At 61.2% G+C, this 57,671-nt stretch carries 47 protein-coding genes and 3 pseudogenes (2 of these 50 only partly in view); 17 read left to right on the top strand and 33 right to left on the bottom strand.

What is annotated here, in order from left to right:
- The 3 genes in view from GH657_RS17140 to GH657_RS17130 are tightly spaced (at most 55 nt apart) and all read right to left on the bottom strand, a layout consistent with a single transcriptional unit that may run on beyond the window.
- Positions 1–693: the 5' portion of a vWA domain-containing protein gene (locus GH657_RS17140; RefSeq protein ID WP_153102218.1), read on the bottom strand. The gene continues 483 nt to the left of window position 1, outside the view; only the first 693 of its 1,176 coding nucleotides appear in the window; it begins with the start codon at positions 691–693; its stop codon lies beyond the left edge, outside the window.
- A gap of 55 nt (positions 694–748) precedes the next feature.
- Positions 749–1,342, bottom strand: coding sequence for a GNAT family N-acetyltransferase (locus tag GH657_RS17135; RefSeq protein WP_153102217.1), 594 nt, complete (start codon positions 1,340–1,342; stop codon positions 749–751).
- A 55-nt stretch (positions 1,343–1,397) separates the two neighbouring features.
- Positions 1,398–2,240, bottom strand: coding sequence for an AAA family ATPase (locus GH657_RS17130; RefSeq protein ID WP_153102216.1), 843 nt, complete (start codon positions 2,238–2,240; stop codon positions 1,398–1,400).
- A 388-nt stretch (positions 2,241–2,628) separates the two neighbouring features.
- Between GH657_RS17130 and GH657_RS17125 the strand changes: the two genes are divergently transcribed.
- A complete protein-coding gene (locus GH657_RS17125) occupies positions 2,629–3,000 on the top strand; it encodes a c-type cytochrome (RefSeq protein ID WP_153102215.1) in 372 nt (123 codons plus the stop codon).
- A gap of 45 nt (positions 3,001–3,045) precedes the next feature.
- Complete coding sequence (locus GH657_RS17120; protein ID WP_153102214.1) at positions 3,046–3,432, top strand: c-type cytochrome; 387 nt, start codon at positions 3,046–3,048, stop codon at positions 3,430–3,432.
- Positions 3,433–3,550: 118 nt separating this feature from the next.
- Here GH657_RS17120 and GH657_RS17115 read toward each other — a convergent pair whose 3' ends face one another.
- The 3 genes from GH657_RS17115 to rsxB form a co-directional block, all read right to left on the bottom strand.
- Positions 3,551–3,991, bottom strand: coding sequence for a DUF1841 family protein (locus tag GH657_RS17115; RefSeq protein WP_153102213.1), 441 nt, complete (start codon positions 3,989–3,991; stop codon positions 3,551–3,553).
- Between the two features lie 137 nt (positions 3,992–4,128).
- Complete coding sequence (gene nth / locus GH657_RS17110; protein WP_153102212.1) at positions 4,129–4,773, bottom strand: endonuclease III; 645 nt, start codon at positions 4,771–4,773, stop codon at positions 4,129–4,131.
- Between the two features lie 9 nt (positions 4,774–4,782).
- Positions 4,783–5,643, bottom strand: coding sequence for an electron transport complex subunit RsxB (rsxB, locus tag GH657_RS17105; protein ID WP_246174211.1), 861 nt, complete (start codon positions 5,641–5,643; stop codon positions 4,783–4,785).
- A gap of 314 nt (positions 5,644–5,957) precedes the next feature.
- On the opposite strand from rsxB, the gene GH657_RS17100 reads away from it, so the two are divergent.
- Positions 5,958–6,590 (top strand): TetR/AcrR family transcriptional regulator, encoded by a 633-nt coding sequence (locus GH657_RS17100; RefSeq protein WP_153102210.1) that lies wholly within the window; start codon positions 5,958–5,960, stop codon positions 6,588–6,590.
- An 80-nt stretch (positions 6,591–6,670) separates the two neighbouring features.
- Here the strand turns inward: GH657_RS17100 and GH657_RS17095 are convergent, their stop codons facing one another.
- From GH657_RS17095 to GH657_RS17085, 3 genes are all read right to left on the bottom strand, one after another.
- Entirely contained in the window at positions 6,671–8,014 is a 1,344-nt protein-coding gene (locus tag GH657_RS17095) for a polyhydroxyalkanoate depolymerase (protein ID WP_153102209.1), read from the bottom strand.
- A 213-nt stretch (positions 8,015–8,227) separates the two neighbouring features.
- The gene (locus tag GH657_RS17090) at positions 8,228–10,078 is read right to left on the bottom strand and encodes a glycoside hydrolase family 15 protein (RefSeq protein ID WP_153102208.1); all 1,851 of its coding nucleotides are present in this window, start codon (positions 10,076–10,078) and stop codon (positions 8,228–8,230) included.
- A 108-nt stretch (positions 10,079–10,186) separates the two neighbouring features.
- Positions 10,187–10,339, bottom strand: coding sequence for a DUF3096 domain-containing protein (locus tag GH657_RS17085; protein WP_153102207.1), 153 nt, complete (start codon positions 10,337–10,339; stop codon positions 10,187–10,189).
- Between the two features lie 324 nt (positions 10,340–10,663).
- Here GH657_RS17085 and GH657_RS17080 point away from each other — a divergent pair.
- Positions 10,664–11,177, top strand: a pseudogene (locus GH657_RS17080) (lactonase family protein).
- A gap of 79 nt (positions 11,178–11,256) precedes the next feature.
- Here the strand turns inward: GH657_RS17080 and GH657_RS17075 are convergent.
- The 5 genes from GH657_RS17075 to GH657_RS17055 all read right to left on the bottom strand — a co-directional run bounded on the left by GH657_RS17075 (position 11,257) and on the right by GH657_RS17055 (position 19,241).
- On the bottom strand, positions 11,257–11,658 hold the full coding sequence (locus GH657_RS17075; protein WP_153102206.1) for an ectoine synthase: 402 nt from the start codon (positions 11,656–11,658) through the stop codon (positions 11,257–11,259).
- Between the two features lie 93 nt (positions 11,659–11,751).
- A complete protein-coding gene (locus GH657_RS17070; RefSeq protein ID WP_153102205.1) occupies positions 11,752–13,218 on the bottom strand; it encodes an amidase in 1,467 nt (488 codons plus the stop codon).
- Positions 13,219–13,231: 13 nt separating this feature from the next.
- Positions 13,232–14,389, bottom strand: a complete 1,158-nt coding sequence (locus GH657_RS17065; RefSeq protein ID WP_246174210.1) for a branched-chain amino acid ABC transporter substrate-binding protein — start codon at positions 14,387–14,389, stop codon at positions 13,232–13,234.
- Positions 14,390–14,811: 422 nt separating this feature from the next.
- Positions 14,812–18,402: a DNA translocase FtsK gene (locus tag GH657_RS18440; protein WP_153102203.1), complete on the bottom strand. Its 3,591-nt coding sequence runs from the start codon at positions 18,400–18,402 to the stop codon at positions 14,812–14,814.
- A 269-nt stretch (positions 18,403–18,671) separates the two neighbouring features.
- Positions 18,672–19,241 carry an META domain-containing protein gene (locus GH657_RS17055; RefSeq protein WP_153102202.1) on the bottom strand — a complete coding sequence of 190 codons (570 nt, stop codon included), beginning with the start codon at positions 19,239–19,241 and terminating at the stop codon, positions 18,672–18,674.
- Positions 19,242–19,520: 279 nt separating this feature from the next.
- Here GH657_RS17055 and GH657_RS17050 point away from each other — a divergent pair, with 279 nt between their 5' ends.
- Entirely contained in the window at positions 19,521–21,704 is a 2,184-nt protein-coding gene (locus tag GH657_RS17050; protein ID WP_153102201.1) for a hypothetical protein, read from the top strand.
- A 311-nt stretch (positions 21,705–22,015) separates the two neighbouring features.
- On the opposite strand, the gene GH657_RS17045 is transcribed toward GH657_RS17050, so the two are convergent.
- Positions 22,016–22,498, bottom strand: coding sequence for a hypothetical protein (locus GH657_RS17045; RefSeq protein ID WP_153102200.1), 483 nt, complete (start codon positions 22,496–22,498; stop codon positions 22,016–22,018).
- 219 nt (positions 22,499–22,717) lie between these two features.
- Between GH657_RS17045 and purT the strand changes: the two genes are divergently transcribed.
- The 6 genes from purT (at position 22,718) to GH657_RS17015 (ending at position 30,000) form a co-directional block, all read left to right on the top strand.
- The gene (purT, locus tag GH657_RS17040) at positions 22,718–23,938 is read left to right on the top strand and encodes a formate-dependent phosphoribosylglycinamide formyltransferase (RefSeq protein WP_153102199.1); all 1,221 of its coding nucleotides are present in this window, start codon (positions 22,718–22,720) and stop codon (positions 23,936–23,938) included.
- Positions 23,939–24,114: 176 nt separating this feature from the next.
- Positions 24,115–24,360, top strand: coding sequence for a DUF6726 family protein (locus tag GH657_RS17035; RefSeq protein WP_153102198.1), 246 nt, complete (start codon positions 24,115–24,117; stop codon positions 24,358–24,360).
- Between the two features lie 62 nt (positions 24,361–24,422).
- Positions 24,423–24,803, top strand: coding sequence for an MliC family protein (locus GH657_RS17030; RefSeq protein ID WP_153102197.1), 381 nt, complete (start codon positions 24,423–24,425; stop codon positions 24,801–24,803).
- 158 nt (positions 24,804–24,961) lie between these two features.
- Positions 24,962–26,614 (top strand): acetolactate synthase large subunit, encoded by a 1,653-nt coding sequence (locus GH657_RS17025; RefSeq protein ID WP_153102196.1) that lies wholly within the window; start codon positions 24,962–24,964, stop codon positions 26,612–26,614.
- A gap of 73 nt (positions 26,615–26,687) precedes the next feature.
- On the top strand, positions 26,688–28,124 hold the full coding sequence (locus tag GH657_RS17020) for an aldehyde dehydrogenase family protein (RefSeq protein WP_153102195.1): 1,437 nt from the start codon (positions 26,688–26,690) through the stop codon (positions 28,122–28,124).
- A gap of 406 nt (positions 28,125–28,530) precedes the next feature.
- Positions 28,531–30,000 (top strand): DEAD/DEAH box helicase, encoded by a 1,470-nt coding sequence (locus GH657_RS17015; protein ID WP_153102194.1) that lies wholly within the window; start codon positions 28,531–28,533, stop codon positions 29,998–30,000.
- 153 nt (positions 30,001–30,153) lie between these two features.
- Here GH657_RS17015 and gluQRS read toward each other — a convergent pair whose 3' ends face one another.
- Together gluQRS and GH657_RS17005 are read right to left on the bottom strand one after the other, a co-directional pair.
- Positions 30,154–31,074: a tRNA glutamyl-Q(34) synthetase GluQRS gene (gluQRS, locus tag GH657_RS17010; protein ID WP_153102193.1), complete on the bottom strand. Its 921-nt coding sequence runs from the start codon at positions 31,072–31,074 to the stop codon at positions 30,154–30,156.
- Positions 31,075–31,134: 60 nt separating this feature from the next.
- Positions 31,135–32,040, bottom strand: coding sequence for a sulfurtransferase (locus GH657_RS17005; RefSeq protein ID WP_153102192.1), 906 nt, complete (start codon positions 32,038–32,040; stop codon positions 31,135–31,137).
- Between the two features lie 358 nt (positions 32,041–32,398).
- Here GH657_RS17005 and dnaE point away from each other — a divergent pair, with 358 nt between their 5' ends.
- The gene (dnaE, locus tag GH657_RS17000; protein ID WP_153102191.1) at positions 32,399–35,986 is read left to right on the top strand and encodes a DNA polymerase III subunit alpha; all 3,588 of its coding nucleotides are present in this window, start codon (positions 32,399–32,401) and stop codon (positions 35,984–35,986) included.
- 107 nt (positions 35,987–36,093) lie between these two features.
- Here the strand turns inward: dnaE and GH657_RS16995 are convergent, their stop codons facing one another.
- Positions 36,094–36,873, bottom strand: a complete 780-nt coding sequence (locus GH657_RS16995; RefSeq protein ID WP_153102190.1) for a glycosyltransferase family 2 protein — start codon at positions 36,871–36,873, stop codon at positions 36,094–36,096.
- Between the two features lie 278 nt (positions 36,874–37,151).
- Between GH657_RS16995 and msbA the strand changes: the two genes are divergently transcribed.
- The gene (gene msbA / locus GH657_RS16990) at positions 37,152–38,966 is read left to right on the top strand and encodes a lipid A export permease/ATP-binding protein MsbA (RefSeq protein ID WP_246174209.1); all 1,815 of its coding nucleotides are present in this window, start codon (positions 37,152–37,154) and stop codon (positions 38,964–38,966) included.
- A 245-nt stretch (positions 38,967–39,211) separates the two neighbouring features.
- Here msbA and GH657_RS16985 read toward each other — a convergent pair whose 3' ends face one another.
- Positions 39,212–40,234, bottom strand: a complete 1,023-nt coding sequence (locus tag GH657_RS16985) for a glycosyltransferase family 2 protein (protein WP_153102189.1) — start codon at positions 40,232–40,234, stop codon at positions 39,212–39,214.
- 245 nt (positions 40,235–40,479) lie between these two features.
- Between GH657_RS16985 and GH657_RS16980 the strand changes: the two genes are divergently transcribed.
- Positions 40,480–41,589, top strand: coding sequence for a glycosyltransferase family 4 protein (locus GH657_RS16980; RefSeq protein WP_246174208.1), 1,110 nt, complete (start codon positions 40,480–40,482; stop codon positions 41,587–41,589).
- Positions 41,590–41,601: 12 nt separating this feature from the next.
- On the opposite strand, the gene GH657_RS16975 is transcribed toward GH657_RS16980, so the two are convergent.
- Positions 41,602–42,864 carry an O-antigen ligase family protein gene (locus GH657_RS16975; RefSeq protein WP_153102187.1) on the bottom strand — a complete coding sequence of 421 codons (1,263 nt, stop codon included), beginning with the start codon at positions 42,862–42,864 and terminating at the stop codon, positions 41,602–41,604.
- A gap of 402 nt (positions 42,865–43,266) precedes the next feature.
- Here GH657_RS16975 and GH657_RS16970 point away from each other — a divergent pair, with 402 nt between their 5' ends.
- The gene (locus tag GH657_RS16970) at positions 43,267–44,112 is read left to right on the top strand and encodes a glycosyltransferase family 2 protein (protein ID WP_153102186.1); all 846 of its coding nucleotides are present in this window, start codon (positions 43,267–43,269) and stop codon (positions 44,110–44,112) included.
- Positions 44,113–44,542: 430 nt separating this feature from the next.
- On the top strand, positions 44,543–45,475 hold the full coding sequence (locus GH657_RS16965) for a prolyl hydroxylase family protein (RefSeq protein WP_153102185.1): 933 nt from the start codon (positions 44,543–44,545) through the stop codon (positions 45,473–45,475).
- 249 nt (positions 45,476–45,724) lie between these two features.
- Here GH657_RS16965 and GH657_RS16960 read toward each other — a convergent pair whose 3' ends face one another.
- The 13 genes and pseudogenes from GH657_RS16960 to GH657_RS16900 all read right to left on the bottom strand — a co-directional run bounded on the left by GH657_RS16960 (position 45,725) and on the right by GH657_RS16900 (position 57,273).
- Positions 45,725–45,955 carry a hypothetical protein gene (locus GH657_RS16960; RefSeq protein ID WP_153102184.1) on the bottom strand — a complete coding sequence of 77 codons (231 nt, stop codon included), beginning with the start codon at positions 45,953–45,955 and terminating at the stop codon, positions 45,725–45,727.
- Positions 45,956–46,099: 144 nt separating this feature from the next.
- A pseudogene (locus tag GH657_RS16955) lies at positions 46,100–46,348 on the bottom strand (ribonuclease E/G); the annotation flags it as partial.
- Positions 46,349–46,497: 149 nt separating this feature from the next.
- Positions 46,498–48,045: a hypothetical protein gene (locus GH657_RS16950; RefSeq protein WP_174770015.1), complete on the bottom strand. Its 1,548-nt coding sequence runs from the start codon at positions 48,043–48,045 to the stop codon at positions 46,498–46,500.
- Positions 48,046–48,873: 828 nt separating this feature from the next.
- On the bottom strand, positions 48,874–50,343 hold the full coding sequence (rng, locus tag GH657_RS16945; RefSeq protein WP_153102182.1) for a ribonuclease G: 1,470 nt from the start codon (positions 50,341–50,343) through the stop codon (positions 48,874–48,876).
- Positions 50,344–50,353: 10 nt separating this feature from the next.
- Positions 50,354–51,001 (bottom strand): Maf family protein, encoded by a 648-nt coding sequence (locus GH657_RS16940; RefSeq protein WP_153102181.1) that lies wholly within the window; start codon positions 50,999–51,001, stop codon positions 50,354–50,356.
- A gap of 105 nt (positions 51,002–51,106) precedes the next feature.
- Positions 51,107–51,577, bottom strand: a complete 471-nt coding sequence (rlmH, locus tag GH657_RS16935; RefSeq protein ID WP_153102180.1) for a 23S rRNA (pseudouridine(1915)-N(3))-methyltransferase RlmH — start codon at positions 51,575–51,577, stop codon at positions 51,107–51,109.
- A 90-nt stretch (positions 51,578–51,667) separates the two neighbouring features.
- Positions 51,668–52,153: a ribosome silencing factor gene (gene rsfS, locus GH657_RS16930; RefSeq protein WP_153102179.1), complete on the bottom strand. Its 486-nt coding sequence runs from the start codon at positions 52,151–52,153 to the stop codon at positions 51,668–51,670.
- 2 nt (positions 52,154–52,155) lie between these two features.
- Complete coding sequence (locus tag GH657_RS16925; protein ID WP_425495772.1) at positions 52,156–52,914, bottom strand: nicotinate-nucleotide adenylyltransferase; 759 nt, start codon at positions 52,912–52,914, stop codon at positions 52,156–52,158.
- A 16-nt stretch (positions 52,915–52,930) separates the two neighbouring features.
- Positions 52,931–53,854, bottom strand: coding sequence for an oxygen-dependent coproporphyrinogen oxidase (gene hemF, locus GH657_RS16920; RefSeq protein WP_153102177.1), 924 nt, complete (start codon positions 53,852–53,854; stop codon positions 52,931–52,933).
- Positions 53,855–53,935: 81 nt separating this feature from the next.
- Positions 53,936–55,212: pseudogene (purD, locus tag GH657_RS16915) on the bottom strand (phosphoribosylamine--glycine ligase).
- Between the two features lie 88 nt (positions 55,213–55,300).
- Complete coding sequence (locus GH657_RS16910) at positions 55,301–56,029, bottom strand: YebC/PmpR family DNA-binding transcriptional regulator (RefSeq protein WP_153102176.1); 729 nt, start codon at positions 56,027–56,029, stop codon at positions 55,301–55,303.
- Between the two features lie 205 nt (positions 56,030–56,234).
- Entirely contained in the window at positions 56,235–56,885 is a 651-nt protein-coding gene (gene upp, locus GH657_RS16905) for a uracil phosphoribosyltransferase (protein WP_153102175.1), read from the bottom strand.
- A gap of 232 nt (positions 56,886–57,117) precedes the next feature.
- Positions 57,118–57,273 carry a hypothetical protein gene (locus GH657_RS16900; protein ID WP_153102174.1) on the bottom strand — a complete coding sequence of 52 codons (156 nt, stop codon included), beginning with the start codon at positions 57,271–57,273 and terminating at the stop codon, positions 57,118–57,120.
- Positions 57,274–57,288: 15 nt separating this feature from the next.
- Between GH657_RS16900 and GH657_RS16895 the strand changes: the two genes are divergently transcribed.
- On the top strand, positions 57,289–57,671 hold the 5' portion of the coding sequence (locus tag GH657_RS16895) for a methylglyoxal synthase (RefSeq protein ID WP_153102173.1). 7 nt of this gene lie beyond the right edge of the window; only the first 383 of its 390 coding nucleotides appear in the window; it begins with the start codon at positions 57,289–57,291; the stop codon falls past the right edge of the window.

The following is a 57,671-nucleotide window of genomic DNA, read 5'->3' as shown; positions in this document are numbered from 1 at the left end:
CACCTTGTTGTGCCGCTCGGGCACCATTTTCAGGTCGAGCCAGCCGGCATTGGCGGCGGTGCTGCGGATCGTGCCGGGTAGATCGAGTTCTTCGGCGGCGCCTTCGCGGGCAAAACGGCGTAGTCGCCGCAACGCGACCTTGAGGTTGCGCGTACCGATCTCGATCTGGTCGTCGTAATCACGGTAGGCACGGGCTTGCCAGACTTTGAGCGCGGTGCGGTGGCCGGCGGATTCACCGCCGATGCGAATGCCTTCAGGGTGATAGCCGCCATGACCGAACGGCGAGGTGCCGCCGGTGCCGATCCATTTATTGCCGCCTTCGTGGCGTTCTTTCTGTTCGGCCATGCGTTGCCGGAGCTGTTCCAGCAGTGCATCGAGGCCGCCGAGTGCTTCGATCTGGGCTTTTTCCGCGGCGGTGAAGTCGCGCTGCAGCTTTTTTTTCAGCCAGTCGTCGGGAATGGCAAAGGCCTGTTCAGTCTGGCGTTCAAACTGTTCGAAGTACGCACCGAAGGCTTGATCGAACTTGTCGAAATACTGCTCGTCCTTGACCAGCGTCAGGCGCGCGAGATAGTAGAACGCGTCCAGCGAAGGCGGGATTACGCCCGCCTTTAACGCTTCGAGCAAGGTGAGGTATTCCTTGACCGAAACCGGCAGTTGCGCGGCGCGCAAGGTATAGAAGAAGTCGATCAGCATCGTGGCTTGCGCAAGGGGAGCGGCGAGGGTCGCTGTTTGGGCACGCGTTGCGCGGTTAACGTCGCAACGCGTGCTGCAAATGAGCGCGCACGGCGGGCCATTCGGAAGCGATGATCGAGAACACCACGGTATCGCGCAGCGCACCGTCCTGGTCGCACTGATGATTGCGCAGGATACCGTCCTGTTTTGCGCCGAGCCGGGCGATGGCTGCCCGTGATGGGTGGTTCATGAAGTGCGTGCGGAATTCGACGGCAATGGCGCCAAGCTGTTCGAACGCATGACCCAGCAACAGCAGCTTGGCTTCGGTATTGAGCGCAGTGCGCTGCACGCGTCGGGCGTACCACGTCGTGCCGATTTCGAGGCGCCGGTTGGCGTTGTCGATATTCATGTAGCGCGTGCTGCCGACGATCTCGCCCGAGGCTCGCTCGCGTACCGCGAACGGTTGCGCGCTGCCCGCATCGCGCAACTTCAGCGCCGTGTCGATATAGGCGGATTCGCTGCCTGGCGCGGGAATGGCGGCGGTGTACCAGAGCTTCCATAACTCGCCGTCGGCGGCGGCTGCGGCGAGTGCCGGGGCGTGGCCGGGGGCCAGGGGTTCGAGGCTGACGTACCGGCCTTCAAGCGTGACGGGTTGGGTCCAGTGGTTCATGGTGTGGAAAGCTCGCGGGGGGCGGCAAACAGGGGCCTGGGCGTGCGCGGATGCCCTAGCGATGATTGCGGTTCATGACAATGAGGCGCTCGAACAGGCTGATGTCCTGTTCGTTTTTCAATAGTGCGCCATGCAGCGGCGGGATGATCTGGCGCTGGTCTTTCGAGCGCAGCGCGTGTGCGGGAATGTCTTCGGCCAGTAACAGCTTGAGCCAGTCCAGTAGCTCGGAAGTGGAGGGTTTTTTCTTCAGGCCGGCAACCTCGCGTAATTCGAAGAAACTCTGCAGTGCGGCCTGCAATAGCTCGCGCTTGATGCCGGGGTAATGCACTTCGACGATTTGTTTCATCGTCGCGGGTTCGGGAAATTTGATGTAGTGGAAAAAGCAGCGGCGCAAGAATGCGTCGGGCAGTTCTTTTTCGTTGTTCGAAGTGATGATGACGAGCGGGCGCTGCCTGGCGCGGATCAGTTCGTGGGTTTCGTAGACATAGAACTCCATGCGGTCGAGTTCGCGCAGCAAATCGTTGGGGAACTCGATATCCGCCTTGTCGATTTCGTCGATCAGCAGCACGGTGGGCTGGTCGGCCTCGAAGGCTTGCCACAGCACGCCCTTGACAATGTAATTGCGGATCTCGCGCACGCGCTCGTCGCCGAGCTGTGAGTCGCGCAGCCGCGAGACGGCATCGTACTCATACAGCCCTTGTTGCGCTTTGGTGGTGGATTTGATGTGCCACTGCAAGAGCGGCATGTTGAGCGCGGCGGCGACTTCTTCAGCCAACATGGTCTTGCCGGTGCCAGGCTCGCCCTTGATGAGCAGTGGCCGTTGGAGCGTGATGGCCGCATTGACGGCCAGCTTGAGATCGTCGGTAGCGACGTACTGCGAAGAGCCTTCGAAACGCATGGCGAGCCAGTTGTGCGGAAAAAATTCCAGTATAAGTCAGAAGCTCTGTTGTGTTGATGGCTGCTCGCGTATGGTGTGAGCCGCGTCTGGGGCGCGCGTACTCGCGGACAAGGGAGTCGGCATGATGCTGTGGCATCCCTGGCAATGGCTGCCGCCGCGCCGCTGTTTCCAGACGTTGCCCGCACGCGGGTGTGGGGCGTTGAGCCGGGCGGGACAGGCCATGGCCCTGGCTCGTCGCCAGGGCCATGAGGTGCGGTGGACGCCTGACTTCGCATCGCGGTACAATTGGGCCGATTTTTTTGGCCTGCGTGGCGATCCAATTCTCAATAATGGCGCAGGCCGTTGCCTTTTTTGGGCGCCCGTTTCCCCTCAAGCCAGGTTACAAGTTATGAACAAATTCGTCGGCAAACAACATGTCGTGATCGCAGCGCTTTGCGCGCTCGCGGGTGTTGCGGCCAGTGCACAGGCAGCGGATGTCGTTGGCAATGCGAAAGCAGGTCAGGGCAAGGTCGCAATGTGTATTGGCTGTCACGGCATTGCGGATTACCGCACGGCCTATCCGGAGGTCTACCGGGTGCCGGTGCTCGGTGGCCAGAATCAGGCGTATCTCGTGAACGCCCTGCATGCCTATAAAAAAGGTGACCGTCATTTCGATACCATGCACGCCATCACGGCGTCGCTAACGGATCAGGACATCGCCGACGTTGCCGCGTATTACGCGGTGCAAACACCCACGTCGAAGAACAATCCCGAAAAGTGACCGGCTGGTCGCACGATTCTTTCATTTCGCGGGTCAGGAGAATTCATGAAGAAGTTCCAGCAGACACGCCTCACGGTGTTCAAGTCGGTATGTGCGGCGCTTGCGCTGACAGGCTGCGCCGTGGTGTCGAATGCAGCGCACGCTGCGGATGCCGATAACGGCAAGAGGCTGTCCGACAGCCATAATTGCGCGGCTTGTCATGGCGCAAAGCTCAATACGCCAGTGAGCCCGGAATACCCGAAGCTTGCCGGGCAGCATGCCGATTACACCTATTGGGCGCTGCGCCAGTACCAGATGGGCACGGGCAATCCGCATCTGGGCCGCAATAACGCGATCATGCAGGCGCAGGTGCAAAGCCTGTCGCAAAGCGATATGAAAGACATTGCGGCATATATCGAGTCGCTCAAGGGTGATCTGGTCTTGAAAAAATAACGTCTGGGTGGCACCAGGCGATACATCTTAAGCTGCCTTAAGCATTCCCCCATGGTTCAACACGACACCCCGCTGATGCGGGGTGTTGTGTTTTGGGGTGCGGTTTGGGTGTAAGCGGCTAGTCGCGCGAGGCCTGTTGTTTGATGCGTTGCAAATAAGCTTCGGTATCCGGCGGCATGCCGCTGCGCTGGGCTTCCCAAAGTGTTTCGCCAAGGCATTCCATGATGGCGTGCTGGGCGTCGTGCGGCGAGCCGAGACGTGCGGCGAGCCGGTCATGAGCCGCACGGATGCCAGGGGGCTGGTCAATCGAGAGCTGCTCGCTGATAGCCAGATGCATCGACAAATGCAAAAACGGATTGGTCTGGCCGTTTTCGGGTGAATAGTCCTGATTGGCCGCTGCAGCAGGATGGGTCGGAACCAGGTTGGCATGATATTCGGGATGCTGAATGATCCAGTCGGCGGCGATGGCCTCCAGTGGCGTCAACACGCTGCCCTCGCGCTGCTTGCGCCAGGTATCAATGAAGAAACGTCGGACTTCGTCGCGGCTGGGATTGAACATCGTGGTTTTCGGAGCGATGGAACGATTGGCAAAGAATGCGTGACAGCTGTGATGCCGTGACGTTGAGTGAGCGCTATTTTACGCGGCCCGGATACATCTATCCGGCAGGCAGAAAACCGCTACGCCGCATGCACGGCCTAGTGCGCAGGTGGCGGCGTTTTCGGTTTGAATTCACAGAGTGGTTCGATCGCGCAATGCCAGCACTCAGGTTTGCGCGCCTTGCAGACATAACGGCCATGCAGGATCAGCCAGTGATGCGCATCGTGCTTGAAGGCCTCAGGCGTAAATTTTTCCAGAGCGGCTTCGACGGCACGGACATCCTTGCCGGGTGCGAGCCCAGTCCGGTTTGCCACACGGAAAATATGCGTATCGACTGCAATTACGGGCTGGCCGAACGCTGTATTCAGGATCACGTTGGCGGTTTTACGGCCTACGCCAGGCAGGCTTTCGAGCGCTTCGCGCTGGTCTGGAACCTCGCCGCCATATCGCTCGAGCAGGATACGGCAGGTCGCAATCACGTTTTTCGCCTTGACGCGAAAAAGACCAATGGTTTTGATGTACTCGATAACACCGGCTTCGCCGAGCGCGAGGATCTGCTGCGGTGTATTGGCTACGGGAAACATGCGCCGCGTGGCTTTGTTCACCGAAACATCGGTGGCCTGGGCCGACAGCATCACGGCGATGAGCAATTCGAATGGGCTAGTGTATTCGAGCTCGGTTGTGGGATGTGGGTTGAGGCTTTGCAGGGTTTCGAAGAGGGCGAGGCGTTTGTTCGCATTCATGCGGTGGCGTTAGTGTTTCGGGGGAGTGGAAGGCGGCGCGGTAGCGTGATCCGGGGCGTCGGCTGAGCCGATGCCGAGACGCTGGCGGCGGGCTTCGGCGGCATCAATCTGGGCCTGGACATCGGCGCTGACACTCGCGGTGTTTTGCGGGCCCAGGCCTTGGGCTGTGAGTTCGGTTTTTTTCTTGCGGGCACGCTCGAGTGCCGCCTGGATCATCGCGCGCTTTTTGGCTTCGGCCTCGGTGTGAGCGGTTTCGGTGGCGTGAGTGGCCGCGGCAGTGCTGCCGGGAGGCTCCATGCGGGTGGCGTCGGCGGTGGACGAACTCGCGCGGCGGGCGGCGGTGCGCGTTTCAGCTGCTTCGCGCTCGCGCTTGAGCCGGGCGAGACGCTGGTCATGACGCATGCGCGCTTCATCGGCCTGCTGCTGGGTCCAGGCGTCCCAGCCTGTGGCATCACCGGTGATGGGTACCATCGCAATGCAATCCACCGGGCATGGCGCAACGCATAAATCACAGCCCGTGCAGAGGGCTTCGACGACGGTGTGCATCTGTTTAGGCGCGCCCACAATGGCATCGACGGGACATGCCTGCAAGCACAGCGTGCAGCCAATGCACAGGGCTTCGTCGATGACCGCGAGCGGCCGGGGCCGTTCGACCCCGTTTTCCGGGTTAAGCGGGATCACGGGTTGGCCCAGCACCCGGGCGAGGCGCACGATGCCTTGTGCCCCGCCTGGCGGACATTGATTGTAGTTGGCCGTACCTTGCGCAATCGCCTCTGCATAGGGGCGGCAGGCATCGTAGCCACACTTGGTGCATTGCGTCTGGGGCAGCAGATCTTCAATGAGATCGGCGAGTTTGGGGGAATCGGTCACGGTTACGGATTGGAGGCGAGGCCTGACAGGTGGCCCCGCGAGAGCGGTGGCACCCGCTCTGGGGCTAGGCGGCTGGACAGAACCAAGCGGCATAAGGCTTTGTTTCAGCGTGCATTATCGCCGATTTTCTTCATTGCTATTGGCAAACGCTATGCCATAATCAAAGCGCTTTATCCGCAAGACCGCAAAAGGGTGTTTCCGGGGCTTCCCGGGGTTTTTCCTTTAATCAGCCCGTTCAGCGCTGTCGGTGCAAGGCCTGCAAGAGGCCGGCGGCGCGTTCTCTGGTAACGCGGCTCACGCAGCATCTTGCCACCATGAATCAGTCAAAAATCAAAAGAGATCCAGAGGGCACGCGCCGCCGCATTTTGCTCGCGGCCGCGGAGGAGTTCGCTAAAGGAGGGTTGTCAGGCGCCCGGGTTGACCAGATTGCCCGCCGTGCCGAAACCAACGAACGCATGCTGTATTACTACTTCGGCAGCAAGGAGCAGTTATTTACGGCGGTGCTCGAACATACCTTTGGCGTGCTGAATGAAGCTGAGCGTGCGCTCGATCTGGATGGCCTTGCACCCATCGAGGCGATCACGCGGCTGGCGCATTTTGTCTGGGATTTTTACCGCGATCATCCTGAACTGGTGCGGCTTCTCAATAACGAGAACCTGCATGAGGCGCGGTATCTGAAAGCCGCGATACGTATCCCCGAGATGGTGTCGCCGATTGTCGTCAAGCTGGGCAATATTCTGGAGCGCGGACAAAACGCCGGGCTGTTCCGGGCCCATGTCGATCCGTTACGCTTTTATGTCACGCTCTCCGGGCTGGGCTATTACGCCGTGTCGAACGGCCATACGCTGGCGGCTACGCTGGGGCGGGATTTCAGCAACGCGGCTGAACGCAGTGAGATGGTGCAGATGAATACCGATTTACTGCTGGCCTGGCTGATGCGGCGTTAGTGGCATCCGCGTCGATCATTCATGAACCTGCGGTGCTTGTTTGGGCACCGCAGGTTTTTATTTGAAGCAGGAGATCGGGGTCAGGCCTGTGTCCGTTCGGCACGGGTTTTGGCGTTTTCCTTTTCCACGTGGCGCGTGTGTTTTGCTGGCGGGGCGGTTTTGTCTGCGGTGGCAGAGGCGGCAGCATTGCTGGCACGGATGAAGTCGCGCAGTTGCGGATAGATCACGTTGCGCCAGCGCCGGCCCGAAAAAATACCGTAGTGGCCGCAGTTTTCCGCTGTCAGATGTTGTTTGTTATGTGCCGCAATACCCGTGCATAAATCATGTGCGGCGTGTGTCTGGCCACTGCCGGAAATGTCGTCAAGCTCACCTTCGATCGTCAACAGCGCGGTGTTGACGATGTCCTGTGGCCGGACATGTTCGCCCGCCACATGCCACGTGCCTTCCGCCAGGCTGAACGACTGAAAGACGACGTCAATGGTTTCGAGGTAGAACTCGGCCGCCATGTCCAGCACCGCGTTGTATTCGTCATAAAAGCGGCGATGGGCTTCAGCGTCTTCTTCGTCACCGCGCAACAGGCTTTGGTAGAAATCCCAGTGTGAGTTGGCGTGGCGTCCAGGGTTCATAGCGACAAAACCGGTATGTTGCAAAAAGCCTGGATATACCTTGCGGCCAAAGCCTGGATAGTTCGGTGGCACGGTGTAAATCACGTTGTTTTCGAACCATTCGAACGAATGCTGCGTGGCTAGCGAGTTGACCGATGTCGGGCTTTTGCGCGCGTCGATCGGGCCACCCATCATGGTCATCGTGCGCGGCGTGTCCTCACCCCGGCTGGCCATGAGCGAGATGGCGGCAAGCACCGGCACCGTCGGCTGGCAAACCGAAATGACATGCAGTTTGCTCGCGCCGATATGACGGATGAACTCCTGAATGTAAGCGACGTAATCGTCCAGGTGGAAGGCACCGGTTTCGAGCGGCACCATGCGTGCGTCGATCCAGTCGGTGAGATAAACCTTGTGGTCTTGCAGCAGCGTGCGCACGGTATCGCGCAGCAACGTCGAGTGATGGCCGGAGAGCGGTGCGCAAACCAGCACCACGGGTTCGTCTTTCAGTTGCAGGACGGCTTCGTTGTCGTCGGCGTAGCGCTTGAAGCGCAGCAGGCGGCAAAACGGTTTTTCGATGATGGTTTGTTCGATGATCGGGATGTGGTGGCCATCCTTGACGATCTGGCGCAAGTTGAATTCGGGTTTTTCGTAATCCTTGCCGAGCCGGTAGAGCAACTCGTAGCCCGCTGCGAGGCGCGTAGCGCCAGGGACGAAGGAAAGCGGGCTGGCGGGATTGGCAAATGAGTGCGAGGCGGCCTGGGCCCAGGCCGTCATGGGGCCGAGCAGTGCGCGCTGGAATTCGTGAATCTGGTAAAGCATCGGTGCTCCCGTTGTGGGGCGGCTCGCGCGGCGGCGGGTCGGTGCGGCTTGACGTGGTGGTTAAACCAGGACTCGCGCAAACGTTTTGGTGCGAAGGTTAAACGTTAAACGCGAAGGTCAAACGTTGTGGCATTGCAGCAAATCAATACAGGTCCGTCGGATCATATCGAACAACATGGAATTGTGCAACGCAGCAAAAATGCTAGAAAACACCTATGGCGTGTCCTGCTCCAGCTTCTCAAGACTTTCGCCGCCATTCAGCGCAGGCTGGCCCGCTGTGCGCGCCATGGCCTGTTCATGCTTCATCAGGTTGAGGCCGGTATGGACCAGCGCCACATGCGAGAACGCCTGAGGAAAATTACCGACCAGGCGGCCCGACGCAGGGTCGTATTCTTCCGCTAGCAGGCCGACATCGTTGGCGAGCGCGAGCAGCCGTTCGTACATTGCCCGTGCTTCTTCCATTCGCCCTTGCAACGCGAGGTTATCGACTAGCCAGAAACTGCAAGCAAGGAACGTACCTTCGCCTGGCGGCAGCCCATCGTTGAATTCCGTGGTGCGATAGCGCATGACAAAACCATCGTGCGTCAGATCGCGCTCGATGGCCGCCACCGTGTGTTTGATGCGCGGGTCCGACGGCGGCAGGAACCCCAGCAGCGGTAACAGCAGCACGCTCGCATCGAGATCGCTGCCGCCATAGGTTTGCGCAAAAACGTTGAGCGCCGGGTTCCAGGCCCGGGCGCAGACATCGGCATGGATGCGTGCGCGCAGCTCGCGCCAGTGTTCCAGCGGCGCAGGCAGGTCGAACATCTCCGCTGACTTGATCGCGCGGTCGAACGCGACCCACGCCATGACTTTCGAAAACGTGAAATGCTGGCGTCCGCCACGCGTTTCCCAGATACCTTCGTCGGGCTGTTCCCAGATGGTTTCGAGATGTTTAAGAATGGTGCACTGCACGTTCCAGGCGGTGTCATCGGCCTGCAAGCCGCCCACGCGCGCCAGGTGCAGGGCATTCATCACTTCGCCATACACATCGAGCTGCAACTGGCCGACGGCGTTATTGCCAATGCGCACGGGCTTCGAGTTTTCGTAGCCCGGCAGCCATTCGATTTCGAATTCGGGCAGACGCCGCTCGCCCGCGATGCCATACATGATCTGCAACTGCTCGGGTGCGCCGGCGGTCACGCGCGCCAGCCAGGTGCGCCAGGCGCGAGCTTCCTCGTAATAGCCCCCGCGCATCATCGCCAGCAGTGTGATCGTGGCATCGCGCAGCCAGCAATAGCGGTAATCCCAGTTGCGCGAGCCGCCGAGGTGTTCCGGCAGCGAGGTGGTCGGTGCGGCGACGATGCCACCAGTCGGTTCATATGCCAGCGCCTTGAGCGTGATCAGCGAGCGGCGGATTTGCGGCGCCCAGCGGCCTTGCACCGTGCCGCGAGCGGACCATTCGAGCCAGAAATTCTCGGTGCGTGCGAGCGCGGTAAAAGGATCGCGCGGCGGCGGCAAGCGCAAATGCGAAGCCGCGTAGGCCAGCGAGAAGGGCACGCGTTCATCCGCCGAGACGTCGAATTCGGCGAGCGTGCGCATGTTTTCGCCGTGCATCTCGATGGGGGTGCGCAGCACCACGGCATCCGGGCCGACGATCGCCTTGATGCCGTTTTCGTGAGTCAGGCGGCTGACCCACGGAATCGAGAAGCCATAGTCGAAACGCAACACCAGCTCCATCTTCATGCGCACGGTGCCGCGGCGGCCGACGACGATACGGATCAGCTCGGACCAGCCGTTGCCGCGTGGCATGAAATCGATGATGGTGACGGCGCCTTCGGGCGTTTCGAAATCGGTTTCGAGGATGAGGGTTTCGCCGCGATAGCGCCGCGTGATGATGGGCGGCGTGTCGCTTACCGGCGCGAGGCGCCAGCAGCCGTTGGCTTCGGTGCCCAATAACGCGGCGAAGCAGGCGCCGGAATCGAAACGCGGCCAGCAAAGCCAGTCGACGGAGCCGTCGCGGGAGATCAGTGCGGCGGTGAGGCCGTCGCCTACGAGGGCATAGTCTTCAATGAGTGCGGGCATGATGGGCGGCAATTAGGAGGCAGGTGTCGCGCCGCCGGAGGGGCACGGCGAGACCGGGTGATGTCAGGTGGCGTGCGGTGCGCGTGTCAAAAGCCTGGAAGCGCCGCTTTAAAAATGCGTGGAGCCGACACCGAAGATGCCGATGACGCCGATGATGATCAGATAAAGCGCGACGATGTAGTTGAGCAGGCGAGGCATGACAAGAATCAGGATGCCCGCGATGAGTGACACAAGTGGGCCGAGGCTAAAGCTGGCGGTCATGAGGTGTTCCCTGAAAAAGTGGCAATGCCGACAAGGATAAGCGTTGTGAGGGGGATCGTGCTATCAGCATGCGTTGTGTCATGTATTGCATGACGCACATGTCACAGGCGCCGCGATGCGCAAACGTTGCTGGGCTTGAAGTTGCGCCGCCTGGCTATTCATTTTTATACGGGCTGCCCGCCATGCGTTGCGATCAGCGAGGCGCGCTACAGACCGTGCGTTGGTATGCGCCTGAGCGTTGTCCGATGTCATCTGGCGTTGCAGGTCCGCATCCGCTTACCTGTCGCGCTGTATTTCACCGCTGTTTCTCACTTACCCCGCCCTATGGGGGCGCTATGTCTTGTCATCACTCCGCCCGTGGTCGTGTCGCCAACCGGGGTCTACGACCTGCTGCTGGGCACTTACACCGGAGGCGGGAGCGAAGGGTTTTACGTCTATCGCTGGCGCCTACCCTCAATCCGTCGTTTCGGGTGGTGAGCCCTAACACGCGCCACGTTTATGCCGTCAACGAATGGCCTGGCGATAACGGTTCGGCTTCGCAGCGGGGTGGTATTAACGCGTTTCGTTTCGTTTTGTTTCGTTTCGTTTCGATGCAGCGAGCGGGGCGCTGACGTTTCTCAACCGGGTTGCCGCTGAAGGTAACGATCCGTGTTATCTCGCCTTGTCGCCGCGCGAGTTCGCCATCGATCCGGGCGGCCAGTGGCTGATCGTCGGCAATCAGGGCAGCGCTAACGCCTACGTGTTCCGGCGCGATGTGCAAAGCGGTTTGCTCGCGCCTGAGCCGAAACGTATCGATGTGGGCTCGCCCGTTGATTTCAAACTGGCCGCACTGTCCTGAACCGTCCTGAGCGGCGTCGTTTTTCACAGGTAGCGCACGATCAGCAGGCCACGCGTTCGCGCGGCCTGCAAGCCTTCGGTTAGTCAGTCGCAGCCGTATCGAGCGGCGCGTAGCTGCCATCCGCCTGATGCGTTTCAGCGCCCGCGAGCGCGGGATTGAACACGCACACCAGACGCAAATCGCCTTTGAGCGCCCGCAGAATGTGCCGGTCATGCTTGTCGAGGACGTAAATCGTGCCGGGGCGCAGCGGATAGGTGATGCCGCTTGCCACGTCCACGACTTCGCCTTCTCCGGCGAAGCAATAATTGGCTTCGATGTGGTGCTTGTATTCGAGGATCTGTTCGGCGCCTTCCTTGACGGTGGTGTCATGTACCGAATAACCGACCTGGTCGGCGGCGACGATCAGGCGTTTGCTGTCCCAGCCAGGACCGCTGGCGTGGTGTGGCGTGCCGGTGGTTTGTGCAACGGTGCGGACGATCATGGGGATTCCTTTGGGTCGAACGGGTTTGGTTTGGTTTGGTTCAGTTCAGTTCAGTTCAGTTCAGTTCAGTTCAGTTCAGTTCGTCGAATGGAGTCAGGCAGGCTGGCGCTCAGGCCCTCCTGCGCTCCACGCGAGCGCCTGCTCGAGCCTGAGCGCCAGCGCCAGCAATGATGCATCGTGCTGCCTGCGCCCGGTGAGCAGCAGGCCGCATGGCGTGGGGTTCTGCTCCAGATGCAACGGCAACGAGAGGCTCGGGGCGTCGATGCGGTTAGCCAGCTCGGTCAGGCTGAAGCTGCGTGCATTGAGCCGTAGATAAGCCTCTGAAGCATCGAGCTCCGCCAGCCGCGGTGGCAACAGCGGCACCGTGGGCGTGAGCAGGGCATCGAAAGGCGCGATTTCTTCATCGTAACGTTGCGCGAGGGCTTGCAACCGCGCCTTGCCCTGGAGGTAACGCGGCGCGCTGATGTGCTCGCCTTGCAGAATGCGCGGGCCAACCCGTGCGTCGTAGCGGGCCAGATTGTCGTGAATCCAGGGCTGATGCAGGGCGTAAGCCTCGGCGACGATGATGCCGCTTTCGAGCGCGATCCTTGCGGGGGCATGAAGATCCGTGAATGCGGTGGGAACGATCTGCGCGCCATGCCGATGCAGGGTGTGGAGCGCCTGATCGAAGGCGGCAAGGACCTCGGCATCGCATTGCTCGCGCGCGAAACCCAGCGGCAGCGCCAGGCGCAAGCCGCTCAGATCCGGCACGGCGCGCGGCGCTGAGGTGTCGTGCGCGGTGTCGTGGGCAGTCAGCCCGAAGACGCCGCTGGCCCGTAGCAGCGTGGTGACATCGCGGGCTATCAGGCCAGGCACATCGAAGCTGCTTGAGAGCGGCACCAGCCCTTGCGTGCTGATGCGCCCGCTGCTCGGCTTGAAGCCCACGATGCCGCAGAACGCAGCCGGGATCCGCACCGAGCCACTGGTATCCGAGCCCAGCGCCAGATCGGCCAGGCCTTCCGCCACCGCGACCGCACCGCCCGAGGTCGAGCCTCCGGCGATGCGCTGCCGCTCGGGATCGAGCGGCGTGCGAGGCGTGCCCGTGGTCGAGTTCACGCCTAAGGCACCAAAGGCGAATTCCGTCATGTTGCTATGGCCGACCAGCGTCGCGCCGTGGTGGCGTAACTGCGCGACGGCGGGAGCATCGGCGCGGGCGGCAGGCCGCCCGGCGAAGACGGCGGAAGCCGCATCGGTGACCCACCCCGCGACGTCAAAACAGGCCTTGACCGTCAGCGTCAGGCCATCGAGCGGCAGACGTACCCCGAGGGCGGCAAGCTGGTCGCGGGCCAGGGCTTCGTCGTGGGCCGCGGCAAAGCGTTCGCGCAGGTAAATGTGCGCCCGATCCGGATGAGCTGTCGCCCGCGCCGCGGCCCGGGCGACAGCCTGCTGGTTGACGCCTTCGCTGGCGTCTTTGCTGTGTGCCGTGGCATTTGCGTTGGCGTTGGCGTTCGCGTTCGCGGTGGCGGTGGCGGCGGCGGCGGCGTTGGCGTTCAGTTCGGTCATGAGGTTCAGGGCAGCCATGATGGAGGGCTTGTCACTGGGCCGCGTTCAGAATCTTGATGCCATCCCAGCGCTTGCCGTTCAGGCGATAGACCGAATACGGCGAATTCGCCAGATCCCCTCGCGCATCGAATGCAACCGGCCCGGTCACGCCTTTGAGCTTCGTCGCCTTGACGGCGGCGAGCACTTTGGCGGGCTCGGCGGAACCCGCTGCCAGCACGGCGTTGAGCAGCACCGTGGCGGCGTCGTAGGCGTAGGGCCCCTGGAAGCCCTGCAGGCGGGTTTTGAAGCGCGTCTCGTAGCGGCTGGCGAAATCGCTCGCAGGCAGCTTGTCGGCAGGCAGCCCGGGCTGGATCGTGATGGTGCCTTCGCCATCGCCGCGCGCCAGATCGACAAAGATGTTGTTGTTGAAGCCTTCACCGACCAGCGTCGCCTTGACTCCGAGGCTACGCATGCGCCGCGCCAGTTGTGCGGCCTGAGCATCGAAGCCGCCAAACACAATGACATCCGGCTGGGTGCCGCGGATCCGGGTCAGGACCGCGCTGAAATCAATCGTTTTGTTGGTGACGTACTCACGCGCGACGATCTTGCCGTTGTGCTTGAGCAGCGTGGCTTCGACCCGGTCCGCCAGGCCCTGGCCGAAATCGGTCCGGTCATCGATGATCGCAATCCGTTTGGCCCCCAGCGAATCGAGCAGATAACGGCCCAACGTTTCACCCGCGATGGCATCCTGGCCGACGACCCGGAACGTGGTCGGATAGCCTTGCTGGGTATAAGACGCTCCGGTCGAACTGGGGCTGATCTCGGCGAGATTCGCGCTGGCGTAGGTTTTCGACGCAGCGATGCTGCAACTGGTGTTGAAGTGGCCGACGACCCCCGCCACGCCGGTATCGGCAAAACGCTGGGCGATCTGGGTAGCGATACGCGGATCGCTCTGATCGTCCTGGGCGTCGATCTCGAACTTGACCGGCCGGCCATGAAGTTGGGGCGCGCGGCGGTTGGCGTCATCGATGGCGAGGCGCACAGCGTTTTCCATCTCCTTGCCATCGGCGGCGGACGACCCGGTGAGCGGGGCGGCAAAGCCGATCTTGACGATCTCCGGGCTGGCGGCGAAGGTGCCCGGCGAGACGATGAAACCGAACCCAAGTGTCAGCAGCGCGGCTGCCGACGAAAGCGAAAAAAGGCGATTCAAAATGACACTCCATGGGCAGGTCTGAAAGCTCCGTGGCGGAGCGCGTCCGGCAACGGGCTGCCAAGTTGCAACCTGTTGCCGTGCTGTTCAGCGCGAGCGATGCCAGAGGGTAGTGAGCAGAAGGGCTAAGCCGCTGGCGTTCGCTGCAAAGCTGCAAGCAGGAGGTCAAGAATAGAGAGGTGGCGGGCCGCCGACAAACAAGAAAGAACGCTAAGCTAATTCCACCGCGCTCAGAAAGGATAGGACAGAAGCGGGAAAGGTCCGGCCAGGCTGGGGACGCCGCCCGGAGAAAAAACGGCATGCCGTGCGCTCCGGCTAGCTTCAAGCCCGGCGTACCGTAGCGGACGCCGGGCAAGTTCAGAGCGCCTTGTGCCAGCGCGATACACGAGATACACGAGGCTGCACTTCAACAAGGGCTGCCGTTATTCAGCAGGCCCTGGCGCGAGCACGTCGCGGCTGCCATTGACGCCCATCGCCGACACCAGCCCGGCGGCCTCCATCTGTTCGACGAGGCGCGCCGCGCGGTTATAGCCGATGCGCAATTGCCGCTGCACGGACGAGATAGAGGCCCGCCGCGTGCGCACGACAAACGCCACGGCCTCGTCATAAAGCGGATCGGCCTCGGCCTCGGGCGCCTCGCCGAAGAGGTCCTGGGCGGCTTCGCTAGCCGGGCCATCGAGGATGCCCTCCACATACTGCGGCTCGCCAAACTGCTTCAGATATTCGACGACCCGATGCACCTCCTCGTCCGCGACGAAGGCCCCATGGACCCGCTGCGGGTAACCCGTGCCCGGTGGCAGGAACAGCATGTCGCCCTGACCTAGCAAGGACTCCGCACCCATCTGGTCGAGAATCGTGCGCGAATCAATTTTCGATGACACCTGAAACGCCACGCGTGTGGGGATATTGGCCTTGATCAGGCCGGTGATCACATCCACCGAGGGCCGCTGCGTCGCCAGAATCAGGTGGATGCCCGCGGCACGCGCCTTTTGCGCCAGACGCGCGATCAGTTCTTCGATCTTCTTGCCCGCCACCATCATCAAGTCAGCCAGCTCGTCGATGATGACGACAATCAGCGGCAGCGTGGCGAGCGGCTCGGGCGCTTCCGGCGTGAGCGAGAACGGGTTGCCAAGCTTGTGTCCTGCGGCTTGCGCATCGCGCACTTTCTGGTTGAAGCCCGCCAGATTGCGCACACCCACCGCCGACATCAGGCGGTAGCGCTTTTCCATTTCGCCGACACACCAGTTAAGCGCATTGGCGGCGAGTTTCATGTCGGTGACGACCGGCGCGAGCAGATGCGGAATCCCTTCGTACACGGAGAGTTCCAGCATCTTGGGGTCGATCATGATGAGGCGCACGTCTTCGGGCGTCGCCTTGTAGAGCAGCGACACGATCATGGCGTTGATCGCCACCGATTTGCCCGAGCCGGTTGTGCCTGCCACCAGCATGTGCGGCGCGCGGGCGAGATCGGTGACCACCGGGTGGCCGGTGATGTCCTTGCCCAGCGCCAGCGTCAGCAACGAGTGCGAATGCTGGTAGACGCTGGCTTCGAGAATTTCCGACAGGCGGATGGTCTGGCGCTGTGCATTGGGGAGTTCCAGCCCCATGCAGGTTTTACCCGGAATGGTCTCGACCACGCGGATCGACGTCAGGCCGAGGCCGCGCGAGAGGTCTTTCATCAGACCGACGATCTGGCTGCCACGCACGCCCAGCGCGGGCTCTACTTCGAAGCGGGTGATCACCGGGCCGGCCGAGGCGCCCACTACGGTGACCGGCACCTTGAATTCTTGCAGGCGCTGCTCGATGAGTTGCCCGGTTTCATGGAGTTTGTCTTCGGAGACGGGTTCGATATCGAGATCCGCGCGTGCGAGTAGCTCGGGAGGGGGCAGTTCGACCAGCGAGGTGGTGAGCGCCTGGAATTCGAACGCATCGGTGGCGGCCGTGGCGCGCGGCGGGGACGGCCGCGCGGCGGAAGCGGGCTGAGGCGCGAGGCGCGGGGCTGTGAGGGCGTCATCGGGAAAGGACGGCTCGGGCGCGGCGGTCAGGCTAGCGGGTGCGGGTGGGGTGATGAGCGGAGTTTCCCAGGGCGCGACGGTTGTGCTTGCCGCTGCTGCCGCAGGCTCAGCAGGCTCAACAGGCTCAACAGGCTCAACAGGCTCAACAGGCTCAACAGGCTCAACAGGCTCAACAGGCTCAGCAGGCTCAGCAGGCTCAGCAGGCTCAGCAGGCTCAGCAGGCTCAGCAGGCTCAGCAGGCTCAGCAGGCTCAGCAGGCTCAGCAGGCTCAGGCTGCGCAAGCGGCATCGTGGCCGCATCGCGGGCCGTGTCTTGCCCTTGCCGTACCAGGAAGGCGGGCAGGCTGGGCGCCAGATCGGCGTGCACTAGCGAGGATTCAGCGGATTCTGCTTGCGCTTGTGTTTGCGTTTGCGCGCGATCAAGCGCGGTGGCGGCGAGCGGAACCCATGTCTGCTGAGCGGCCGGTGCGGATGAATGGGCTAGCGTGTCAGGCGCGGCTGCCAACGAGGTGGGCGGCAATGTGGCGGCCGGATGGTCAGGCGCTGGCGCGGCGCTAGCGGCGGCGAGCGGCTGATCAGGCGCGGCGCTAGCAGCCTCAGTCACAGTGTGCGGTGACGGCTGAAGCAGCGTGGTCCAGCGCGCGGTGTTTTCCTTGATGCTACGTAGCCGGGCCTGCATCACGCTGCGTGAAGGCGGCGCTGCGGGTATGGGCGCAGGCGCTGCTGCCGTCGTTGTCTGGGCCCTGGCGGGCGGCGCGGCTGGCGATGTAGGTGTGCCTGGTGTGTATCGCGGCGTGGAGCTCGAGGTGGCACCGGGCGCGGCACCTGAAGCGGCAACTGAGCCCGATGCCGGCGTGGCCGCTGGCGGTGTGTAGCGCGTGTGGGGTGCGGGAGCCGAATGCGCGGCGGGTGGCCGTGGCCTGGCGCCTCTGGAGGCGGCGTTCGCCGCGAGCACACTGGCCGTCGCCGCAGCCACCGCGATCGGCTCAGGCCGCCCCACGGTGAAATGAGCGGCTGCCGCAGGAGCCTGGGCGAGAGGGCGGCCAGTGGCCTCAGCGCGCGGATGAACAGACGTGTTCGGCCTGCTATCGCCCGTGGTATCCGGCGTCCGCCTCGCGGCAGCGCTCGCTTGTCCGAGCGGTTCGCGGCGTGCTTCATCACGTGTCTCACGGGCGGCGATTTGCAGCCAGCCAGCGGGCGCGACCGGCTCAGACGGAGCCCATGCGAGGGGGGATTCAGGCGCTGGCCGGGAGGCGCGGGTGTGATCGGCCGCAGCCAGGCTGCGCTCTTTCAGTTGCGCGAGCCGTTGCTCGGGCGTGGTCAGGCCAGGTGTTGCCGTAGCCGTAGCCGCAGCCGCAGGCACAACAGGCTCATCTGAAGCAATTGGCCGGCTCGCAGACGTTGCATGAGAAGCCGCTACGGGCGCGGCCGGTACCGTGGCTGTCCGCGGCGTGGTCGTGGCCGGGTTGGGCCGCCAGCCGACGGGGCGTGCCGGACGGCCAGGGCGCAACGATGAGAAGCTGGCAGGCGTCTTGGCGGACGTGAGCGGAAAGGGGGCGGGCGTCTCCTCGCTGGCATGACGGCTGCGTACCGCTTCATCCCGCCTCGCGGGGCTGCCTGGCATCAGATCAAAACCAAAGGCATCATCGGCCCAGGCCGCCACCGTAATCCAGCGAAACCCTAGCAGCCACGGCAGGCTCAGCGCCAGCAAGAGCAGCGCCCCGAGCCACACGCCAGGCGAAGTGCCCGTCGAGCCGCTCAGATGCGAGAAGCCGTGAACGAGCGCTTGTCCAAAACCGTTGATGCCATCGCGCGAAATCAGGGCGGCTTCGAGTGTGCAACTGGCGCTGAGTACACCGGCAAAGCCCAGCCACAGCCGGATCGTGCCAGGGCCGCGCAGCCCGGAGCCGCCTGGAAGCACGGCGCGCAACAGATGCCAGAAAAGAGGAATAAACCAGAGGGCAGACCCGCCGAACCAGTTGAAGACAACGGTGTGCATGCTAGAGCTAGACATCAACGAATGACGGCAAAGGCGACGACACCCGCCATCGGGTTTAAAGCGGCGAAGCAAGAGGCTTCGGCAGAGGGCCGCTGCAGCCGCGCGCGCCATGGCGGCGAGGCGCAAGACGGGCAAAGCGGCGGCAGCGGGATGACAGGCAAAGTGCCTTGCGGCCTGAGGCATTCGCGTCACGCGTCACCGGGTTGCCCCGCATGATGCGTCGTGATGCGTCGTGATGCGAATACCTGGCGCGCGTTGATTCTTGACCTTTATTGTTCGTGACGCGTGAACGTGAGGGTTGCGCCGTTTTCGAGGATCAGTTGCAACTGCTGCGGCTCACGCATCTGCACACCGGTGCGGGCGATATGCGCCAGCGCATCGAGATAAGGCCCTTCGAGCCGGCTGCCTGGCGTGCCGGAGCAGGCCATCCGGGTGCCCGCGAGCGGCCCGAACGAGAGCTTGCCATCCTTGAGCGTGTACGTTCCCATATAGCGGTTGCAGCCCGAAAAGCCGCTGACACGGCGCTGGCCTTCCGCGACGGACAACGCGAGCGTCACGGGCTCGCCATTATCGCCATGAGGCACCTCGCGCAGGCTGCCATCGGCTTCCAGCCAGCGGGTGAGTTCCCAGCGGGTGTTATCGAGTAACTGGGTGGCCGCCGGATTGAAGGGATCGGGAGCAGCCGCGGACATATCGGAATGGGTTGGCATGGCACAGGCGCCTAGCAGGAGAGCCAGCGCGCAGAACAGCGCAGGCAAGCGCCATGCACGGCGCTGGGACGGGTGCGCGAGAGACGGCGAGAGATCACGCGTAGGGCGTAATGACGGGGTGCTGAACATGACTGCAATCCTGTTGAGGCGGACGAAGGCGTAAGGGTAACGCACTCCGGGCCAGGGACGCGAGTGAGCCGGGACTGCTTATGCAAAAGAGGAGGTTTTTAGGTGCCGCTGCATTTTTCTTTTGCTTAACGGGAACGGTCAAATTGCGCGCGTTACTTAAACCACGGTTTCTGGATGGCTGTCGCGGACAAGCGCTGTTTTTAATAAATCTGAGGGATGTTTTAATAAAATTTAAATTTTTATTAAAACATATTCAACTAAATAAAATTAAATTGAATAATGTCACAGAATAAATTAATTAAAAAACATATAGCCTCGACGAGCAAGATTCATTTGCCTGGGGCGGCGACAAATCCCGATTCAAAACAGGGTTCAAACCTGCACTCGCGCACAAGAAATCATGATGCGTCTGGTTCCATTTCCTTGAATAACCGGCACACCCGCCAGGAGAACAGCCAGCCTGAAAAAAATCGCCGCGCCTTCAATGAAAACGTTTCCCGTGAATTTAATGCCTTGCTAGAAAATTCACTGACATTGAAGTCGCTGCTCGATGCCCTGGACAGGCTGCCTGTCTGCCATGGTGCTAGCAATAAAATCGTGCTTGCGCCAATCCAGCTAAAGCAATTGGATGCACGCATCCAGATGCTTTCTGCCGACCTGGAAGCCAGGATGACGGGCCCGGAATGGGATGATATGGCGCAAAAAATGGGGCGGTTTGCCAGCCGGTTGGCGAACGCTACCCCGGATCTATACCTCGACGCTCTCTCGTCCTTGATCCAGTTGCATGAGGGCTCGCTCTCAGCTGAAACCCGGGTGAGCCTTGGCCAAAATCTCAGCGCCCTGATCGCGCGTCCTGTTGTACAAAAGATGGTGTGCCGTTTGCTCACCCTGACCCTGTCTGCAACACACCCCGCTGCAAAAGATGTCGCTTTGTTGATGCAGGCGATGAAAGGGGGGGGCGACGAGGTAGCCGCAGAACTCATGCTGTTACAGGTGAATGACCAGTATCGCAATCTGAACGACTGGCACCAGAACCTTCTGTGGAAAGCGTGTGAATTTTTCCGGGAGCGGGGGCATACCCTTCAGAGCGAAATCTTTCTGAAAAAAACGAGCAGGCAGATCGCGCGCTTTGATTCAATGAATGAGTTTCAGATCTCCAAACTCATGTTCGCTCTGGGTGGCATGCCCGCCACGCCCGCGACCGAATCGATACTGGAGGGGCTGATTCCACTGATCCAGCAGGGGCGTGGCTGGAACGCCGCGGCACTGGCATTTGCCCTCAATGGTTTACGAAATATGTCCGGGACACAAGCCACGGCACGCATGCTGGCGACGTTAATCCAGAAGATCGCGGCGAGCGGAGACTGGGCCCTGCACCAGCTATGGCACGCTTTCAAGAGCGTGAAGACCATGGGCAATACGCTTCAGACACGCGCGCTGCTCGGCGCACTGCTACCGAAGTTCAGGGCAGCGATCCAGGACACAAACCTGGATATAGAAAGTACAACGTGGATTCTGTTAGACCTCAAACCATTTTTTGCGACAAGTGAACTGGCCGCGCTGCTGAACGAAAGCATGCTCAGACTGGACAGAATGGAGAGCTTGCCGGTACCGCAGCACGCGTCATTGATCAATTTGCTGAATTGTATCGAAGACTCATCGATGGCCGAGCGTTTTTTACGTTTGCTGCTGTCGAAATTTGACGCTACGACGCAGTGGCCGCTCGATGAAATACGTTATGCGCTGAGTGGCGTGAGCGAGTGGGAGGACGGTCCATTGGTCCAGGCACTGATGTCGCGCCTGACGGCAAAAATTCCCGCTGGCGAACTCGACTGGCGCGGCGTCATGGCGCTGTTTCAATATTTTGGCAAACGCGGTCAGGCCAGTGGTGCGGACGAACTCATTAAGCAAGTGTTAACGCGGCGTGTCGTCGTGGCCGAAAACGTAGAGTTTGTGAAAATCGTGGTGGCGGATGCGCTGTTTGGCATGGAGAAACTGCTTTCCGAGTCGCCCGTGGCGTGCCACGGATTGCAAGTGCTGGCGGCGCAAGTCTCGGTGGAATTCGGGCCTCATATATTCAAAGGGCCGATATGGCGGATGGGGCAGATCATGAATCTGGTTGCCCCCGAGTTTCCTGAACGCGCGTGGCTCGATTTGCATGGCTGCAGCCATCGGCTGGCAAAGGAGGTGACGCGCGTTGCGCTGGAGATGATGTATTCGATGGCGTATCTGCCACCCAAACTTCATGTCGTGTATGGCGGGAGTTCGCACAGGTCCGCCAACGTGGGGGTGATGAAGGACATCGTGACAACGCTGCTGGATTCGGCCGAGTGGCTCAGAAAGCTTCCTGGCCAACGTGACTATCAGTTCACGGAAGCCGACCTGATTTTCGAGCGGGATGGAAAAGGCGTGCCAGGTTACGTCAGAGATCATATGAACCACATAATGAGCACCTTGCGCTGATTTCAGCCGGGACGCGGCTCACGAGGCTTGGTGTGAGCCGGGTTCCCTTGTACCGGCCAGCGCTTGCTTCGACTTGGGCCTACTAGAAAGGCGTAGCCTGGAATTTTTTTGTGCCGTTGAGCTGGCTGTACTGTGTGTAGATCTCGTATCGGTCGCCGGAGATTCGGCTGTACTGGGCGCTGACCGTTTGTCTCTCCTCAGCGGAGAGCCCTGAAAGACGGAGGTAGAGTCCGGCAATATAGAGTTTGCTGACGGCCGGGATCGTCGACGAATCGGCGATTTTTTCGGCTTCTCTCGCCGTGAGATAACTATCAAAGATCCCACTGGTTTGTGATTTCCATTGAGGCCGAATCCGAATTGAAGGCCATATGCGAATCTGAATCTGAATCGAAGATCGAATCCGAATCTGTATAGAAGGTCGCGTCCGAATCCGAATCCGAATCCGAATCCGAATCCGAATCTGTATAGAAGATCGCATCCGAATCCGAATCCGAATCCGAATCCGAATCCGAATCCGAATCCGAATCTGTATAGAAGGTCGCGTCCGAATCCAAATCGGGGACCCGCCCCAAATCCAGGTCTGAATCCGACTCAAGCATCCAGCTCCTCTCCGACAGGGGCGAGGTTTGCAGGTCCATGCCGAGGGTGTCGTGTACGTTGCTAGTCTCTGAATAGACGATTTGCTGGACGTTGCGCCCGTTGATTCCGCATGGTTGGATAACGGGATTCGTTGTCTGCTGTGGATTCAAATTCGAGGTTGACGGTGCACGGGTAAGCTGGGGAACGCCGGACATCTAATGACCTGTGGGATTGAATGAAATGTGGTTAAGTAACGCTTCTGTTGCCTTGGTTCCGTGTCTGAACGCGTCCCGTCATTGTTCCGGGCCCTGGCAGCCCGCTTCGCCGCGGTCTCGCGCGCAAATCGCTTACCCTCCGGTCTTTCACTCCGCGCTTTCGCCCTGCGTGGCGCATTCCGTTTTTTGTTTTTCGTTGCTTCCTCTCAAGGAGATCGCATGCAAACTGGCCAGCGGCTTGGCACGCCTCTTTCCCCCAGCGCCACACGTGTGATGCTGCTCGGCGCGGGCGAGCTCGGCAAGGAAGTCATCATCGCGTTGCAGCGGCTCGGCGTCGAAGTGATTGCGGTTGACCGCTATCCCAACGCGCCGGGCCATCAGGTCGCGCATCGCGCGCACGTGATCGATATGACCGATGCCGCCGCGCTCCACGCGTTGGTCGAGCAGGAACAGCCCCATCTGGTCGTGCCCGAGATCGAGGCCATTGCCACCGAGGCCCTGGTGCAGATCGAAGCCGATGGCCTCGCCGAAGTCATCCCCACGGCCCGCGCCACGCAGCTCACGATGAACCGCGAAGGCATTCGCCGCCTTGCCGCTGAAACCCTGGGCTTGCCGACTTCGCCCTATGCCTTCGCCGATTCGCTCGATGCGCTGCGCGCGGGGATTGCCCAGGTGGGGTTCCCGTGTGTCGTCAAACCGGTGATGTCGTCGTCAGGCAAAGGCCAGTCCGTGCTGCATTCCGATGCCGAAGTCGAATCCGCCTGGCAGCACGCGTTAGCGGGCGGCCGGGTGAACCATGGGCGCGTCATCGTCGAAGGCTTTGTCGCCTTCGATTACGAAATCACGTTGCTGACCGTGCGCTCGCGCGAGCCGCACAGCGGGGCGATTCAAACATCGTTTTGCGCGCCGGTCGGGCATCTTCAGGTGGCGGGCGATTACGTCGAATCCTGGCAGCCGCAGCCGATGTCTGCGCTGGCGCTCGCGCGTGCGCGCGAGATCGCGCAGCAGGTCACGGCGGCGCTAGGCGGACGCGGGCTGTTTGGCGTCGAGTTATTTGTGCGCGGCGACGAGGTCTGGTTCTCCGAGGTCAGTCCCCGGCCTCATGACACGGGCCTGGTGACGTTGTGTTCGCAGCGCTTTTCGGAGTTCGAGCTGCATGCGCGGGCCATTCTTGGCTTGCCGGTGGATACCACGCTGCAAACCCCTGGCGCGTCGGCGGTGATCTACGGCGGACGCGATGAAGCGGGCATCGCCTTCGACGGTATCGCCACGGCGCTAGCCGTGCCGCAGTCGGATTTACGCCTGTTCGGCAAGCCGGAGAGCTTCATGCGGCGGCGCATGGGGGTGGCGCTGGCTACCGGCGCCTCGGTCGAGGAGGCCCGCGAGCGCGCTCGCCAGGTCGCTGCGGCCGTGCAGCCAGTGGCCGGGCAGCCGGTTTGAGATGGGCTTGGGGCGAGCTTGAAGTGGATGAAGCCCTGAGCCTTTTGTCCGGCGTCGATTCATTCGAAAGAAAAGCAGCGCACAATTCGCTGCACGCGACGCTGCACTGCACGTGACGTTTGAGCGGCGTGCGGTTGCGTTTTATTTCTGTCTTCTTTTTCAGGTTTTATTTTCTAATGCATATCGGTAACAAGATTCGCTTCACGATTGCTGTGCCCGTTTCCGTTTTTTCTTCATGGCGCCGCCGGCTGGCGCGCGCGTTTTCTCTTGCGGTTGGTGCGGGGCTGCTGCTGGCGACAGCCGGTTGCGGCCTGATGGCCGCGCCGTGCCGGGTGGCCTCGGCGGGCTTGAAGATCGTGCCGCTGGTGGGCCACGTGGCCGCCGCCCCGACCGATGTCTGTGCCGATGTGGTCGATCCATGAACCGTGTCTCACGCAGGTTTGTCGTGAGCCGTTTTCCTCTGCCAACAACAAGGAGCATGCCGATGAAGCCGTGGTTGAGCGCTATCGCAACGGGCCTGGGCGCCCTCGCACTGGGCAGCGCGGCGTGGGCCGCGCCGCTGAAACTGGCCGAAATCCAGACGAGCGGGCCGCACACCAGCAGCCAGTACACCTGCACCACGGGCAAGCCGTTGCGGGTGAGGTATCTGAATGCGGTGAATGGCCAAAGCTTCGCGCTCGTGCCGGTCAAAGGCAAAACGCTGCTGTTCGTGAGCACCGTGGCGGCGTCCGGTGTGAAGTATCAGGCCGAAAACTACACGTGGTGGACCAAGGGCGAGCACGCGGATCTGTACGACGCGATGGCGGGCGACAACGCGCCGCCGCTGCTGTCCGGCTGCGTCACTTCGCGGCCCGCCTCGCGTTAAGCACGCGCCATGACGCCGCCCACCAGGCTGCCTGCAAGCCGTGCGATTTTATCCGGGCGCGCGGCCGCCGCCGGCCCCAGGCGCCCGTCCTGCTGTTTTCCGTTCCCAGTCGTGCCGGCCGCTTGCGGCCTGCGCGCGTTCGTCAAGCGAGACTCCTTATGAAAGCATCCGATCTGTTCGTCAAAGCACTCGAAGCGGAAGGCGTGGAATACGTCTTCGGCATTCCCGGCGAAGAAAATCTCGATTTGCTGGAATCGTTGCGCCGCTCGCGCATCCGGCTCATCCTCACGCGCCACGAACAGGCGGCGGGTTTCATGGCGGCCACCTATGGGCGTCTGACGGGGCGCACGGGCGTGTGTCTGGCGACCCTTGGCCCCGGCGCGACCAACTTCGTCACGGCGGCGGCCTACGCTCAACTGGGCGGCATGCCGATGCTGATGGTGACCGGGCAAAAGCCGATCAAGTCCAGCAAGCAGGGGCATTTCCAGATCGTCGACGTGGTGCGCATGATGGAGCCGCTCACCAAATACACGCGGCAGATTGTCTCGATTGGCAATATTCCAGCGCTGGTGCGCGAGGCGTTTCGCCAGGCGGAGGAAGAGCGTCCGGGCGCGGTGCATCTGGAGCTGCCCGAAGACGTGGCGCACGAGGAGGGCGACGGCAAGCCGATTCCGAAGAGTTTCAGCCGCCGTCCGGTAGCCGAGGAAAAAGCCGTCGCGCATGCGGTCGAAGCCATTTGCCGCGCGCGTCATCCGTTGCTGATGATCGGCGCGGGCGGTAACCGTAAAACCACGCGCAAGATGCTGCGCGAGTTCGTGGACCAGATCGGCATTCCGTTTTTCACCACGCAGATGGGCAAGGGCGTGATCGACGAATCGCATCCGCTGTGGCTGGGCAACGCCACGCTCTCGGATGGAGACTTCGTGCACCGCGCCATCGAGCACGCCGACTGCATCATCAACGTCGGCCACGACGTGATCGAGAAACCTCCGTTTTTCATGCGCGGCGGCGATGCGGGCGAGAAAACCGTGATTCACGTGAACTTTCTCGGCGCGCAGGTCGATCCGGTGTATTTCCCGCAGATCGAAGTGGTGGGCGATATCGCCAATGCCGTGTGGCAGCTCAAGGAAAGCCTGAAACAGCAGCCTTCCCATTGGGATTTCAGCCGCTTCGCCATGATCAAGCAGCATTTCGAGGCGCATCTGGCGCGCGGCCAGCTGGATGACCGCTTTCCGATGTACCCGGTGCGCATCGTCCAGGATGTCTACGAGACAACGCCGGTGGATGGCATCGTCTGTCTCGACAACGGCATGTACAAGATCTGGTTTGCGCGCTACTACCGGGCGCACGAGCCGAACTCACTGCTGCTCGACAACGCGCTCGCCTCGATGGGCGCGGGGCTGCCCTCGGCGATTGCGACCAAGATCGTTCATCCCGAGCGCAAGGTGATGGCGGTGTGCGGCGATGGCGGTTTCATGATGAATTCGCAGGAACTCGAAACGGCGGTGCGTCTGGGGCTCGATCTGGTGGTGCTGATCGTGCGCGATGATGCCTTCGGCATGATCCGCTGGAAGCAGGAGAACATGAACTTCCCCGATTACGGCATGACGCTGAGCAACCCGGATTTTGTCGCGTATGCCGAAAGCTATGGCGCAAAAGGCCATCGCATCACCGCCGCGGACCAGTTCGCGCCTTTGCTGCGTGAATGTTTTGCCACGCCCGGCGTGCATGTCATCGATTTGCCGATCGATTATTCCGACAACGAGCGCGTGCTGAACCGCGAGATCAAACGTCTGAGCGCCCAGCTTTGAGCGTGGCTTTGCTCGCCCGGCCCGAGCCCAGGCATTGGGTCGAACCCTGTCATTGCAACCCGGAGTACGTGTCATGTTGAAAGCCAGCTACCCGTATTACCTCGCCAACGAAGCCATCGCGGCGAATACCGATCTCGAAGTTACCGACAAATACAGCGGCGAAGTCGCCACCCGCGTGGCGCTAGCCGATGCCCGCGCGATCGACGCCGCTATCGGCCATGCGGTCGCGGCGCAGCCTGCCTTGCGCGCGTTCGCGCCGTACCAGCGCCAGGCGGTGCTGGAGCATTGCGTCAGCCGTTTCCGCGAGCGCTTCGATGAACTGGCCATGGCGCTGTGCATCGAAGCGGGCAAGCCGCTCAACGATGCGCGCGGCGAGGTCACGCGCCTGATCGACACGTTCAAGGTCGCGGCGGAAGAAGCCGTGCGGCTCGATGGCGAGATCGTCAACCTCGAAATCTCGGCGCGCGCGCGGGGCTACCACGGCTATGTGAAGCGGGTGCCGCTGGGCCCCTGTTCGTTTATTTCGCCCTTTAACTTTCCGCTGAACCTGACCGCGCACAAGGTCGCGCCCGCGATTGCTGCGGGGGTGCCGTTCGTGCTCAAGCCTGCCAGCCGCACGCCGGTCGGCGCGCTCATCATGGGCGAGATTCTGGCGCAGACGGATCTGCCCAAAGGCGCGTTTTCGATTCTGCCCGCGCACCGCGATGGCGCGGATTTATTCACCACCGATGAGCGTTTCCGGCTGCTATCGTTCACGGGATCGCCCGCCGTGGGTTGGGCGCTGAAAAACAGGGCGGGCAAGAAGAAAGTCATTCTTGAACTCGGCGGCAATGCGGCGGCGGTAGTCGATAGCGACCAGCGCGACAAACTCGATTACGTGGTCGAGCGCCTTGCCTTTGGCGCGTTCTATCAGTCGGGGCAAAGCTGCATCGGGGTACAGCGCGTTCTCGTGCATGCCTCGCTGTATGACGCGCTGCGCGAGCGGCTGGTGGCCAAAACCCGCTCGCTGGTCATGGGCGACCCGAAAGACGAGAAAACCTTTGTTGGCCCGATGATCTCCGTCGGCGAGGCCGAGCGTCTGGCGGGCTGGATGGCCGATGCGGTGCAGGCCGGCGCGAAGATCATCGCTGGGGGCCAGGTGAAGGGCGCGATGTTCGAAGCGACGCTGCTCGAAAACGTGCCGCGTACCTCGGACCTCTATCGCAAGGAAGCGTTTGGCCCGGTGGCGATGCTGGAGCGTTTCGACGATTTTTCGCAGGCGCTGGCCGCGGTCAACGACAGCGATTTCGGCTTGCAGGCAGGCATCTTCACCGATTCGCTGACGCATGCTCATCGCGCGTGGGACGAGCTGGACGTGGGCGGAGTGGTCATTAACGATGTGCCGTCGTTTCGCGTGGACAACATGCCGTATGGCGGCGTGAAGGATTCGGGGCTGGGCCGCGAGGGCGTGCGCTATGCCATCGAGGACATGACCGAGCTGCGCCTGATGGTGATGCGTCAGCGTGGCTGATGCAGGACGTGAAGCCTGGTGTCAGGTGTCGGGCGCCGGGCGCCTGAAACCTGACGCGTGATATGTGATGCGCGTGATATGTGATGCATAAGGCCAGCCGCGTGGCGCCTGGCTTCCCCGCCCGGAGCCCGCTGGTGCCCGGGCGGCGGGGTGTTACAATCGCGCTTTTTCCGGCGGTGTGTTATGCCGTTGGCCGGAGCCTGGCGTAACCGGTCACATTTGAGCGCTATCTTCCCGCCTGTCTTTGAGTCATGGTTGAGTCCTGCCGTGAGTTTCACCGTGAAGCCCACCGTGAGCCTCGTGCAGCACACCGTGACTCCGCCTTCATCCCAATGCCCTTGCGGTTTTAGCGCGGTTTTTAACCACGTGATATGCCGTAGAGGCGCATGACTTAGCGAATGCCACCATGTCCGACACCGCCGCCACCGACACGCCTTCAGCCCCAGTTGCGTCTTTTACCCAGTTCGGCCTTGCCGACGATATCTTGCGGGCTGTCACCGAACAGGGTTACACGACGCCCACGCCCATCCAGGCACAGGCGATTCCGGTTGTGCTGGCCGGACGCGACATGATGGGCGCGGCACAAACCGGAACGGGCAAGACAGCGAGCTTCTCGCTGCCGATCCTGCAACGGCTGCTGCCGCATGCCAGCACGAGTGCCTCGCCTGCCCGCCACCCGGTGCGTGCGCTGATCCTCACGCCCACGCGTGAGCTGGCCGACCAGGTGGCGGCCAATGTCTTGTCCTATGGCAAGTACACGCCGCTGCGCAGCACGGTGGTGTTCGGCGGCGTGGATATGAACCCGCAATCGGCGGAACTGCGCCGGGGCGTCGAAATCCTGATCGCTACGCCGGGCCGCCTGCTCGATCATGTTCAGCAAAAAACCGTGCAACTGGGCCAGGTGCAGATTCTCGTGCTCGATGAAGCCGACCGCATGCTGGACATGGGTTTTCTCCCCGATTTGCAGCGCATCCTGAACCTCTTGCCGAAAGAGCGTCAGACGTTGCTCTTCTCAGCGACGTTCTCCGGCGATATCAAGAAACTGGCGGCGACTTACCTGCGCGATCCGCTGACCATCGAAGTGGCGCGCAGTAACTCGACTGCCGCCAACGTCACGCAGATCGTTTATGAAGTAGCCGAAGGCGACAAATCGCGGGCGGTGGTGCAACTGATCCGCGAGCGGGGTTTGAAACAGGTCATCGTGTTTTGCAATAGCAAGATCGGCGCGGGCCGGCTGGCACGGCAACTGGAGCGCGATGGCGTGGTGGCCACGGCGATTCACGGCGACCGCACGCAAAACGAACGGATGCAGGCGCTGGAAGCGTTCAAGCGCGGCGAGATCGAAGCCCTGGTGGCCACCGATGTGGCGGCCCGCGGGCTGGATATCGCCGAGCTGCCTGCGGTGATCAATTTCGATTTGCCGTTTAGCGCGGAAGATTATGTCCACCGGATTGGCCGTACAGGCCGCGCCGGGGCGCTGGGCGATGCACTGTCGCTGTGCAGCCCGAACGAGCGCAAGCAACTGGCGGATATCGAGAAGCTGATCAAGCGTCCGCTGGAGGTTCAGCGGCTCGCGGTGACGGTGCCGCTGCGGCATGTGCCCGAGGAGCGCGGCACGGGCGGGCGTCGTGAGCGCGACGAGCGTTCGACACGGCGGCGCACGTCAGGCACGCATGAGCGCTCGTATCAACAGCCGCACCATGGGCGTAGCGCGCCGGTCGACGATTTTTTCCTGAAGCCTTATGAACCCTCGCCCAATGCCCGGCCGGTGGATGAAGCATCAGGCACGTCCGCGGCGCGGCCTGCCTCGAAGCAGCCGCTTGCGGCCTTGCTTGGCGGCTTGGGCCGGCCACGCAAAGACAACTCGTCTTCCTGATTACGGATTGCCTGATTACTGATTACTGATTACCCGAGCGCCTGGGTTGAGCTGAAGGCGAACAACAGCGTGCGGTACCGGGAGGCTTTTCCTGGGCTGTGCGCTGTTTTTGTTTTTGAGGTTTGTTTTCGCGCGGTGTTTCTGGTTCAGGTTTCAGCGCAAAGCGCGGATGTCTGATGACTCATGCGGCACGAAGCGCTGTGCCCAGGCCGCCGTTGCAGCGGCATAAAACGCCTCCAGCGAAACGGCCGCCGCCGTGGGCAAGACCAGTTCCAGATGACGGGCGGCCGCCAGCAGCGCGGGCAGCGGGGCGGTGTCATCGAGCGGCGCCGCGCCCGTTTGCTTGCTGAGTTTTTCTCCTGCAGCGTTAGTGACCACCGGCACATGAAGATAGCGCGGCGTGGGCACTTGCAGGCAGCGTTGCAGATAGATTTGCCGTGCCGTCGAATCAAGCAGATCGGCACCGCGCACGATATCCGTGATACCCGCCTGTGCATCGTCGACGACGACTGCCAGTTGATACGCCCATTGACCATCTGCCCGCAGCAGGACGAAGTCGCCGACCCCGGTGGCCAGATTCTGGCTTTGCGCGCCTTGCCAGCGGTCGTCGAAACGGATCACCGCCGCAGCCTCATCCGGAACCCTGAGCCGCCACGCACGCGCGGATCGTCCATGCAGACCCGTGCGGCATGTGCCGGGATAGGCGAGCGTGGCGTGGCGTGCATGCGCGTGCAGCAGTGAATCGGCGATTTCCTTGCGCGTGCAGCCGCAGGGGTACAGCAGCGGCCGCGGCCCGGCGCTTGCCTGAAGCGCATCGAAGGTTTGCTGGTAATGGGTGTAACGCTGGCTTTGCCAGACCGGCGGCTCATCAGGGTGAAGGCCGAAGCGCGCCAGCGTGCCGAGGATGGCCTCTGCCGCGCCTGGCACGGTGCGCGGGCCATCGAGGTCTTCGATGCGCACCAGCCAGACACCGTGATGCGCCCGTGCATCGAGCCAGCTCGCTAGCGCGCTGACCAGCGAGCCAAAATGTAGCGGCCCGGTGGGCGAAGGGGCGAAGCGTCCGCGATAGCGCATGGCGGCTGTCTGGAAAGCGCGCTTGAGTTCAGAGCCGGAGGCCGTACTGGCCCTGCAAAATCAGTGCGCCGGCAGAGCGTTGTTGCCAGCGTTCGCGCTGGCCTTCTTGCCACCCTGGCCGTGATAGCGCTCATGACACGCGGGGCAAGTCTTGCCCGCGACATACAGCGGCGAGCGCTGCGCTTCCGGGCTGACTACGGCGCGACAGCCAAAGCACTGCACGGTGGCGGTGGGTTCGAGTTGCGGGTTGAGCGCGGTGCGATAGTCGAAGACAAAGCAGTCGCCGTGGTAATGCGCGCCGCCGACCTCTTCGAAGTATTTCAGGATGCCGCCTTCCAGCTGATAGACGTGATCGATGCCGAGTTCTTTCATGTAGATCGCTGCTTTTTCGCAGCGAATGCCACCGGTGCAAAACGACACCACGGTCTTGCCGTCGAGATCCGCGCGATGCTGTTCGATGACAACGGGAAACTCGCTGAACTTGCTGATGCGGTAATCGAGCGTGTTGTCGAAGGTGCCGACATCGACTTCGAAGGCATTGCGCGTGTCGAGCATGACCACGGGCCGGCCCGAATCGTCATGGCCCTGGTCGAGCCAGGCCTTGAGCGTCGGCGCATCGACGGCGGGCGCGCGTCCCAGTTCAGGCTGGATGGCCGGTTTGTTCATGGTGATGATTTCGCGCTTGAGCTTGACCAGCATGCGGCGAAACGGTTGTGTTGGCGACAGGCTTTGCTTGAACTGCAACTGCGCGAATTTGCCTGCAAAAAGCGGATCGTGGCGCAGATAGTCGATGAAGGCGTGGGCCGATTCAGCGCTGCCTGCGATAAACAGGTTGATGCCTTCCGGCGCTAGCAAGACCGTGCCACGCAGGCCGAGCTCCTCGCAGCGGCGGGTGATCAGCGGACGCCACTCGGCTATGGCTTCAAGGGTTGCAAACTGGTAGGCGGCAAGATTGACGATGCTCATGATGGTTTAGCCGTGAAGGCCGCAAGTAACAAATGACAGGTAACAGGTGAAGGTGGGCGCACCGGGCGTGAAATCAGGCGCGCGGCCCGATCTCACGGATGCCCATGGCCCATGAGCACATGGGCCATGAACATCAAGCCCGTGCCACGCTTTCTGGCAGGAAGGCCCGCAAACAGCCGCTGCCAGGCGCCGTGCGCCGGGATGAGGCTGGGCAAAGCGCAGGATGGCATGCCGGAACCCAGCATTATCGCTCATCCAGATGATCCTCCTCGCATGGCTCGCACGATACCTGGCCGGATGGCCAGCAACGGCTGAATACACAGGTTGGCCCCTGGTTTTGGCGGAGGGTCGAGTTACAATGGCGCCCATGCCAGATCCCCGTTTTGTCCATCTCCGCGTTCACTCCGAATTCTCCATTGCCGATGGCATCGTGCGTCTTGACGATATCGTCAAGGCAGCGGCCAAAGACGGTCAGGGCGCGCTCGCGCTCACCGATCTCAGCAATGCCTTTGGCCTTGTCCGCTTCTATAAGGAAGCCCGCAGCAAAGGGGTCAAACCCATTGCCGGGTGCGATGTTTGGATCGCCAATCCCGACGACCGCGATAAACCCTCGCGCCTGCTGCTGCTGGTGCGCAACCAGCGCGGTTATCTGAACCTGTGCGAACTCCTGAGCCGCGCCTCGCTCACCAACCAGTATCGCGGACGCGCCGAAGTCGCCGCCGAGTGGCTGGCTACTGGCTTGGGCGAGGGGTTGCTGGCGCTGTCCGGCGCGCAGCTCGGCGACGTCGGCATGGCGCTGGCCAACGGCAACGAAGCCGCGGCCCGGCGTCACGCGCAACGCTGGGCGGAGATTTTCCCGGGTGCGTTCTATCTTGAGCTGCAACGCTGCGGCCAGCCGGGTGGCGAAACCTGCGTGCAGCAAACCGTGGCGCTGGCCACTGCGCTCAAGTTGCCCGTGGTTGCCACGCACCCGCTGCAGTTCATGATCCCCGACGATTTCACCGCGCACGAAGCGCGCGTGTGTATCTCCGAGGGCGACATGCTCGCCAACCCCCGGCGGCCCAAACGCTTTACCACCGATCAATACTTCCGCACGCAAGACGAAATGGCGGCGCTCTTCGCGGATATTCCTGCGGCGCTCGCCAACACGGTCGAAATTGCAAAGCGCTGCAATCTGACACTCGAACTCGGCAAACCCCGGCTGCCGCTTTTTCCGACGCCGGATGGCCTGTCGCTGGACGACTACCTGGTGCAATTGTCGCAAGAGGGGCTCGAAAAGCGCCTGCTGCAGCTGTATCCCGATCCGGTTGAGCGCGAGGCGCAGCGCCCCGTCTATAACGAGCGTTTGCACTTCGAATGCGGCACGATCATTAGCATGGGCTTTCCAGGCTACTTCCTGATCGTCGCGGACTTTATCAACTGGGCCAAAAATAACGGCGTGCCCGTGGGGCCAGGGCGGGGCTCGGGGGCGGGCTCGCTGGTGGCCTACGCGCTGGGCGTGACCGATCTCGATCCGCTGCGCTACAACCTGCTGTTCGAACGGTTCCTGAACCCTGAACGGGTCTCGATGCCTGACTTCGATATCGACTTCTGCCAGGAAGGCCGTGATCGTGTGATCCAGTACGTGAAGCAAAAGTACGGCGCGGATGCGGTGTCGCAAATCGCCACGTTTGGCACGATGGCGGCCAAAGCAGCGGTGCGCGATATCGGCCGCGTGCTCGATCTGGGCTACATGTTCACCGATGGCATCGCCAAGCTGATTCCGTTCAAGCCGGGCAAGCACGTCACCATCGCCGACGCGATGAAAGAAGAACCGCAACTGCAGGAGCGTTTTGACAACGAAGACGAAGTGCGCCAGTTGCTGGAACTGGCACAGCGCGTTGAAGGCCTGACGCGCAACGTCGGCATGCACGCGGGCGGGGTGCTGATCGCGCCGGGCAAGCTGACCGATTTTTGCCCGCTCTACACGCAAGGCGACGAAAGCGGTGTGGTGAGCCAGTACGACAAGGACGATGTCGAAGCCGTGGGCCTGGTGAAGTTCGATTTTCTGGGTTTGACCACGCTGACCATTCTCGATTGGGCTGAGCGTTATATTCGCCGGCTAGACCCGGCGAAGCACGACTGGCTGCTCTCCGGGGTGCCGCTGGATGATTCCGCCGCGTTCACGATTCTGAAAAAAGCCAACACTGTGGCGGTGTTCCAGCTTGAAAGCCGTGGCATGCAAGGCATGCTCAAGGATGCGCAGCCGGACCGTTTCGAAGACATCATCGCGCTGGTGGCGTTGTATCGTCCGGGCCCGATGGACCTGATTCCCAGCTTTTGCGCGCGCAAGCACGGACGCGAAGTGGTGGAGTACCCCGATCCGCGCGTCAAGCCTGTCCTGCAAGAGACCTACGGCATCATGGTCTATCAGGAGCAGGTGATGCAGATGGCGCAGATCATCGGCGGCTATTCGCTCGGTGGCGCTGACCTGCTGCGGCGCGCGATGGGCAAGAAAAAAGTCGAGGAAATGGCCGAGCATCGCGCCTTGTTCCGCGATGGCGCGGCAAAAAATGGCCTGAGCGCTGAAAAAGCCGATGAGATTTTCGACCTGATGGAAAAATTCGCGGGCTACGGCTTTAACAAGTCGCACGCCGCCGCGTATGCGCTGCTTGCGTATTACACCGCCTGGCTGAAAGCGCACCATCCTGCTGAATTCATGGCGGCCAACCTGTCGCTGGCGATGGACGATACCGACAAGGTCAAGATCCTGTTCGAAGACTGTCTGGCCAACGGCATGAGCGTGCTGCCGCCCGACATCAACCAGTCGGCCTACCGTTTCGAGCCGGTGGCTCCGGCCCCGGGCAAGGTGCGGGCGGATACGATCCGCTACGGCCTGGGCGCGATCAAGGGCAGTGGCCAGAACGCGATTGAAGACATCCTGCGTGCGCGGGAGCAGGACGGGCCCTTTATCGACCTGTTCGATTTTTGCAACCGCGTCGACCGGCGCATGGTGAACCGGCGCACGGTCGAAGCGCTGATCCGTGCGGGAGCGTTTGACCGGCTGCACGATAACCGGGCGCAACTGATCGCCTCGGTCACGCTGGCCATGGAAGCTGCCGAACAGGCCAGCGCCAATGCGATGCAGGCAGGGCTGTTCGACATGGGCGACGCGCCATCGCAAGGGCATGAACTGATCGCCGAGTCCGCCTGGCCCGACAAGAAAAAACTTCAGGAAGAAAAAAGCGCTCTCGGGTTCTATCTTTCGGGGCATCTGTTCGATGCGTACCGCGCTGAGATCCGGCGCTTCGTGCGGCAGAAAATCGGTGAGCTGAAAGAAGGGCGCGACAAGCTTCTGGCTGGGGTGATCGTCTCGTTGCGCACGCAGATGACCCAGCGCGGCAAGATGCTGATCGCGTTGCTGGACGACGGCAGCGGCCAGTGTGAAGTGACCGTGTTCAACGAACTCTTCGAAGCCCACAAGGCACTCTTCAAGGAAGACGAATTGCTCGTGGTGCAAGGCCAGGCGCGCAATGATGCGTTTACGGGCGGCATTCGTTTTACCGTCGAAGCGGTGATGGACCTGGGCCGCGCCCGCAGCCGCTATGCCGAAGCGCTGAAAGTGCAGATGAACGGCAACGCCGATGCGCTCGCCTTGCGTCGCGTGTTGCAGGCGCATTGCGTGCCGCCGGTGGTGGCGATGGCGGCAACGGCCGCACCTGCGCCTGCCGTGCGTGGTGCGCGCGATGCGCGTGATGCTTCACGTGACGGCTACGGCGGCCACGGCTCGCGCCGGCGCGAAGCCGAGCCCGTGGTGCAAGGCTTGGCCGTGCAGGTGGTTTATAGCAATGAGCGGGTACAGGCCGCGGTGCAACTGGGCGAGTCCTGGCGCGTGATTCCCGGCGATGAATTGCTGGCCGAGTTACGTGCCGAGTTCGCCGGCAGTTCGGTTGAAATCGTTTATTGAGGCCAGGCCAGGTTCGCCGCCTGGCCGTACCCGTCGTACCGTTGTAATCCGCGGTTACGTGGTTTGCGGGTTAGTGCCTGCAATGGCGCACGCACCCCGCCAGCGGCTCAGGATGGCGGCGTATCGTTGGCCTGCTGCGTGCGATGCAGATGGTCGAGCTTCAAAAAACGGTAATAGACGGTTTGCGCATTAAACACCGCGATCATGAAGCCGGCGCGCCCATCGAGAAACCCGCATCGCATCACGTAGGTTCTCAGGAAAGCCCAGGTGCCGCGTCCCAGCGCTTTCGCCAGGCCGCCGCGCTGGCCTGCCGCATAGCGCTGTTGCGCCGCCGCGCTTGAGTACGCATCGAGCTTGCGCAACACGGTTTCGAAGTCTTCGTACGAATGGTGCAACAGTTTGCCGTGGAGGCGCTGCGCAGACGTAGCGAAAACCAGGCGTTCATGGACCAGGTCATCTGAAAACCGGGCGCAACCCCGGCGAAAAAGACGCGGAATCCAGTCCGGATACCAACCGCTGTGATGAATCCACTGGCCGCAAAAGCAGGACAGACGGTCCACGGCGTAGACCTCGGCGTCCGGCGCGGCGATGGCGGCGCGAATGGCTGCCGCCAGTTCGGGTGAAACCACTTCGTCGGCATCGAGCGATAGCACCCAGGTGGTGTCCAGTGCCTCGATCGCACGGTTTTTTTGCGGGCCAAAACCCGGCCAGTCAGGCTGCTGGATGACGCGTGCCCCATGAGCGCGAGCGATGTCGATGGTGCCGTCGGTGCTGCCGCCGTCCAGCACGACGATGTCGTCGGCAAAGGCGACCGACTGTAAACATTCGGCGAGCCGGGCAGCGGCATTATGGGTGATGAGTGCAACGCCGAGCGTGACGGTTTTCATGCATGAATGCCTGAGAGTGGCCGGTGAAGAGGCTGTCTGATGTAGCGTTTTTACCGGCGCGGGTTGAAGCGGCCGGGTTGACGCCGCGTTCGCCGCAAACTTGCCACCGCCCCCTGCCAGCGCGGCTGGCAGGGGGCGGTGGCGGGCGCGAGCAGGGAGTATACACAGCACGCCGCTCGGCCCGAAAGGGCGTGTACTGACGGCTACAATGCTGTTTTTTTTATTTCCCGCCAGCCAGTTGGTCTGGTGGATTTTCAGCCGTATTTTCAGAGGATCTTGTGAGCGCCAGGCCCACTGTCAAACCCACCTTAAGCAAGCCCATCGGTTCCGGCGAGGCTTCGTCGCCCGCTGTCGTATTGCGCCGTCTCTGGCCGTATATCAAACCTGTGATCTGGATCGTGGTGGCCGCCATCGCCGCGATGGCGCTGAGCGCCGCCACGGACGCGGCTATTCCGGCCCTGCTCAAGCCGTTGCTGGACAAGGGCTTTGGCGTGCATGCCAGCGACAACGCCAAATGGTATGTGCCGCTCGCCGTGATCGGCCTCGCGCTGGTACGCGGCGTGGCGCAATATGCCTCGGGCTATCTGCTGTCGTATGTGTCGAACCGGATCCTGCTGGAGCTGCGTCTGAAGATGTTCGACCGGATGATCCATACCAGCGTCGCGTTTTTTCAACGTGAAACCGCGAGTACGGTGATCAATGCCATTGTCTTCGAAGTCAACCAGATCCTGAATGTGCTGACCAGCGTGATGGTGACGCTGGTGCGCGATTCGCTCACGGTGGTTTTTCTGCTGGGCTACCTGTTTTATCTGAACTGGCGTCTGACGCTGATTGTCGCCGTGCTGTTGCCTGGTATCGGCTGGCTGGTGGGCAAGATTAACCGCAGGCTACGGCGGCTGAACCGCGAGAACCAGCTGCTCACCAATGAGCTGTCTTACATCGTCGAAGAAGCGGTCGGCGGCTACAAGGTCGTCAAGGTCAATAACGGCGAGCAATATGAAAACGCGCGCTTTGGCGCCATGAGCCGCCGCCTGCGTGGCTACTCCATGCGCATGACCGTCTCGGGGGGCCTTGCGCAACCGCTTACTCAGTTTCTGGCCTCGATCGCGCTGGCAGTGGTCATCACGATTGCCGTGGTGCAGTCGTCGAACGATCAGACCACGGTGGGGGGGTTTGTCGCATTCGTCACGTCGATGTTGCTGATTATTTCGCCGCTCAAGCATCTGATGGACGTCAACCAGCCGTTGCAACGTGGCATGACCGCAGCCGAGCTGATCTTCGGCCTGATCGACGAACCCGCTGAGCCCGCCGGTGGCGGCAAGCCGCTTGAACGGGCCTCGGGCGCCATCGAGTTTCGTGATGTGTCGTTTGGTTATGGGGCGAGCCAGATGGGCCAGGAAAGCCAGCGCTTGACGCTGAATCAGGTGTCGTTTTGCGTGGCGCCTGGTGAGATGGTGGCGCTGGCTGGGCCATCGGGGGGAGGCAAAACGACGCTCGTCAATTTGCTGCCGCGCTTTTTCGATCCGGCTAGCGGTGAGATTCTGCTGGATGGTGTACCGCTGTCCGAGTACAACACGCACGATCTGCGCAGCCAGATCGCCATGGTGAGCCAGGACGTGGTGCTGTTCAACGACACCATCGCCCATAACGTGGCCTATGGGCAGACCGCCGATCTCGACCGCGTCGTCGCGGCCTTGCGCGCCGCTAACCTGTGGCAGACGGTGGAAGCGATGCCCGATGGCATCGAGACACTGATTGGCGACAACGGCACGATGCTCTCGGGCGGCCAGCGCCAGCGTCTGGCGATTGCCCGGGCAATCTACAAGGACGCGCCGATCCTGATTCTCGACGAAGCCACTTCGGCGCTCGATTCCGAATCCGAGCGTTATGTCCAGGATGCGCTCGAAACCCTGATGAAGGGCCGCACGACACTGGTGATTGCGCACCGTCTTTCGACGATCGAGCGCGCTGACCGGATTCTGGTGCTGGAAGCCGGGCGCATTGTCGAGCGCGGCAGCCACCGCGAGCTGCTGGCGCAAAACGGGTTGTATGCGCATTTGCACCGGATTCAGTTTCAACAGACTTCGTCTTGATTGATGGCCTGGGTTAGGAGCGGTGCAGGCCGGGAGGTTATTCAAGACAAAACCCGGCTTCATTGAAGCCGGCTCGGGAACCCCACGCATGAGCCATGATGCAAGCGAAAACGCGCTATCGCGGCCAGTGGTGCCTGTGATGAGTGCCTGTGAGGAGTGCCTGTGAGGAGTGTGTCTTCGCGGTATGGCGTCTGCCGCGATTCATCGTCCGCGCCTGTCACCTCCGGTTCAAGGCCTTCGCGTTTTCAGCGTTTGCGTATCACCCGTTTGAGCCACAGCATCGGCGCATACACCCACGGACACACCGTATACAACACCAGGCGCACTCTAAGCCCGAGCTTGATCGCCGGGTTGCGCCGACATAGCGCTAAGCGCGCGCGCGCATCCGGTGCGCTGAACATCGCCTGAATAAACCGCTCGCGGGCAAGCTTGCCGGCAAGCGCCACACGCATCGCCGCGCCGATTTCGCTTCCCGCCATGTCGGCGTCGCGTTGCAACTGCGCCAGTTCGGCGAGCGCATAACCGTTGCTTTGGCGCTGCCGTGCAACCAGATCGGCGCTCGAGCGGTAACGCCGCTTGCGTGACAGGCCGCCGCGCCGGTAGCGCACCAGCGGTTCGCGCAGACTGAGCGCGCCACCGGAAACCAGCGCGCGAAACGTCATGATCTGGTCTTCGGCCATCGTGCCGGGCAGCATCGGCCCAAAGCGCTCGAAGAGCCGCCGCGACCACGTGTGCGCCGCGCCGATCAGCCAGGGCCGTTGAGCGAGCCAGTCGTCGAGCCCACGATAAGCGCCCAGATCGGTCGGGCTCATGCGCTCGTGAATCATGCCGTGCTCATCCATATCGGCGAGATCGGTGGCGATCAGGTCGGGACGGCGCTCATGGGCCAGCCAGGTCTCGACCACACGCGTGCAACGCTGTGGCAGCGACATGTCGTCGCCGGCTGCGACGAACAGCAACTCACCGCGCGCCATGCCCGCCAGACGCGAGAGATGCGCGCTGATGCCTTCATTGACGGTATTGCAGCGGATGCTGACCTGATGGGGCCCTGCGTAGCCGCGCACGGCTTCTTCGATGGCGGCGAAGGTGCCGTCGCCGGAGGCATCGTCCGAGATCAGGATTTCCAGCGGTGAATAGGTTTGCGCCAGCACGCTGCGCACGGCGTCGGCGACGACGTGCTGCTGCTTGTAGGCGATCAGCAATACCGAAACCAGCGGGCGGGTGGGGCTGGCGGAGGCGGAGGAAGCATCGGACGCAAGGTGGGTCATCGCGGCATGAATCGCTGAGAGTGGGATCGTGAGGGTGGAGCCGGAAGCAGGAGCGTAGAGGGTGAGGCGGCTAGATTCTAATCGGTCCGGCGCGCCAGAGGCTTCCATTACTTCCATTACAATTGCGCCCTCGAACGTGCCCCTCTGCATTCAGCCTGGCTTCGGCCAGACGCTGGATGCCTCTGGCGTCGATAGTCCATGGCTTTTTCCGTGCTCGCTCAAGAGCCTTACCGGGGTTTTCCGTTTTGTCCGACTCGACTCGTTTCGTTACTCCTCTTGCCGATACGGCGCTGCCGCTGACTGATCTCGCGCTCACCACGCAAGCGCTGAAAAATAGTGGCGGCGCGGAGCGCTATACGCGTGATGTGATCGCGGGTTTGCATCGTTTAGGGGTGCGGCCCACGCTTTTTGCCCGCGAAGTGGACCCGCTATTGCCCGAGGCGGCGTGGGTCGAGGCGCAGCCGCTGAATGTGCGCTGGGCGCCGCGCAAGCTGCGCAACCGGGCGTTCGACTGGCGTCTCAAGCTGCGGCTGCGTGCGCATCGTCCGGCGAAGATCATTGCGATCAATCATTCGACGCACGCTGACGTGGCGATTTGTGGCGGTACGCATCCGGGATCGCTCGAAGCTGAAGCGCGCCCAGTGCGGCGCAGCGATGTCTGGCAGATCGCGCTGGAGCGCCAGGTGTACACCCGGGCGCGTGCGGTGGTGGCGCATTCCCAACTGATGGCGCGTGAGTTGCAACGTTTTTATGACGTACCGTCCGAGCGCTTGCATGTGCTGTATCCCCCGGTTGATACCGCGCGCTTTGTGCCGCTCGACGATGCCGCGCGCCGCCGTGTGCGGCAGCAATATGGTTTGCCTGATGACAGGGTGATTTTCCTGTTCTCTTCAACCAGCCACAAACGCAAAGGCTACGATTTGCTGGAAGCGTTTTTTTCCCAGACCACGTTGCCGGTCTGTCTGGTGGTCGCGGGGCGGGGCGTGCCCAGAACCAGCGACACGATCCGTTACGTCGGTTATTGCCGCGAGATGGAAAAGCTTTTTGCCGCGGCTGATTTTACGGTGGTGGCATCGGTGTACGAGCCCTTTGGCCTGGTGGGCGTGGAGTCCGTGCTGTGCGGTACGCCGGTGATCATTGCCGAAAACGTGGGATCGGCGGAGACGGTGACGGGGCCCGCGAAAATCGGTTTTTCGCGCGCTGTGCCTGGGAGTTTCGAGCAGGCCATCGACGAGGCCATCGGACGCGTGCAGCAAGGTGACGCCCGTATTGCCAGCCCGTTCGCACATCTGGCCTATAACCCCAGCGTGGACGAGCACGTGGGCGAACTGTACCGGCTGACCGCGGCGCTTTAGGGCACGAAAAATTTAAGCCGTGCCGCACTCTGCCTGGGCGATTTCGCGTTTGCGCGCGTCGATCATGGCGAGGAACGTCGCGCTTAAAAGCGCCAGCAGCACGGTCACCATGATGGGTACCAGCACGTCGATGGTGAGCCCGAAGATGATGGTGCTGGTGGATACGGCCAGCCCCGAATAGGCCGCCGCGCGAATCGCCGGATCATTGGCCTGGCGGTTGCGCCAGAAGTACACCGAAATGCCGAAATAAAACAGGAAAAGACACAGCACGCCGACCGTTCCCATCTCCGCTAGCGTCGAGAAAAAATCACTGTGCGCACGTTCGTTGACAATCTCGGCTTTCACTTCGCCGTTTTGCGCCATGTCGCGCAGGGACTGCATGAGCCGTCCCTTGCCGATGCCATAGACCGGATGCTTCGTGAACAGATGCCACGACGCTTGCCAGAGCTGAAGACGCAAGCCGATGGAGGTATAGGCATCGCCCTGGTTGAGCAGGGCGATGTCGGTGCTGGCATCGACGACACGCTGCTCGATGCGGCCTGTCGAGAACAGCGCGGCGAGGCACAGCGAGAGCGCCAGCAAGGCGGTGATCAGGCGTTTGCGCTGCGTGAACCAGCGATACTGTGCGCCGAGCAGGACGAGGAAAACGGGCAACGCCAGCCAGCCGCCGCGTGTGCCCGACAGATAAGAGGCGTAACCGCCGCCTAGCAGCGCCAGAATCTTGATCGCAAAGGGCCGCCAGTCGCGCAGGTCATCCCAGCCTAGCGTGAAGAGGGAGAGAAACGCGAGCAGCAGCGCGGTGTCGCCGAACGGAATCGCATTCGTATAGTAATTACTGAGGCGGCTTGTGCCATTCCAGCCCCCCTGGGGCCGGTCCATGAGGGCCCACACGCCAACCGCCAGCCCTCCCGCGGCACAGCCCCAGCCGATCATGCGCAACGCCCGCGAGGGCAGTTGCCGCAACAGCAGGAACACCACGAGCGCCAGCATGAAACGCGAGAGCGCATCGAACTGGCGTGGTAGCCAGTAACCATTCACGAGTTGCTGCAGACCAATCGACACCATAAATGCGAGCATGGCCGCGGTGTACCAGCCATAGGTTTGCAACGCCTTGAAATAACCGGGTGTGCGCCGGTTCACGAACAGGGCGCCGATACCTAATGCGGCTAATGCAAAAAAGCAGTATCCCGTGCCGCCGCGCCACACTAAATTGACTGCTGGGGCTAGAAACAGCAAGACGGCGCTTAACCAGACCAGAGTGGGGGTAAAAATCATAGAGTGTGAAGTCGTAAAGGCTCTCCCGTGCTGGTCGTTATTGCTACGGCGGGAACCGTATCTGTGCGAACTGGGAGAGCAGAGCGACCGCGATTATAACCGCGGGCAAACTTCTGGCAGATTGTCATTTTGTGTAAACGTTGTTGCGTTGTTGCGTTGTTGCGTGCGCCAGATTGGCTGGGTTGCCGTTGTCTTGAGGGTTATCCGGTGGGTTATCCGGTTTTCCCCGGGCGGCAGCGTACAATTTCGCTCCGGGCTTCGACGGACCGGCTGGCATACCCGCTAAAAACGCGGGCCGGGTATCTCAGCCAGACCGTTTGTGCCAGCACGCTGCTCGTCCGACTAGCTGGAATAACGGCTCTTCGGCAGTTCATACCGCCACTCCAACGGGTTTTCATTCTGATGTTTTCAATCATTATTCCGACGTGGAACAACCTGCCTTATCTGCAACTGGTGATCGAAAGCGTGCGGCGTCATTCGACCTATGCGCACCAGATCATCGTGCATGTGAACGACGGCTCGGACGGCACTCTGGCCTGGGTGCGCGAGCAGGGCATTGAACATACCGCGTCACCCCAGAACATCGGCATCTGCCACGCGGTAAACCTGGCGGCAGCACGCGCTACCCAGGACTACGTGGTCTACATGAATGACGACATGTATTGCTGCCCAGGCTGGGACGCGGCGCTCGTGCGCCATCTGGCAGCGATGCCGGACGATGGTCTGTTCATGCTGTCGGGCACGATGGTCGAGCCAGTGGATTCCGGCAACCCGTGCGTGGTGGTACGCGATTTTGGCCGGGAGGCCGGGCAGTTTCAGGCAGCGGAACTGATTGCCGCCATGCCTCGCCTGGTTCGCGCTGACTGGTATGGCGCGACCTGGCCGCCCACGCTGGTGCGGCGCGACTGGTGGCACAAGCTGGGCGGCTATAGCAGCGAGCTGAGCCCAGGCATGAGTAGCGACAACGATTTCTCGATGAAGCTGTGGCATGCGGGCTGCCGGGTTTTTCTTGGCGTGGGTGACAGCCTCGTCTATCACTTTCAGCAAAAAAGCACGGGGAAGATCGTCAAAAATGACGGACGGCGTCAGTTTTTGCATAAATGGGGCATGACGCAGGCGACGTTCGACCGTTTCTATCTGCGCCGTGGTCAGCCCGCAAACGATGTCCTGGTATTGCCCGAGCCGCAAGCGACGGGTCGCTTGCGCCGGGCGCAGCTCAAATCGCGGATCAAGCGCGCACTGACCTGATTCCGCCCGGTTCTGGGCCGGATTGTTGCGTTATTGAGTTATTGCGTTGTTGAATGACCGGGTTCGTGCAAATAGCCTGGAGTAGAGCGTTGCACGATGCATACGGTTTATGTGGCAAGACGTCGCAGCGATGCATGATGGGATAGGCTGGGTCCCGGTCATTTTATTCATGCATTGACGTTAATCATGAAACGCCCTCGTATTCGGCTATGCGCCAGAACAAATACGCTTCGCGTATGGCGATGCTCCGGTTTGCCGTTCGTTCACATCATTGTTGGCATGCCCGACACTTTAGTCTCATTAAAAAAGCAAGAAACCATTCGCGGCTGGAGGGATTGATTTATATAACGCGGCTTGTAGTATTGCGGCAGCGCCAAAAGGATAGTCGGCATATTTTTAAAATGGTTTGTGTAACAGATTCAGGTGTTTGATGAAAACGATTGATGCAGCTTGGTGTGAATGGCTCGCCACTAATATAAAACGCGGCTGCACCATGCAGTCGATGGTGGTATCCATGGTTCAGGCTGGTTTTAACCAGGAGGATGCTGCCGAGGCTGTACGCGATGCCGTGGCGCACGAGCGTTCCAGCCGCCCCGTTAGTGCCCCGGTAGATAGCGAAGTCGCCCGTCTGGCTGCTGCTGTTACTAACGCCACTAATGCTACTAACGCTACTGCCACCACCACGGCTTCCGCCGCTAACGCGAGCATCACGTCCTCGTCGCTGATTGCGGCCGGCAATGTGATTCGGGCCTATGACCGTGATATCAAGGTGGTTTCGCGCCACAGCGACCCATCCGTGATTGTTTTTGCCGATGTGCTGACACCGGATGAATGCAACGAAGTGATTGCCCGTTCGGCGGGCCGGTTGATGCCTTCGACGGTGGTCAATTTCGAGGATGGTGGTCTCGATCGCATTGACCGCCGCACCAGCGAGAATTTCTGGTTCAGCCTTGCCGAGGATGAATTGATTGAGCGTCTGGAGCGGCGCATGGCGGCGCTGATGAACTGGCCCATTGAAAACGGCGAAGGGTTACAGGTCGTGCGTTATGGCGTGGGTGCCGAATATCAGCCGCATTTCGATTATTTCCCGCCAGAGTTTCCCGGCAGCGAGGTCTTTCTTGAACGCGGTGGCCAGCGGGTTGCGACCTTGCTGATTTATCTGAACGACGTTGAAGAAGGGGGCGAGACGGTGTTTCCGCCTATTGGGCTGTCAGTGGTGCCGCGTCAGGGCGGTGCGGTGTACTTCCATTATCTGAATGAGAAGCTGGAGCTGGATCCACAAACCTTGCATGGCGGTGCGCCAGTTATCCGGGGAGTGAAATGGATCATGACGAAATGGATACGGGAACGTCCGTTTGTCTGATTAGGTTAAATAGTTCCTGGTCTGATAATGAGAGAGGCAGAAAATCAGAAAAATGAGAGGGGCGGGAAAACCATAATGGGAAATTAATCAGAAAATTCCTAACATGTTACTAAACGTAACGAGTTGTTTCAAAAAGATGATGTTACGGGGGTAGGTGAGGGGCCAGTCGGAGACCAGCCGAACGGGGTATAAAACGGTAAATAACAAGACTGCAAGATAAAAAAGACGCGATTCAGAATTCAATCGCGCTCAGGGGATGGCCGCGAGAAGTTCGCGGCCATTTTTTTTAGGGGCACGCGCGTTAGACGCATGTTCCTTGAGGAAGAATTTCATATCGCGCTTGTTCCAGGCGCGGTCGTCACTATTAAACAGCGTTTTATATTTTTCGATTTCTGCGGCAGAACCAGGATGGGCCGCGATGGTTTTTGCGGCTACTGGCCGTGCCGCGGCACCCAGTAGCGCCGCGGCGAAGCCTTGCACAAGGCCGCGTCGGGTGTCGTTGTGAACCTCCCGGTGGATGCCATGTTTTTAGATGCTTTCATTGATACTGCTCCTTGAGGTTACGCTGCTGTATTAGCGCGAATCCTGCGCCTGGAGCTAGCCATAAGAATATCGAAAGGGTTTTTACATCAGCACGATATCGTATTGCTCCTGGCTCAGATTAGATTCCACCTGCAATGAAACCGGTTTGCCAATAAAGTCGATCAGCATGGCCAAATGTTGCGACTCTTCTTCCAGAAACAGATCGACCACTTGCTGCGAGGCAATCACGCGGAACTCCCGTGGATTGAACTGGCGCGATTCCCGCAAAATCTCGCGCAGCACGTCATAGCAAACAGTTCGCGCGGTTTTGACCTGGCCTTTGCCCTGACACACCGCTGGTTTCCGTTTCCTTGGGTACGGGAACTTGGGCGGGCTCGGCGACCAAGGGTTCGCGGAATGTCGTGAATGTCGCTATCGCCCCACGGAAATGAGATGCGAGACGGGCCAGATCTTCGGCCCGTCTCAGTTAGGAACTCACATCAATTGCACTGCACGTTCGACAGGATCGCGACGATTTTTCGCAAATCTGGCGGTGCGACAAGCGGTACGGACTTGGAAATATCGCTCGCGTCGATTTGCAGCAAAGCTGGCTTGCCATCTGGGAAGTTGATGGCGACATCGCCGTTAGCCGAATAGTTTTTGATTACGCCGACAGCGCGAATCGCAACCTCTGATGGCGCCGACCCATCCTTGCGCCAAAGCTTAAAATGAGCCGACTTTGTACCTGACGGGCACATGATCGATACCGGTCGTTCAGCCTCGATCCAGTTGTCGGACGTCAAGCCTGTGACAACTGGGCTTGTTGTCTTGAATATCCAGAGTTGATGCTCGTACATGAAATCGATTGCCGGCTTTACCACGTCGTAATGCGCGAGCATGGTCTGCTGGATGTCATTGCGATTCCTGATCGTTTCCGGAAAGGCGAGGATGACAGGAGCCTCGGCAACATATTTGTTCTTGTAATCGGTCACGTATCGGCCCTTCACCCAATCTGCGTGATAGCCAAAGACAGCGCACAGTGTAACGAATGCCATAACTGCGAAAGCGGAGACGGCGCGCCGGCGTGAGTTTGCCACTTCGCACAAAAACCATACCGCAGCAATTGGGATGAATTGAGTATGCACGACATACCAAGGTGCCATCGCACCGTTTATCCCGTTACGGTACCTGAACATAGAGACGGCGAGGACGGTAAAAACCGAGTAGGCGGACAGTGAAAAGATGAACATCGCGCCTGTACGGGGACGACGCAGAATGTATATCCACGTCGCTACGGTGGCGAGTATCAGTACATAACCGGCCACGTAATATGCCGTGAGGCTTGCTCCTTGTTCAAACAGGGCTTTTCCAAGCACGCTTGAACCGGTCATCACGATTGCAAAGCGAATGATTGTTTCCACGCTGCGTTCGGACGCAGCGGGCGCGTAATCGGTCAATGAGCTGTAATGAGTTGTGATCGCAACATAGGCAACCAAACTAAGGGCGACGGTGACACCCGCGCCCCAGACAGAAATGCTAATTTTTCGGTCCTGGATCAGACGAACCAGCAGAGTAAGTCCAATCGACCCAACGGCACCGACGCCATATCCGCCAAGGAAGAGGAGTTGGGCGATCGGGAAGATTACGATAAACGGCCACAACGAAGACTGGTCACCCCAAAGGCGTGAGTCGAGAATGCGGGCGCAGATGGCAAATAGGTAGACTCCGCCAGCTGCAGCCAAGCCCATTCCCCACATCGGGTTGTGGGTGGTGGACAGAAGAAGCAACGAGATGACGGCTAGACCGACAAGCCGTTTTGGAGGTGGCCAGGCAACATCGGCGTTAATTCGCTGGACGACGATTGCGGCACCCGCCACGATGAATAACCCGTAAACAACGCTGTCAAATCCGCCCCAGAATCGGAACAGAAGGATATTGAGCGCAAGGATCAGGTTGTAGCCCGGAAACATGTGCTCGTAATAAACGGTGAAAAATCCTTGCGGCGTCACTCGTCTAGCCAGCAGTTCTTTCATAAACTCAAAATGCATGAACTGCGACTCATAGAACACGTTCGCATTCTGTATATACACGTAACTTGCGAACGCAAAGGCGAACAATAAGAACACGGCGCCGATTGCGAAGGTAACTGGCTTTGAACGCATGGTTGTAAAGTATTTTTTAATTTATATGGACGCTCGACGCCGTGCTGCTGGAGGCAGCATGGCGTCGAGCGTGCTTGACTGGCGCTCCTTGGCCAACGCGCCAAGCCAGGAAGTAAGGGCTGCCCTTCGGATGCACGGGTTGCTCATGCCGAATTCGGTACCGTCGTATCCAGCGACGAAAGCATCGTGCAATGGACCTTGGTGAAGGTATCTGCCGTTGAAAAGCATCACTGTCTCGTTAATTTGGTCTTTTTGTGAGTGTTGCATTCTATTACATGCACATGCACATGCACATGCACATGCACATGCACATGCACATGCACATGCACATGCACATGCACATGCGCCAGAATTTCACTTTCAGATCAAGGGTGTTGCGGGGATGAGCACGGCCTGTCCAAATCGTTCTTGCCAGTCAACCTTGCGCACGGCTGTTCGACTGATGCCTGGTTTGGGATTACGCGAGTCCGAGACCATTACCGCGCGCTGGAAATGGCTCGATGTCGAGCGGCGCACATACACGCCAGAACGCACGAAGGGACGCGAGGCCGACTCTTTACCCGTACCAGACTGGTTGCTCGCTTATCTGATGAAGAAGCACAAGCCGGATGGCTACATGCTCCATAAACGCGATGGGAGACCCTATGCGGCGGGCTTCACCCGCTTGGGCTATGCTGGCAGCCAATCAAGCCGCCGGTGCCCCTCATATTTCATCTACATCAGCACGATATCGTATTGCTCCTGGCTCAGATTAGATTCCACCTGCAATGAAACCGGTTTGCCAATAAAGTCGATCAGCATGGCCAAATGTTGCGACTCTTCTTCCAGAAACAGATCGACCACTTGCTGCGAGGCAATCACGCGGAACTCCCGTGGATTGAACTGGCGCGATTCCCGCAAAATCTCGCGCAGCACGTCATAGCAAACAGTTCGCGCGGTTTTGACCTGGCCTTTGCCCTGACACACCGGGCAAGGCTCACACAACACATGCGCGAGGGATTCACGCGTGCGCTTGCGTGTCATTTCAACCAGCCCGAGTTGCGAAAACGTGCTCACCGTGACCCGGGTGCGGTCGCGCGCCAATGCTTTTTTGAGCTCGCCCAGCACCTGCTCGCGGTGCTCGGCGTTTTCCATATCGATGAAGTCGATGATGATCACGCCGCCCAGGTTGCGTAGGCGCAACTGGCGCGCAATCGTGTGCGCGGCCTCCAGGTTGGTCTTGAAGATCGTGTCGTCGAAGTTGCGGGCGCCGACATAGCCCCCTGTGTTGACGTCGATCGTGGTCATCGCTTCGGTTTGGTCGATGACCAGATAGCCGCCTGATTTCAGGTCCACGCGCCGCGACAGGGCTCGCTGGATTTCGGCTTCGATGCTGTAGAGATCAAAAAGCGGCCGCTCGCCGGTGTAATGATGCAGCCGCGCCGCGACCGCGGGCGTGAATTGCCCGGCGAAGCCAGACAGCATCTGGAAGGTTTCGCGTGAATCGATCTGGATGCGGGTCGTGTTGTCCGTCACGAAATCGCGCAGCACGCGTTGCGCCAGATTCAGGTCCTGGTGCAGCAGGCTGGTGGGCGGCATGCGTTGCGCCTGCAACTGGATCGTGGCCCAGGTGGTGCGCAAATACGCGACGTCGCTGGATAGCTCTTCGGGGCTCGCGTCTTCAGCGATGGTGCGCACGATGTAGCCGCCTTTTTCGTCGGCGGGAAGCACGGCCAGCAGACGGGTGCGGATCGCCTCGCGTTCGGTTTCGCTTTCGATCTTCTGCGAGATGCCGATGTGCGGCTCTTGCGGCAGATAGACCAGGGTGCGTCCGGCGATGCTGATTTGCGTCGATAGCCGGGCGCCCTTGGTGCCGATCGGATCCTTGACCACTTGCACCATCAGCGCCTGACCTTCGAAGACGATTTTTTCAATCGGCTGCGGGGGCGTGTTTGTATGCGATTCGCCGGGTGCGCGAGGGTGCCAGATATCCGCGACATGTAAAAAAGCGGCGCGTTCAAGGCCGATGTCGATGAAAGCGGATTGCATGCCGGGCAACACGCGCACGACCTTGCCGAGGTACACATTGCCGACGCGTCCACGCGATAACGTGCGCTCGACGTGAAGCTCCTGCACGGCCCCTTGCTGGACGAACGCAACGCGCGTTTCCTGGGGCGTGACATTAATCAGGATTTCTTCATTCATGGTGTTGTTTTTAGAAGTCGATGCGAGTTGCTTGCAGCAGGGCGGCAGTTTCGAAAAGAGGCAGGCCCATGATACCCGAGTAAGACCCCTCGATATGTTCGATCAAGGCGGCGGCGCGGCCCTGAATGCCATAGCTGCCGGCCTTGCCGAAGGGTTCGCCGGTTTCGACGTAGCGCCGCAACACGTCTTGCGACACGCTGGCGAAACGCACGCGCGAACGTGACAGCACGACGGGCAAGGGTATGCCGCCGGCATCGACCACGGTGAGCGCGGTGAGTACGTCATGTTCGCGTCCGGCGAGGCGTGTGAGCATGGCTAACGCGTCGGCGGCGTCAGTGGGTTTGCCCAGGATTGAACCCTCGAGCGACACCGTGGTATCGGCGACCAGGATCGGAGCGTTGACGTAGCCGCTGGTGTTCAGACGGGCGCGGGCGGCTTCGGCCTTGGCCTGGCAGACACGCTGCACATAGGCCTCGGCAGGCTCGCCAGGACGTTCGCTTTCGAGCGCTTCGGCGTCTTCATCGGGACGCGGCAGGAGCAGCTCATAGCGCACGCCAAGCTGTTGCAGCAATTCCTGGCGGCGTGGGCTTTGCGAGGCGAGATACACGAACGCATGCCGTGGCGGGGCCATGGCGAGGTCGGGTGCGGACAGGGACATGATGAACAGCTCTCCATGACGTTGGCCGGGCGGCGCTCAAGCACGGCGCGTAGGGGCGGAAGGGATGCGGTGAGCGTTGTCCTGGGCGGAATGCGCGAGGCCCGTTCACACGCGATGGTAGGGATGATTTTGCGTGATGGTCCACGCGCGATATAACTGCTCGGCTAACAGCACGCGCACCATCGCGTGCGGCAAGGTCAGGCTGGAAAGCCGCAACAGCAGGTTCGCCCGAGCCTTGAGCCCGGGGTCGAGGCCATCAGCGCCGCCGATCAGAAAGGCCACATCGTGTCCGTCCTGCTGCCATTGCGGCAAGGCGCTGGCCAGTTGCATCGTGGTCCAGTCGCGGCCATGTTCGTCGAGTGCGATGAGGTGCGCCTGCTTCGGCAGCACGGCTTCGATTTTCTGCCGCTCGGCGGCCATGACGCTTTCAGCGGAGCGGCCGGACGAGCGCAGTTCGGGTTTGATTTCACGCAGCTCAAGACGTAACTCTGGCGGCATGCGTTTGGCGTATTCGTCGAAGCCGCTGGCAATCCAGCCCGGCATCTTGTGGCCAACCGCGATGATGTGCAGCTTCATCGCGTGTAGCGCCTGGCGTGATGAGGCAGCGGCATAAGCATGAGCGACTTCACTTAAAGGCTTCGAGGACTGACCCAGGGACCCAGGGACTCAGGATGAGCGTTTGCGTGCCGCTGTCTTGCGCGCGGGCGTCTTGCGTGCGGGTGCGGGTGCAACTGTGGTTGTATCGTCTTCGTCGCTTTCAGCTTCATCGAGCGGTTCGCTCGCGCGGGCGCCGCCAAATGTGCTGCCGCCCGAGAGCTTCAGGTGGACGGGCTTATCGCCCCAGATTTCTTCGAGGTTGTAATACTGACGCAGCGCGGGTTGCATGATGTGGACCACCGCATCGCCGCAATCGACCAGCACCCATTCGCCGATGTCTTCGCCTTCGATACTGATGATTTCGCCGCCTTCCTGCTTGACCTTGCTGCTGACGCTGGAGGCGAGCGCCTTGGTCTGACGGTTGGAGGTGCCGCTGGCGACAATCACGCGATCAAACAGCGCTGTCAGATGGCTCGTGTTGAACACCTTGATGTCCTGGGCCTTGACGTCTTCGAGGGCGTCGACGATGGCACGTTGCAGTTTGCGAATATCCATGATTACCGGGGTGGGTACAAATGATGTTGAAAGATGTAGTCCTGCACGGCGGCAGGAACGGGAAGTGCTGCGTGGTGCGGGACGGCGCCGTCTGCGCAGAGCGGTTGATGCAAACGGGTACGGATAGCAGTGGCTGAGATATCGCAGGCAAGCGTTGTATCGAGCAGCACATGGCCGCACGGTGTGGCTTGCAGTATCAGGGCGCTGGCTTCGCGTGCGGCGACTTCGGCTGCGACGGCCGCGCCGGCCTGGCGCAGGTCGAACCCCGGGCGCGTTGCGACGCACAGATGCGCGAGCGCGAAAATATCACGCCACGCGTGCCAGGTATCGAATTGCAGGAGCTGGTCCGCGCCCAGCATGAGGGAAAGCGATAGGCCCAGGCCTTCGCGTTCGCGCCAGCGTCGCAGTGTCTCGACGGTGTACGTGGGGCCTTCGCGTTCGATCTCGTCGGTGGCGACCCGCACCTCGACGCCTGGCAGGAGGAGGGTGGCCGCCGCCGCCCGGGTCATCGCCAGGCGGTGCGGCGCGGCTGAGACCCCGGTTTTTTGCCAGGGCTGCCCTGCGGGCAGCAACACCAGCTCGGTCAACTGCAGCAACTCGGTGAAGCGCCGGGCGAGCGCCAGGTGGCCGTTGTGGATCGGATCGAACGTGCCGCCCAAAAGGCCGATCCGGCGTGGCAAGGCAGCAGGGCGGGCAGGCGGTTTCAGGATAGGTCCTTGAGTTTCAGGATCCAGAGGCGAGGTTGCGCCGCAGGTCTGGATGACACGCAGGGCAGGCTTAAACCCATGCGCGTGGCACCAGAAAATCGCTGTAAAGGCGCGCTTCCGGCGTATCCGGCTGGGGTTGCCAATCGTAGCGCCAGGTGGCGGTAGGCGGCATCGACATCAAAATGGATTCGGTGCGCCCGCCGCTTTGCAGCCCAAAGTGCGTGCCACGGTCGAAGACCAGGTTGAACTCGACATAGCGGCCACGCCGGTACGCCTGGAAATCGCGCTCCGTTGCGCCATAAGGCGTGTCGCGGCGTCGCTCGATGATCGGCAGATAGGCCTCGACAAATGCATTGCCCACGCTTTGCACCATGGCGAACGATTGCTCGAAGCCCAGCTCGGCGAAATCGTCGAAGAAAATACCGCCGATGCCACGCGCTTCGTTGCGATGCTTGAGAAAGAAATACTCATCGCATTCGCGCTTGAAACGCGGATACAGCTCCGTGCCGAACGGCTGCAACGCATCGCGGCAGACCCGGTGAAAATGCTGGGCGTCTTCGGTGTAGCCGTAATACGGCGTCAGGTCCATGCCGCCGCCAAACCAGAAAATAGGCGCGGCATCGGGCTGGGTGGCCACCAGCAGGCGCACATTCATATGCACCGTCGGGCAGTAGGGGTTGCGTGGGTGCAGCACGAGCGATACGCCCATCGCATCGAAGCCCCGCCCCGCCAGTTGCGGGCGCGCGGCACTGGCCGAGGGTGGCAGCGCCGTGCCTGAGACATCCGAAAAACCAATTCCGGCGCGCTCGAAAAACTGGCCGCCTTCGAGAATCCGTGTGCAGCCGCTGCCGCTCAGTTTGCCGCCAGGCTCGCGTTGCCAGCTATCGCTGGCGAGCGGCGTGCCGTCGAAGTTGCCGAGCGCGTCGGCGATATGCGTTTGCAGGCCGCGCAGCCATGTACGGACTGCCTCTACGTCGTAAGTTGATTGGGTCATGACAACAACTCAGTTACGAAAGCGGCCGCAGGCCGCTGCTGGTTTAGGGGTGAAACAGAAGGTGTTACGGTACCTCAGGTTTCAGGTGTGCTTGCGTCCCAGCGCGCGATTGCCGATATCGCGGCGGTACTGCATGCCATTGAACGAAATCTGGTTGACCATCTGGTAGGCGACCGACTGCGCGCTGCGCACCGAATCCGCCAGGCCCACGACGCACAGCACGCGCCCGCCCGACGTGGTGAGCTTGTCGTCGACCCGTGTGGTGCCCGCATGGAACGTAACGGAATCGGCGGTTTCGGGGGGATGTCGCTGATCCGGTCGCCCGTGCGCGGGTTCTCCGGATAGTTGTGCGCGGCCAGCACGACGCCTAATGCGGTGCGGCGGTCCCATTCCAGCTCGATCGTATCGAGCGTGCCCGCGATGGCCTGTTCGACGACCCGCGAAAAATCGCCTTTCAGGCGCGCCATGATGGGCTGGGTTTCGGGGTCGCCCATCCGGCAATTGAACTCGAGTGTTTTCGGCTTGCCCTCGGCGTCGATCATCAAACCCGCATAGAGAAACCCGGTGAAGCGCAGACCTTCGCTTTCCATGCCGCGCACGGTGGGCAGGATGATTTCGCGCATCACCCGCGCATGCAGTTGCGGCGTGACGATGGGCGCGGGCGAATAAGCGCCCATGCCCCCGGTGTTCGGCCCGAGGTCGCCGTCGAGCAGGCGCTTGTGGTCCTGGCTCGACGCTAGCGGCAGTACATGCTTGCCATCGACCATCACGATGAAACTCGCTTCTTCGCCCGTCAGGAATTCTTCGATGACGACGCGCGCCCCCGCTTCGCCCAGCGTGTTGCCCGACAGCATCATATCGACGGCGGCATGGGCTTCATCGAGCGTCTGGGCCACCACCACGCCCTTGCCTGCCGCCAGGCCATCGGCTTTGACGACGATCGGCGCGCCATGGGCATCAAGCCAGGCGTGCGCGGCGGCGGCATCGGTGAAGCTGGCGTAGGCGGCGGTGGGAATCGCATGGCGTGTCATGAACGCCTTGGCGAAATCTTTCGAGCTTTCGAGCTGGGCGGCTTCTTTGGTCGGCCCGAAAATTTTCAGGCCGCGCGAGCGGAACAGGTTGACGATGCCCGCTGCCAGCGGCTGTTCGGGCCCCACCAGGGTAAAAGCGACCTGTTCCTGTTCGGCGAAATCAGCCAGTTCGGCTGGATTCGTGATGGGGATGTTACGCAGGCGCTCGTCCCGGGCTGTGCCGCCGTTGCCTGGTGCAACGTAGACGAGCTGGACACGGGGTGACTGGGCGAGTTTCCAGGCGAGGGCGTGTTCGCGGCCACCGGAGCCTACGACGAGTAACTTCATGTGAATTCCTGAAAACTAAAAACAGAAGTGGCCAGCGTTTTCAGCGCCAGCCGGGACAAACAGCAACACATACGTCTGCGTGCATCGCTCATGCTTCGACGATCACAGCGTTGGTGTAGACCTCTTGCACATCGTCGAGATTTTCGAGCGCGTCGAGCAGTTTTTGCATTTTGATGGCGTCGTCGCCGCTGAATTCGACTTCGGTTTGCGGTTTCATCGTGACTTCAGCCATTTCAGCCTTGAAGCCCGCGGTTTCGAGCGCGGCCTTGACCGCCGGAAAATCATGCGGCGGGCAGGTGACTTCGATGCTGCCGTCGTCATTCGTGACGATGTCTTCGGCGCCGGCTTCGAGCGCGGCTTCCATCAGTTTGTCCTCGGGCGTGCCGGGGGCGAACAGGAACTGGCCGAGATGATCGAACATGAACGACACCGAGCCATCGGTGCCCATGTTGCCGCCAAATTTGGAGAAGGCGTGGCGCACTTCGGCCACGGTGCGAATGCGGTTATCCGTCATGGTGTCGACGATCACCGCTGCGCCGCCGATGCCATAGCCTTCGTAGCGGATTTCTTCGTAGTTCGCGCCATCGACCCCGCCCACGCCGCGCTGGATCGCGCGGTTGATGTTGTCCTTGGGCATGTTGGCGTCGAACGCCTTGTCGACCGCCAGCCGCAGACGCGGGTTGGAATCAGCTTCGCCGCCGCCCATGCGGGCCGCCACCTGGATTTCCTTGATGAGCCGGGTCCAGATCTTGCCGCGTTTCGCGTCAGTCGCTGCTTTTTTGTGTTTGATGTTGGCCCATTTCGAATGACCCGCCATATGTTTCTCCGTTGCCTGCCGTGGCGTATGCCTTGAGCGATTGTTGTTGCGTTGCCGCGTCCGGGTTTAACCCCCGCCGGGTTGAGCGGCGGACCGGGGCCCCGTCAATCAAGTAAGTGCGCGGGTGCCCGGCTTATGCCTGATCGAGGGGGCGGATTTTATCATGGCCACCTGGGCACCGGCCGTGTGGTAGAGGGTGCCGCGGCTAGTTTTTCGTGCCAAACAGACGGTCCCCGGCATCGCCCAGGCCCGGCACGATGTAGGCGTCCGTGTCGAGATGCGAATCGAGTGATGCCACATACAGTTTGACCTCGGGATGCGCCTCCTGAAACACCTGGACGCCTTCGGGCGCGGCCACCAGCGCGAGAAACAGGATGTTGGCCGCGCTCACGCCGCGCTGCCTGAGCACATCGACCGCATGCACCGCCGAATAACCGGTGGCGACCATCGGATCGCACAGGATGAACACCCGGTCTTCGAGGTCCGGCAGGCGCACGAGGTATTCGACCGGACGGTGATCGTCGGCGCGATACACCCCGATATGGCCGACGCGGGCCGAGGGAATCAGCTCCAGCAGGCCGTCGGACATACCGACGCCCGCGCGCAGCACGGGCACGATGGCCAGCTTTTTGCCCGCGATCACGGGCGCATCGATTTCGACGAGCGGAGTCGTGACCCGGCGCGTGGTGATCGGCAGGTTACGGGTGATTTCATAGCCCATCAGCAAGGTGATTTCGCGCAGTAGCTCGCGGAACGTGCGAGTCGATGTGTCGCGGTCGCGCATGTGCGAGAGCTTGTGCTGGATCAGTGGGTGATCGAGGATGAAAAGATTGGGGAAACGGCTGTCCTGAGTCATGGCGAGCGTCCACGCGACGGCGAAAGAAGACGGTTGAGGGCGGGTGCACTTAGAGGCCGAAGGGGGCAAAAGCGTGCCCAGGAGGCGCCAGGGCGCCCAGTCATCGGGCCAGATCTTGCGCGACTAGCCCATGATGTTCCGGCCGCGAGTTTACCGAAAGCACGCGAGCATGCCAGCGAAGATTGCGCAGGCAACGCCATGGCGGCGATTCTTTTAGAATCGGACCTTTCGGCTAGAGCGGGCCCATCATGCGGATCACGTCGATCAGGTCGGCCACATCGACCACATCGACCACATCGACCACATCGGCCACATCGGCCACATCGGCCACATCGACCACGCCCGGCATGCTCACCACGACAACCGCAGTTCGCCATTCATCCCGCACCAGGAGCGCCTTGTCATGAAACCCCGTATTGCGCTGATTGCGCACGATCGCAAGAAAGACGACATCGTGAAACTCGCGGGGGAATATGCCGCCACGCTCAGCCAATGCGCGCTGCTGGCCACGGGCACGACGGGCGCGCGGATCGCCGCCGCCCATGGGCTCGAGGTTGAATGCATGCTTTCGGGCCCGCATGGCGGCGACCTGCAAATTGGCGCGCAGCTTGCGGAAGGCCGGGTGGACAGGGTGATCTTTCTGCGCGACCCGATGACGCCACAACCCCACGAACCCGATATCAACGCCCTGGTGCGCGCCTGTGATGTGCATAACGTCGCGTGCGCCACCAATATTTCGACGGCCCGGATGATTCTTGATGTGCTGGCCCTGCGTTTGGCGCAGGC

Source organism: Paraburkholderia hayleyella, from assembly GCF_009455685.1.
Taxonomy (GTDB): domain Bacteria; phylum Pseudomonadota; class Gammaproteobacteria; order Burkholderiales; family Burkholderiaceae; genus Paraburkholderia; species Paraburkholderia hayleyella.
Note: the sequence above shows the minus strand (reverse complement) of the source record. Positions and strands in the feature narration are given on the sequence as shown.

What these genes read in the sequence shown, in the direction of transcription:
- GH657_RS17135 (WP_153102217.1), bottom strand. Translation starts at nt 1,342, where the DNA reads ATGAACCACTGGACCCAACCCGTCACGCTTGAAGGCCGGTACGTCAGC.
- GH657_RS17130 (WP_153102216.1), bottom strand. Translation starts at nt 2,240, where the DNA reads ATGCGTTTCGAAGGCTCTTCGCAGTACGTCGCTACCGACGATCTCAAG.
- GH657_RS17125 (WP_153102215.1), top strand. Translation starts at nt 2,629, where the DNA reads ATGAACAAATTCGTCGGCAAACAACATGTCGTGATCGCAGCGCTTTGC.
- GH657_RS17120 (WP_153102214.1), top strand. Translation starts at nt 3,046, where the DNA reads ATGAAGAAGTTCCAGCAGACACGCCTCACGGTGTTCAAGTCGGTATGT.
- GH657_RS17115 (WP_153102213.1), bottom strand. Translation starts at nt 3,991, where the DNA reads ATGTTCAATCCCAGCCGCGACGAAGTCCGACGTTTCTTCATTGATACC.
- nth (WP_153102212.1), bottom strand. Translation starts at nt 4,773, where the DNA reads ATGAATGCGAACAAACGCCTCGCCCTCTTCGAAACCCTGCAAAGCCTC.
- GH657_RS17100 (WP_153102210.1), top strand. Translation starts at nt 5,958, where the DNA reads ATGAATCAGTCAAAAATCAAAAGAGATCCAGAGGGCACGCGCCGCCGC.
- GH657_RS17095 (WP_153102209.1), bottom strand. Translation starts at nt 8,014, where the DNA reads ATGCTTTACCAGATTCACGAATTCCAGCGCGCACTGCTCGGCCCCATG.
- GH657_RS17090 (WP_153102208.1), bottom strand. Translation starts at nt 10,078, where the DNA reads ATGCCCGCACTCATTGAAGACTATGCCCTCGTAGGCGACGGCCTCACC.
- GH657_RS17085 (WP_153102207.1), bottom strand. Translation starts at nt 10,339, where the DNA reads ATGACCGCCAGCTTTAGCCTCGGCCCACTTGTGTCACTCATCGCGGGC.
- GH657_RS17075 (WP_153102206.1), bottom strand. Translation starts at nt 11,658, where the DNA reads ATGATCGTCCGCACCGTTGCACAAACCACCGGCACGCCACACCACGCC.
- GH657_RS17070 (WP_153102205.1), bottom strand. Translation starts at nt 13,218, where the DNA reads ATGGCTGCCCTGAACCTCATGACCGAACTGAACGCCAACGCCGCCGCC.
- GH657_RS18440 (WP_153102203.1), bottom strand. Translation starts at nt 18,402, where the DNA reads ATGCACACCGTTGTCTTCAACTGGTTCGGCGGGTCTGCCCTCTGGTTT.
- GH657_RS17055 (WP_153102202.1), bottom strand. Translation starts at nt 19,241, where the DNA reads ATGTTCAGCACCCCGTCATTACGCCCTACGCGTGATCTCTCGCCGTCT.
- GH657_RS17050 (WP_153102201.1), top strand. Translation starts at nt 19,521, where the DNA reads ATGTCACAGAATAAATTAATTAAAAAACATATAGCCTCGACGAGCAAG.
- GH657_RS17045 (WP_153102200.1), bottom strand. Translation starts at nt 22,498, where the DNA reads ATGTCCGGCGTTCCCCAGCTTACCCGTGCACCGTCAACCTCGAATTTG.
- purT (WP_153102199.1), top strand. Translation starts at nt 22,718, where the DNA reads ATGCAAACTGGCCAGCGGCTTGGCACGCCTCTTTCCCCCAGCGCCACA.
- GH657_RS17035 (WP_153102198.1), top strand. Translation starts at nt 24,115, where the DNA reads ATGCATATCGGTAACAAGATTCGCTTCACGATTGCTGTGCCCGTTTCC.
- GH657_RS17030 (WP_153102197.1), top strand. Translation starts at nt 24,423, where the DNA reads ATGAAGCCGTGGTTGAGCGCTATCGCAACGGGCCTGGGCGCCCTCGCA.
- GH657_RS17025 (WP_153102196.1), top strand. Translation starts at nt 24,962, where the DNA reads ATGAAAGCATCCGATCTGTTCGTCAAAGCACTCGAAGCGGAAGGCGTG.
- GH657_RS17020 (WP_153102195.1), top strand. Translation starts at nt 26,688, where the DNA reads ATGTTGAAAGCCAGCTACCCGTATTACCTCGCCAACGAAGCCATCGCG.
- GH657_RS17015 (WP_153102194.1), top strand. Translation starts at nt 28,531, where the DNA reads ATGTCCGACACCGCCGCCACCGACACGCCTTCAGCCCCAGTTGCGTCT.
- gluQRS (WP_153102193.1), bottom strand. Translation starts at nt 31,074, where the DNA reads ATGCGCTATCGCGGACGCTTCGCCCCTTCGCCCACCGGGCCGCTACAT.
- GH657_RS17005 (WP_153102192.1), bottom strand. Translation starts at nt 32,040, where the DNA reads ATGAGCATCGTCAATCTTGCCGCCTACCAGTTTGCAACCCTTGAAGCC.
- dnaE (WP_153102191.1), top strand. Translation starts at nt 32,399, where the DNA reads ATGGCGCCCATGCCAGATCCCCGTTTTGTCCATCTCCGCGTTCACTCC.
- GH657_RS16995 (WP_153102190.1), bottom strand. Translation starts at nt 36,873, where the DNA reads ATGAAAACCGTCACGCTCGGCGTTGCACTCATCACCCATAATGCCGCT.
- GH657_RS16985 (WP_153102189.1), bottom strand. Translation starts at nt 40,234, where the DNA reads ATGACCCACCTTGCGTCCGATGCTTCCTCCGCCTCCGCCAGCCCCACC.
- GH657_RS16975 (WP_153102187.1), bottom strand. Translation starts at nt 42,864, where the DNA reads ATGATTTTTACCCCCACTCTGGTCTGGTTAAGCGCCGTCTTGCTGTTT.
- GH657_RS16970 (WP_153102186.1), top strand. Translation starts at nt 43,267, where the DNA reads ATGTTTTCAATCATTATTCCGACGTGGAACAACCTGCCTTATCTGCAA.
- GH657_RS16965 (WP_153102185.1), top strand. Translation starts at nt 44,543, where the DNA reads ATGAAAACGATTGATGCAGCTTGGTGTGAATGGCTCGCCACTAATATA.
- GH657_RS16950 (WP_174770015.1), bottom strand. Translation starts at nt 48,045, where the DNA reads ATGCATTTTGAGTTTATGAAAGAACTGCTGGCTAGACGAGTGACGCCG.
- rng (WP_153102182.1), bottom strand. Translation starts at nt 50,343, where the DNA reads ATGAATGAAGAAATCCTGATTAATGTCACGCCCCAGGAAACGCGCGTT.
- GH657_RS16940 (WP_153102181.1), bottom strand. Translation starts at nt 51,001, where the DNA reads ATGTCCCTGTCCGCACCCGACCTCGCCATGGCCCCGCCACGGCATGCG.
- rlmH (WP_153102180.1), bottom strand. Translation starts at nt 51,577, where the DNA reads ATGAAGCTGCACATCATCGCGGTTGGCCACAAGATGCCGGGCTGGATT.
- rsfS (WP_153102179.1), bottom strand. Translation starts at nt 52,153, where the DNA reads ATGGATATTCGCAAACTGCAACGTGCCATCGTCGACGCCCTCGAAGAC.
- hemF (WP_153102177.1), bottom strand. Translation starts at nt 53,854, where the DNA reads ATGACCCAATCAACTTACGACGTAGAGGCAGTCCGTACATGGCTGCGC.
- GH657_RS16910 (WP_153102176.1), bottom strand. Translation starts at nt 56,029, where the DNA reads ATGGCGGGTCATTCGAAATGGGCCAACATCAAACACAAAAAAGCAGCG.
- upp (WP_153102175.1), bottom strand. Translation starts at nt 56,885, where the DNA reads ATGACTCAGGACAGCCGTTTCCCCAATCTTTTCATCCTCGATCACCCA.